The organism is Actinocorallia libanotica (genome assembly GCF_039525175.1).
GTDB lineage: Bacteria > Actinomycetota > Actinomycetes > Streptosporangiales > Streptosporangiaceae > Actinocorallia > Actinocorallia libanotica.
Map to the genome: position 1 here is coordinate 223251 of NZ_BAAAHH010000005.1, position 56559 is coordinate 279809.

The 56559-nt window shown below is 71.5% G+C and carries 50 protein-coding genes (2 of these 50 running past the window's edge); 26 read left to right on the forward strand and 24 right to left on the reverse strand.

The features are described 5' to 3' along the window. The 4 genes in view from pth to ABD140_RS09540 are tightly spaced (at most 43 nt apart) and all read left to right on the forward strand, a layout consistent with a single transcriptional unit that may run on beyond the window. Positions 1–353 carry the 3' portion of an aminoacyl-tRNA hydrolase gene (gene pth / locus ABD140_RS09525; RefSeq protein WP_344238965.1) on the forward strand. The gene continues 223 nt to the left of window position 1, outside the view, so only the last 353 of its 576 coding nucleotides appear in the window; the start codon falls outside the window, past its left edge; it ends in the stop codon at positions 351–353. 43 nt (positions 354–396) lie between these two features. Beyond that, on the forward strand, positions 397–1152 hold the full coding sequence (locus ABD140_RS09530; RefSeq protein WP_344238967.1) for a 3'(2'),5'-bisphosphate nucleotidase CysQ: 756 nt from the start codon (positions 397–399) through the stop codon (positions 1150–1152). Between the two features lie 8 nt (positions 1153–1160). Then, positions 1161–2075 (forward strand): sulfate adenylyltransferase subunit CysD, encoded by a 915-nt coding sequence (gene cysD / locus ABD140_RS09535; RefSeq protein ID WP_344238969.1) that lies wholly within the window; start codon positions 1161–1163, stop codon positions 2073–2075. Between the two features lie 14 nt (positions 2076–2089). Next, on the forward strand, positions 2090–3355 hold the full coding sequence (locus ABD140_RS09540) for a sulfate adenylyltransferase subunit 1 (RefSeq protein WP_344239152.1): 1266 nt from the start codon (positions 2090–2092) through the stop codon (positions 3353–3355). Positions 3356–3446: 91 nt separating this feature from the next. Here ABD140_RS09540 and ABD140_RS09545 read toward each other — a convergent pair whose 3' ends face one another. From ABD140_RS09545 to ABD140_RS09555, 3 genes are all read right to left on the reverse strand, one after another. Then, entirely contained in the window at positions 3447–4370 is a 924-nt protein-coding gene (locus tag ABD140_RS09545; RefSeq protein WP_344238971.1) for a sulfite exporter TauE/SafE family protein, read from the reverse strand. Positions 4371–4455: 85 nt separating this feature from the next. Then, on the reverse strand, positions 4456–5928 hold the full coding sequence (gene cysC, locus ABD140_RS09550) for an adenylyl-sulfate kinase (protein ID WP_344238973.1): 1473 nt from the start codon (positions 5926–5928) through the stop codon (positions 4456–4458). 68 nt (positions 5929–5996) lie between these two features. Further along, positions 5997–6701, reverse strand: coding sequence for a class I SAM-dependent methyltransferase (locus ABD140_RS09555; RefSeq protein WP_344238975.1), 705 nt, complete (start codon positions 6699–6701; stop codon positions 5997–5999). Between the two features lie 182 nt (positions 6702–6883). On the opposite strand from ABD140_RS09555, the gene mfd reads away from it, so the two are divergent. The 4 genes from mfd to ABD140_RS09575 all read left to right on the forward strand — a co-directional run bounded on the left by mfd (position 6884) and on the right by ABD140_RS09575 (position 14411). Next, a complete protein-coding gene (mfd, locus tag ABD140_RS09560) occupies positions 6884–10369 on the forward strand; it encodes a transcription-repair coupling factor (protein ID WP_344238977.1) in 3486 nt (1161 codons plus the stop codon). 46 nt (positions 10370–10415) lie between these two features. Next, positions 10416–11018 carry a SurA N-terminal domain-containing protein gene (locus tag ABD140_RS09565; protein ID WP_344238979.1) on the forward strand — a complete coding sequence of 201 codons (603 nt, stop codon included), beginning with the start codon at positions 10416–10418 and terminating at the stop codon, positions 11016–11018. After that, positions 11015–11920 (forward strand): nucleoside triphosphate pyrophosphohydrolase, encoded by a 906-nt coding sequence (locus ABD140_RS09570; protein ID WP_344238981.1) that lies wholly within the window; start codon positions 11015–11017, stop codon positions 11918–11920. Before ABD140_RS09565 ends, ABD140_RS09570 begins: the two co-directional genes overlap by 4 nt. A 94-nt stretch (positions 11921–12014) precedes the next feature. Continuing rightward, positions 12015–14411, forward strand: a complete 2397-nt coding sequence (locus tag ABD140_RS09575) for a penicillin-binding protein (protein ID WP_344238983.1) — start codon at positions 12015–12017, stop codon at positions 14409–14411. Between the two features lie 117 nt (positions 14412–14528). Here ABD140_RS09575 and ABD140_RS09580 read toward each other — a convergent pair whose 3' ends face one another. From ABD140_RS09580 to ABD140_RS09595, 4 genes are all read right to left on the reverse strand, one after another. Beyond that, on the reverse strand, positions 14529–14957 hold the full coding sequence (locus ABD140_RS09580; protein ID WP_344238985.1) for an RrF2 family transcriptional regulator: 429 nt from the start codon (positions 14955–14957) through the stop codon (positions 14529–14531). 80 nt (positions 14958–15037) lie between these two features. Further along, a complete protein-coding gene (locus tag ABD140_RS09585; protein WP_344238987.1) occupies positions 15038–15913 on the reverse strand; it encodes an ABC transporter permease in 876 nt (291 codons plus the stop codon). Next, complete coding sequence (locus ABD140_RS09590; RefSeq protein ID WP_344238989.1) at positions 15903–16703, reverse strand: ABC transporter ATP-binding protein; 801 nt, start codon at positions 16701–16703, stop codon at positions 15903–15905. The genes ABD140_RS09585 and ABD140_RS09590 overlap by 11 nt, the downstream gene beginning before the upstream one ends. Further along, positions 16700–17758 carry an ABC transporter substrate-binding protein gene (locus ABD140_RS09595; protein WP_344238991.1) on the reverse strand — a complete coding sequence of 353 codons (1059 nt, stop codon included), beginning with the start codon at positions 17756–17758 and terminating at the stop codon, positions 16700–16702. The genes ABD140_RS09590 and ABD140_RS09595 overlap by 4 nt, the downstream gene beginning before the upstream one ends. A 200-nt stretch (positions 17759–17958) precedes the next feature. On the opposite strand from ABD140_RS09595, the gene eno reads away from it, so the two are divergent. The 7 genes from eno (at position 17959) to ABD140_RS09630 (ending at position 24412) form a co-directional block, all read left to right on the forward strand. Next, positions 17959–19242, forward strand: coding sequence for a phosphopyruvate hydratase (gene eno / locus ABD140_RS09600; RefSeq protein WP_344238993.1), 1284 nt, complete (start codon positions 17959–17961; stop codon positions 19240–19242). Positions 19243–19330: 88 nt separating this feature from the next. Further along, positions 19331–19660, forward strand: a complete 330-nt coding sequence (locus tag ABD140_RS09605) for an FtsB family cell division protein (RefSeq protein ID WP_344238995.1) — start codon at positions 19331–19333, stop codon at positions 19658–19660. 209 nt (positions 19661–19869) lie between these two features. Then, entirely contained in the window at positions 19870–20376 is a 507-nt protein-coding gene (locus tag ABD140_RS09610) for a DUF501 domain-containing protein (RefSeq protein WP_344238997.1), read from the forward strand. A 34-nt stretch (positions 20377–20410) separates the two neighbouring features. Continuing rightward, the gene (locus ABD140_RS09615) at positions 20411–21328 is read left to right on the forward strand and encodes a Ppx/GppA phosphatase family protein (protein WP_344238999.1); all 918 of its coding nucleotides are present in this window, start codon (positions 20411–20413) and stop codon (positions 21326–21328) included. A gap of 191 nt (positions 21329–21519) precedes the next feature. Further along, positions 21520–22137, forward strand: coding sequence for a uracil-DNA glycosylase (locus ABD140_RS09620; protein ID WP_344239001.1), 618 nt, complete (start codon positions 21520–21522; stop codon positions 22135–22137). A 311-nt stretch (positions 22138–22448) separates the two neighbouring features. After that, entirely contained in the window at positions 22449–23543 is a 1095-nt protein-coding gene (locus ABD140_RS09625) for a class I SAM-dependent methyltransferase (RefSeq protein WP_344239003.1), read from the forward strand. Between the two features lie 83 nt (positions 23544–23626). Further along, positions 23627–24412 (forward strand): Bax inhibitor-1/YccA family protein, encoded by a 786-nt coding sequence (locus ABD140_RS09630; protein WP_344239005.1) that lies wholly within the window; start codon positions 23627–23629, stop codon positions 24410–24412. Positions 24413–24489: 77 nt separating this feature from the next. Here ABD140_RS09630 and ABD140_RS09635 read toward each other — a convergent pair whose 3' ends face one another. From ABD140_RS09635 to ABD140_RS09645, 3 genes are all read right to left on the reverse strand, one after another. Next, the gene (locus tag ABD140_RS09635) at positions 24490–25707 is read right to left on the reverse strand and encodes an acetyl-CoA C-acetyltransferase (protein WP_344239007.1); all 1218 of its coding nucleotides are present in this window, start codon (positions 25705–25707) and stop codon (positions 24490–24492) included. 122 nt (positions 25708–25829) lie between these two features. Further along, complete coding sequence (locus ABD140_RS09640; RefSeq protein WP_344239009.1) at positions 25830–27164, reverse strand: outer membrane protein assembly factor BamB family protein; 1335 nt, start codon at positions 27162–27164, stop codon at positions 25830–25832. A gap of 38 nt (positions 27165–27202) precedes the next feature. Further along, on the reverse strand, positions 27203–28213 hold the full coding sequence (locus tag ABD140_RS09645; RefSeq protein ID WP_344239011.1) for an SGNH/GDSL hydrolase family protein: 1011 nt from the start codon (positions 28211–28213) through the stop codon (positions 27203–27205). A gap of 136 nt (positions 28214–28349) precedes the next feature. Between ABD140_RS09645 and ABD140_RS09650 the strand changes: the two genes are divergently transcribed. Beyond that, the gene (locus tag ABD140_RS09650; RefSeq protein ID WP_344239013.1) at positions 28350–29717 is read left to right on the forward strand and encodes a cystathionine beta-synthase; all 1368 of its coding nucleotides are present in this window, start codon (positions 28350–28352) and stop codon (positions 29715–29717) included. Positions 29718–29780: 63 nt separating this feature from the next. Here ABD140_RS09650 and ABD140_RS09655 read toward each other — a convergent pair whose 3' ends face one another. The 5 genes from ABD140_RS09655 to ABD140_RS09675 all read right to left on the reverse strand — a co-directional run bounded on the left by ABD140_RS09655 (position 29781) and on the right by ABD140_RS09675 (position 35375). Next, positions 29781–31916 (reverse strand): MMPL family transporter, encoded by a 2136-nt coding sequence (locus ABD140_RS09655; RefSeq protein WP_344239015.1) that lies wholly within the window; start codon positions 31914–31916, stop codon positions 29781–29783. Positions 31917–32093: 177 nt separating this feature from the next. Continuing rightward, the gene (locus ABD140_RS09660; RefSeq protein ID WP_344239017.1) at positions 32094–32897 is read right to left on the reverse strand and encodes an ABC transporter permease; all 804 of its coding nucleotides are present in this window, start codon (positions 32895–32897) and stop codon (positions 32094–32096) included. Then, a complete protein-coding gene (locus ABD140_RS09665) occupies positions 32894–33868 on the reverse strand; it encodes an ATP-binding cassette domain-containing protein (RefSeq protein WP_344239019.1) in 975 nt (324 codons plus the stop codon). The genes ABD140_RS09660 and ABD140_RS09665 overlap by 4 nt, the downstream gene beginning before the upstream one ends. 27 nt (positions 33869–33895) lie before the next feature. Next, positions 33896–34753: a DUF4097 family beta strand repeat-containing protein gene (locus ABD140_RS09670; protein WP_344239021.1), complete on the reverse strand. Its 858-nt coding sequence runs from the start codon at positions 34751–34753 to the stop codon at positions 33896–33898. A 97-nt stretch (positions 34754–34850) separates the two neighbouring features. Then, positions 34851–35375 (reverse strand): toxin-antitoxin system HicB family antitoxin, encoded by a 525-nt coding sequence (locus ABD140_RS09675; protein WP_344239023.1) that lies wholly within the window; start codon positions 35373–35375, stop codon positions 34851–34853. Between the two features lie 168 nt (positions 35376–35543). Here ABD140_RS09675 and ABD140_RS09680 point away from each other — a divergent pair, with 168 nt between their 5' ends. Further along, positions 35544–36689: a cystathionine gamma-synthase gene (locus ABD140_RS09680; protein ID WP_344239025.1), complete on the forward strand. Its 1146-nt coding sequence runs from the start codon at positions 35544–35546 to the stop codon at positions 36687–36689. A gap of 98 nt (positions 36690–36787) precedes the next feature. Here the strand turns inward: ABD140_RS09680 and ABD140_RS09685 are convergent, their stop codons facing one another. Together ABD140_RS09685 and ABD140_RS09690 are read right to left on the reverse strand one after the other, a co-directional pair. After that, positions 36788–37720 carry an ROK family protein gene (locus ABD140_RS09685; RefSeq protein ID WP_344239027.1) on the reverse strand — a complete coding sequence of 311 codons (933 nt, stop codon included), beginning with the start codon at positions 37718–37720 and terminating at the stop codon, positions 36788–36790. Continuing rightward, on the reverse strand, positions 37710–38879 hold the full coding sequence (locus ABD140_RS09690) for an FIST signal transduction protein (RefSeq protein ID WP_344239029.1): 1170 nt from the start codon (positions 38877–38879) through the stop codon (positions 37710–37712). Before ABD140_RS09690 ends, ABD140_RS09685 begins: the two co-directional genes overlap by 11 nt. Positions 38880–38967: 88 nt before the next feature. Between ABD140_RS09690 and ABD140_RS09695 the strand changes: the two genes are divergently transcribed. Genes ABD140_RS09695 through ABD140_RS09705 form a run of 3 tightly spaced genes read left to right on the forward strand, consistent with a single transcriptional unit; the run spans position 38968 to position 42767 of the window. Then, complete coding sequence (locus ABD140_RS09695) at positions 38968–40356, forward strand: sigma 54-interacting transcriptional regulator (RefSeq protein WP_344239031.1); 1389 nt, start codon at positions 38968–38970, stop codon at positions 40354–40356. A gap of 17 nt (positions 40357–40373) precedes the next feature. Continuing rightward, the gene (locus ABD140_RS09700) at positions 40374–42308 is read left to right on the forward strand and encodes a hypothetical protein (RefSeq protein ID WP_344239033.1); all 1935 of its coding nucleotides are present in this window, start codon (positions 40374–40376) and stop codon (positions 42306–42308) included. Positions 42309–42329: 21 nt separating this feature from the next. Next, positions 42330–42767, forward strand: coding sequence for a hypothetical protein (locus tag ABD140_RS09705; RefSeq protein ID WP_344239035.1), 438 nt, complete (start codon positions 42330–42332; stop codon positions 42765–42767). A gap of 46 nt (positions 42768–42813) precedes the next feature. On the opposite strand, the gene ABD140_RS09710 is transcribed toward ABD140_RS09705, so the two are convergent. Next, positions 42814–43674 (reverse strand): alpha/beta hydrolase, encoded by an 861-nt coding sequence (locus ABD140_RS09710; RefSeq protein WP_344239037.1) that lies wholly within the window; start codon positions 43672–43674, stop codon positions 42814–42816. Between the two features lie 141 nt (positions 43675–43815). Here ABD140_RS09710 and ABD140_RS09715 point away from each other — a divergent pair, with 141 nt between their 5' ends. Together ABD140_RS09715 and ilvA are read left to right on the forward strand one after the other, a co-directional pair. After that, positions 43816–45189, forward strand: a complete 1374-nt coding sequence (locus ABD140_RS09715) for a glycoside hydrolase family 18 protein (RefSeq protein WP_344239039.1) — start codon at positions 43816–43818, stop codon at positions 45187–45189. A gap of 82 nt (positions 45190–45271) precedes the next feature. Further along, positions 45272–46483 (forward strand): threonine ammonia-lyase, encoded by a 1212-nt coding sequence (ilvA, locus tag ABD140_RS09720; protein WP_344239041.1) that lies wholly within the window; start codon positions 45272–45274, stop codon positions 46481–46483. 34 nt (positions 46484–46517) lie between these two features. Here ilvA and ABD140_RS09725 read toward each other — a convergent pair whose 3' ends face one another. The 6 genes from ABD140_RS09725 to ABD140_RS09750 all read right to left on the reverse strand — a co-directional run bounded on the left by ABD140_RS09725 (position 46518) and on the right by ABD140_RS09750 (position 53089). After that, positions 46518–47921 carry a M1 family metallopeptidase gene (locus tag ABD140_RS09725; protein WP_344239042.1) on the reverse strand — a complete coding sequence of 468 codons (1404 nt, stop codon included), beginning with the start codon at positions 47919–47921 and terminating at the stop codon, positions 46518–46520. Positions 47922–48033: 112 nt separating this feature from the next. After that, positions 48034–49353 (reverse strand): M1 family metallopeptidase, encoded by a 1320-nt coding sequence (locus ABD140_RS09730; RefSeq protein WP_344239044.1) that lies wholly within the window; start codon positions 49351–49353, stop codon positions 48034–48036. A gap of 159 nt (positions 49354–49512) precedes the next feature. Beyond that, entirely contained in the window at positions 49513–50967 is a 1455-nt protein-coding gene (locus ABD140_RS09735; protein ID WP_344239046.1) for a M1 family metallopeptidase, read from the reverse strand. A 50-nt stretch (positions 50968–51017) separates the two neighbouring features. Beyond that, a complete protein-coding gene (locus tag ABD140_RS09740; RefSeq protein WP_344239047.1) occupies positions 51018–51830 on the reverse strand; it encodes an RDD family protein in 813 nt (270 codons plus the stop codon). 187 nt (positions 51831–52017) lie between these two features. Next, positions 52018–52521: a transcription elongation factor GreA gene (gene greA / locus ABD140_RS09745; RefSeq protein ID WP_344239048.1), complete on the reverse strand. Its 504-nt coding sequence runs from the start codon at positions 52519–52521 to the stop codon at positions 52018–52020. A gap of 145 nt (positions 52522–52666) precedes the next feature. Beyond that, positions 52667–53089, reverse strand: coding sequence for a DUF4307 domain-containing protein (locus tag ABD140_RS09750; protein WP_344239050.1), 423 nt, complete (start codon positions 53087–53089; stop codon positions 52667–52669). A 79-nt stretch (positions 53090–53168) separates the two neighbouring features. Between ABD140_RS09750 and mca the strand changes: the two genes are divergently transcribed. From mca to ABD140_RS09770, 4 genes are all read left to right on the forward strand, one after another. Then, positions 53169–54044, forward strand: coding sequence for a mycothiol conjugate amidase Mca (mca, locus tag ABD140_RS09755; RefSeq protein ID WP_344239052.1), 876 nt, complete (start codon positions 53169–53171; stop codon positions 54042–54044). Further along, a complete protein-coding gene (locus tag ABD140_RS09760; RefSeq protein WP_344239054.1) occupies positions 54041–54259 on the forward strand; it encodes a hypothetical protein in 219 nt (72 codons plus the stop codon). The genes mca and ABD140_RS09760 overlap by 4 nt, the downstream gene beginning before the upstream one ends. Before the next feature lie 111 nt (positions 54260–54370). Then, complete coding sequence (locus ABD140_RS09765; RefSeq protein ID WP_344239056.1) at positions 54371–55213, forward strand: glycoside hydrolase family 16 protein; 843 nt, start codon at positions 54371–54373, stop codon at positions 55211–55213. Positions 55214–55222: 9 nt separating this feature from the next. Further along, positions 55223–56559: the 5' portion of a thioredoxin domain-containing protein gene (locus ABD140_RS09770; RefSeq protein ID WP_344239058.1), read on the forward strand. 607 nt of this gene lie beyond the right edge of the window; only the first 1337 of its 1944 coding nucleotides appear in the window; its start codon is at positions 55223–55225; the stop codon falls past the right edge of the window.

Below are 56559 nucleotides of genomic sequence, written 5' to 3' on the forward strand. Positions count from 1 at the left end.
CGGTGAAGGCGCTGCGCGACTTCTACAAGGTGCCCGTCGAGCGGATCGTTGTGGTGCACGACGAGCTGGACATCCCCTACGGGGCGGTCCGCCTGAAGAAGGGCGGCGGTGACAACGGTCACAACGGACTCAGATCCATCACGAAATCCCTGGGCGACAAGGAGTATGTGCGGCTGCGCTTCGGCGTGGGGCGCCCGCCGGGCAGGATGGACGCGGCGGCCTTCGTGCTGAAGGACTTCTCCGCCGCCGAGCGCAGGGAACTGCCGCTCTTCGTGGACCGTGCCGCGGACGCCGTCGAGTCGCTCTTGAAGAGCGGGATCTCTGCGACGCAGAACACATTCCACGCGCTGTAATACCCCATACTGTCTCAGACACAAACGATAGGGAACCAGGTAGATGCCCTCGGAAGACGATCACTCTCTGGCCGCCCGGCTCGCCACCGAGGCGGGAGAGGTGCTGCTGAGGCTGCGCGCCGAGCGCGGCTTCGCCGACGGACGCGCCCTGAAGGACGCGGGCGACCAGTCCTCGCACGAGTACCTCATGGCCGCGCTCGCGCGGTACCGCCCCGGTGACGCGGTGCTCAGCGAGGAGGGCAAGGACGACAAGGCGCGCCTGGACAGCGACCGTGTCTGGATCGTCGACCCGCTCGACGGCACCCGCGAGTTCAGCGAGGAGGGCCGTGGCGACTGGGCGGTCCACGTCGCGCTGTGGGAGAAGGACAGGCTGACGGCCGGCGCGGTGGCGCTGCCCGCCCAGGGCGTCACCCTCTCGACCGGCGCGCCCCCCGCGCCCGCCGAGCGCGCCTCGGACGTCATCCGGATCGTGGTGAGCCGCACCCGGCCCCCGCAGATCGTGCACGACCTGACCGCGAAGCTGGAGGCGGCGGGCCGGAAGGTGGAGCTCGTCCCCATGGGTTCGGCCGGCGCGAAGATCGCCGCGGTGCTCACCGGCGACGTCGACGTGTACGTGCACGCCGGCGGCCAGTACGAGTGGGACTCCGCGGCCCCCGCGGCGGTGGCGCTGGCGGCCGGCGCGCACGCCTCCCGGATCGACGGCTCGCCGCTGGTGTACAACGAAGAAGACCCCTACCTCCCGGATATCCTGGTCAGCCACCCCTCGCTGGCACAGGTGATCCTGAACGGGCTGAACTGAGGAACCCCATGCAACGCGCCGACTACTTGATGTCCCAGCTGGACGTGCTCGAAGCCGAGGCCATCCACATCATCCGGGAGGTGGCGGCCGAGTTCGAACGGCCGGTGCTGCTCTTCTCCGGCGGCAAGGACAGCATCGTGATGCTGCGCCTGGCAGAGAAGGCCTTCGCTCCCGCGCCCATCCCGTTCCCGGTGATGCACGTCGACACCGGCCACAACTTCGACGAGGTCATCGACTACCGCGACCGCAAGGTCGCCGAGCTCGGCCTGCGCCTGGTCGTCGCCTCCGTCCAGGACGCCATCGACAAGGGCCTGGTCGTGGAGCAGAAGGGCCGGCGCGCCTCGCGCAACAAGCTGCAGACGGTCCCGCTGCTCAACGCCATCGAGGAGCACGGCTTCACCGCCGCCTTCGGCGGCGCGCGCCGCGACGAGGAGAAGGCCCGCGCCAAGGAGCGCGTCGTCTCCTTCCGCGACGAGTTCGGCCAGTGGGACCCCAAGAACCAGCGGCCCGAGCTGTGGAACCTCTACAACACCAAGATCCACCCCGGTGAGCACGTCCGGGTGTTCCCGCTCTCCAACTGGACCGAGCTGGACATCTGGGACTACGTCCGCCGGGAGGGGATCGAGCTGCCCTCGATCTACTTCGCGCACACCCGCCAGGTGTTCGAGCGGGACGGCATGCTCCTGGCCGACCTGCCCCCGGCCAACCGCGGCGAGGACGAGCCCGTCTTCGAGGCGATGGTGCGCTACCGGACCGTCGGCGACACCTCCTGCACCGGCGCGGTGAAGTCCGCCGCGGTGACGCTGGACGACGTCATCGAGGAGATCGCGGCGACCCGGATCACCGAGCGCGGCCAGACCCGCGCCGACGACCGGGCCTCCGAGGCAGCCATGGAAGACCGCAAGAAGGAGGGCTACTTCTGATGGCCGCCCCGCGTATGGACATCCTGCGTTTCGCCACCGCCGGCTCGGTCGACGACGGCAAGTCGACGCTCATCGGGCGGCTGCTGTACGACTCGAAGTCCATCTTCGAGGACCAGCTGGAGTCGGTGGAGCGCACCTCCGTCGACCGCGGCGAGGAGTACACCAACCTCGCGCTGCTCACCGACGGCCTGCGCGCCGAGCGCGAGCAGGGCATCACCATCGACGTGGCCTACCGCTACTTCGCGACGCCGCGCCGCAAGTTCATCATCGCCGACACCCCCGGGCACATCCAGTACACCCGGAACATGGTGACCGGCGCCTCCACCGCCGACCTGGCGATCATCCTGGTCGACGCCCGCAAGGGCATCCAGGAGCAGTCGCGCCGGCACGCGTTCCTCACCACGCTGCTGCAGGTGCCGCACCTGGTCGTCGCGGTCAACAAGATGGACCTGGTCGACTACTCCGAGGACGTCTTCAAGGGCATCGTCGACGAGTTCACCTCGTTCGCCTCCAAGCTGTCGATCGGCGACCTGGCCTTCATCCCGGTGTCGGCGCTGCACGGCGACAACGTGGTGGAGCGGTCGATGAACATGCCGTGGTACGACGGCAGCAGCCTGCTGCACCACCTGGAGAACGTGCACATCGCCTCGGACCGCAACCTCATCGACGTGCGGTTCCCGGTGCAGTGCGTCATCCGCCCGCACAGGTCGACGGACCCGGCCCTGCACGACTACCGCGGGTACGCCGGCCAGGTCGCGGGCGGCGTGCTCAAGCCCGGCGACGAGGTCATCCACCTGCCGTCCGGCCTGACCAGCACCATCACCCACATCGAGAGCCCGAACGGCCCGGTGGAGGAGGCCTATCCTCCGATGTCGGTCACCATCCGCCTGGCGGACGAGATCGACATCTCCCGCGGCGACATGATCTGCCGGCCGAACAACCAGCCGCAGGTCGCCCAGGACCTCGACGCGATGATCTGCTGGATGGACGACGCCAAGACGCTGGCGCCGCGCACGAAGCTGACGCTCAAGCACACCACGCGCACCGTCAAGGCGATGGTGAAGGACCTCCAGTACCGCCTGGACGTCAACACCCTGCACCGTGACGAGACGGCCGAGAGCCTCCGCCTCAACGAGATCGGCCGGGTGACCCTGCGGGTGACCCAGCCGCTGTTCGTGGACGACTACGGGCGCAACCGGCTCACCGGCGGCTTCATCCTCATCGACGAGGCCACCAACGCCACGGTCGCGGCGGGCATGATCTCCAACCCGCTGCGCTGATCCGGCGCCGTGACGACAGAACGGGCCTCCCTGAAGGGAGGCCCGTTCTGCTGTGCCCTGTTACGGGACATCGCCGTCAGGGGATATCGCGTTAGACGCCGGAGTCGACGGTCTCGGTGTCCTTGTTGCGGCCCCGCAGCAGCGCCCAGCTGAGCACCGCGACGACGATGAGGGCGAGCAGCGTCCAGGCCAGGACGACGGTGGGGACGCCGAACATCTTCAGGGCCGAGGCCAGCAGCACCACGGCCAGCGCGCGCCGGATGAGCTGCCCGGGGGCGCGGGAGGAGATCCGGGCGCCGATGTACACGCCGGGAATGGAGCCGACCAGCAGGGCCGCGGTCACCGACAGCTGGAAGTCGCCGAACAGGATGTGGCCCAGGGCCGCGGCGGCCACCAGCGGGACGGCCTGCAGCAGGTCGGTGCCCACCAGCTGGTTGGCCTTGAGCATGGGGTACAGCGCCAGCAGCGCCACGATGATCAGGGAGCCGGAGCCGACCGAGGTGATGCCGACGATGACGCCGCCGACGACACCGGTGAGGATGGTCGGGATCGGCCTGATCTTCAGCTCGGGGGTCGGCTCGGAGGCGGGCGAGCCGGGCTCCGCGGTGACCCGCTCGGCCTCCGTGCGGTTCTCGGTCTTGTCGCGGATGGCCTGCCACATGCGGACGATCAGCCCGCCCGCGGCGATGAGCAGCGCCACGCCCATGGCCTTCTCGATGAAGTGCTGCGTCTCCTCGCCGTCGCCCAGCACGTACTTGAGGATCAGCACCCCCAGGAACGCCGAGGGCACCGATCCCACGCACAGCCAGCCGACGAGTTTGAGGTTCACCGTGCCCCGGCGCAGGTGCACGAAGCTGCCGACGGGTTTCATGATCGCCGAGGCGGCCAGGTCGCTGGAGACCGCCGCCAGGGGCGGCACGCCGAAGAAGGTGACGAGCATCGGCGTCATCAGCGCCCCGCCGCCCATACCGGTCAGACCGACGACGATGGCCACCAGAAAGGACCCGATCGCCATCGTCACATCAAAGTGCATCGGTATATCCCACGGAAATAATAGGAAATATTCCGTAACACTCTAACAGCCGTGGCGAAGCCATCGTTTACCTGACCCAACCGCCCGCTGTCAGGAGCTTGAGCACGGCGCCGACCGCCTCCTCGGTGGACAGGCCGGTGGTGTCCAGCACCAGATCGGCGTCCTCGGGCTCCTCGTACGGGTCGGAGATGCCGGTGAACTCCGGGATCAGCCCGGCCCGCGCCTTGGCGTACAGGCCCTTGCGGTCGCGGCGCTCGCACTCCTCCAGCGGCGTCGCCACGTGCACGAGGACGAAGTCGCCGACCGCCTCGACCATCCGGCGCACCTCGGCGCGGGTCGCGGCGTACGGCGCGATCGGCGCGCAGATCGCCAGCCCGCCGTGCCGGGTGGCCTCGGCGGCCACGTAGCCGATCCGGCGGATGTTGAGGTCGCGGTCGGACTTGGAGAACGTCAGGCCCGAGGAGAGCATCTGGCGCACCACGTCGCCGTCCAGCAGCGAGACCGTGCGCCCGCCGTTCTCCACCAGGGCGTCGGCCAGGCCGCGGGCCACGGTGGACTTGCCCGAGCCCGACAGGCCGGTGAAGAAGACCGTGACGCCCCGCTCGTGCCGCGGCGGGCGGGCACGGCGCAGCTCGACGGCGACCGCGGGCGGAGTGAACCACTCGGGGATCGGCGCGCCCTGGTCGAGCAGCTCGCCGAGCTCCTCGGCCGACAGCTCGGCCCGCACGTGGCCGTCCTCGATCCGCGCGACCGGCCGCCAGACCTCCACGTCCAGGTCGTAGGCCCACGGCTCGGGGGCCACGACGGCCAGCGGCACCTCCCCGTCCATCGGGAGGGAAGTGAGCAAGTGGGTGGCGCCGTAGGCGGCGGCCACGTGGGCGCGCAGCTCCTGCTCGCGCCCGCCGGGGCGCGGTGCGAGGTTCACCGGGACGATCCGGGAGCCCTCCGGCAGGTCCTTCTGCACGGCCAGCAGGGCGCGGACGAGCTCCTGCTCGTGCGCTCCCGACAGCAGGGCCAGCACCAGCGCCGGGGCGCCGAGCCGCTCGGCCTCCTGGCGCAGCTGCCCCAGCTGCTTGCGGTGCAGCGGCTCCCGGGTGGCCACGGCCAGCAGCCGCCCGTCCCGGCCCGGCGTGATCTCCAGCTCGGCGGGGGTGCGCCGCAGCCGGTGGAAGGCGCCGTAGGCGGGCCGGCGCAGCGGGGTCAGCGGCCCGGCCAGCCGGACGCGGCCCTCGGGCAGCCGGGGGTCGCGCCAGGCCTCGGCGACCTGCAGCACCGCCAGCGGCACCCCTTCGGGGTCCTGCAGGATCAGCCGCGCCTGGTCGGCGAGCTCGTCGGGGACGGACAGCAGCACCGGCGACGGCCACGGGGTGCCGTCGGCGAGTCTGCCGCCCGCCACCACGGCGGCGGTGTCCAGGGAGCCGAGGAAACCGCGCAGCGGGCGGAAGGCGCCCGCGAGCAGCAGTTCCAGGTCGGCGAGTTCCGTCGGTTCGGGGGTCCACGACTTCAGGCCGTGGAGTTCTTCGGGCAGTCCAGCGCTCACCGGGCCACGGTACCGCCCGCCGCGCGCCGCCGGGATGTCCCGGCGGCCACACCGGCCTGCGCCCGGTGTCAGAGGATGCGGGCGAAACGGTTCTCGGGTTTGCGGACGACCAGCACGAGCTCGCTGTGGTCGGCGGTGAGCCGGCCGCCGGTCGCGGTGGACAGCAGCCGCGCCAGGGCGGCGACGCCGCCGCCGCAGCCGGTCTCGGTGTGCGCCTCGGCGATCACCAGGCCGCGCTGCAGGCACCAGTTGCGCATGCCCTCCAGGGAGGTGATCGGCTCGAACACGCTCGGGTGCGTGCGCTGGACGTCCTCGCCGAGCATCCTGCGCAGCCGGCGCGGGAGCGTGCGGCGGATCAGCCCGTAGGCGCTGTCGCGGTCGGTGAAGCGCACCAGCAGCAGCCCGCCGGGCTTGAGGGCGGCGACCATCCGGTCGAGCACCAGCTCGGCGTGGGTGATGCGCTCGATCAGCGAGTCGGCGTGCACCACGTCGTAGGCGCGCGGCGGCAGCGGCGCGTTGCGCAGGTCGCCCAGGTGGAAGGTGTCCAGGTCGGGGCGGTCGGCGGTGCGCGCCCGCAGCGCCGGGGTGTCGAGGTCGATCCCCGTGATGTGCCGGTCGAGGTCGTCGGGGAGGGGCAGGCCGTTCCCCCGGCCGCAGCCGGCTTCGAGGATGTGGACCCGGCGCAGACCCTTGTCCTGTACGTGGAGCCTGACCCGCTCGGCGAAGAGGTCGTGCTCCACGACCGCGCGGTCCCTTACAGAAAGCTCGGTCATGGTTTCGCAGCGTAGTGAAAGTCGGGCCGTCCGTCCGGTATTTGCTCTTTCTTGAAGAGATTCTTGTCCCGAACTCAGGGTGCGACTACGCGTAGGCTGGGAGTCGACCCCGGGCGTCCGACGCTTCGGGGGCCTTCGGGCTGCGCGGACGCGCGCGGCCACCGTCCGTCACAAGGTCGCTGATGTCTCTCTCGCCTCTGCTCGATGTCGTGCTCGCCGATCCGGAGCTGCGCCGCGCCCTGGAAGGCGGCGAGCACACGCTCGTCGGTCCGCCCGCGCTGCGGCCCGTGCTGGCGGCGGTGCTGTCGCGCACCGCGATCGACGGGGCGGCCGTCCTGGCCGTCACGGCGACCGGACGCGAGGCCGAGGACCTCGCCTCGGCGCTGACCAGCCTGCTGGAGCCGCACACCGTGGCGCACTTCCCCGCCTGGGAGACGCTGCCGCACGAGCGCCTCTCCCCGCGCAGCGACACCGTGGGGCAGCGGCTGGCGGTCCTGCGCCGTCTGCAGCACCCCGAGCCGGGCGACCCGGCGGGCGGGCAGCTCAAGGTGGTCGTCACGCCGGTGCGCGCGGTGCTCCAGCCGATCGTGGCGGGCCTGGGCGACCTGGAGCCGGTGCGCCTGCGCCAGGGCGACGAGGCGGACCTGGACGAGGTCGTCGCGCGCCTGGTGGACGGCGGTTACGACCGGGTGGACCTGGTGGAGAAGCGCGGCGAGATCGCGGTGCGCGGCGGCATCCTGGACGTGTTCCCCGCCGGGGAGCAGCACCCGCTGCGCGTGGAGTTCTGGGGCGACCAGGTCGAGGAGATCCGCTACTTCAAGGCGGCCGACCAGCGCTCCCTGGAGATCGCCCAGGACGGGCTGTGGGCGCCGCCGTGCCGCGAGCTGCTGCTCACCCCGCAGGTGCGCGAGAAGGCGCGGGAGCTGGCGGCCGAGCACCCCGCGCTGGCCGAGGTGCTGGACCGGCTGGCCGAGGGCGAGGCCGTCGAGGGCATGGAGGCCTTCTCGCCGGTCCTGGCCGAGCACATGGAGCTGCTCGTCGACCTGCTGCCCAAGGGCAGCCGGATCCTGGTCTGCGACCCCGAGCGCATCCGCAGCCGCGCGGTGGACCTGGTCAGCACCAGCCAGGAGTTCCTGGAGGCCTCCTGGGTGAACGCCGCCGCGGGCGGAGAGGCGCCGATCGACCTCGGCGAGGCCGCCTACCGGACGCTGGAGGAGGTGCGCGAGCGCGCCGGGGAGCTGGACGTGCCGTGGTGGCTGACCAGCCCGCTGGCCTCCGGCGAGGACGAGGCCACCGTCATCCTGGACGTCCAGCCCGCCGAGGCCTACCGGGGCGACCGGGAGAAGGTCGTCGCCGACGTGCGCCGCTGGCACGGCGAGGGCTGGAAGGTCGTGCTCACCAGCGAGGGCCACGGCCCGGCCGAGCGCTTCACCGAGGTGCTGCGCGACGCCGGGATCCCCGCGGCGCGCAAGGAGACCGACGGCTCGGTGCTCGTGACCACCGGCATGCTGGAGCACGGCTTCCTGTGGTCGGGCGGCGGGAAGGTGCGGCTGGCGGTCCTGACCGAGACCGACCTCTCGGGCCAGAAGTCCTCCACCAAGGACATGCGGCGGATGCCGTCGCGGCGGCGCGGCGGCATCGACCCGCTGCAGCTGGCGGCGGGCGACTACGTGGTGCACGAGCAGCACGGCGTCGGCCGGTACGTGGAGATGGTCTCCCGGACGGTCCAGGGCGCGACCCGCGAGTACCTCATCATCGAGTACGCCAAGGGCGACCGCCTGTTCGTCCCCACCGACCAGCTGGAGGAGCTCACCCGCTACGTCGGCGGCGAGGCGCCGTCGCTGCACCGTCTGGGCGGCGCCGACTGGCAGAAGGCCAAGACCCGCGCCCGCAAGGCGGTCAAGCAGATCGCCGGGGAGCTGATCCGGCTGTACTCGGCGCGCATGGCCAGCCCCGGCCATTCCTTCGGGCCCGACACCGTCTGGCAGCGGGAGCTGGAGGACGCCTTCCCCTACGCCGAGACGCCCGACCAGCTCGCGGCGATCGAGGAGGTCAAGCAGGACATGGAGAAGCCGGTCCCGATGGACCGGTTGATCTGCGGCGACGTCGGCTACGGCAAGACCGAGATCGCGGTGCGCGCGGCGTTCAAGGCCGTCCAGGACGGCAAGCAGGTGGCGGTGCTGGTGCCGACCACGCTGCTGGTGCAGCAGCACCTGTCGACGTTCACCGAGCGGTTCGCGTCCTTCCCCGTGGTGGTGCGGCCCATCTCGCGGTTCCAGACCGACAAGGAGGTCGCGCAGACCCTCCAGGAGCTGGCCGAGGGCAAGGTCGACCTGGTGGTGGGCACGCACCGGCTGCTCAGCCCCTCCACCCGGTTCAAGAACCTGGGCCTGTGCATCATCGACGAGGAGCAGCGCTTCGGCGTGGAGCACAAGGAGGAGCTCAAGCGGCTGCGCACCCAGGTGGACGTGCTGGCGATGTCGGCGACGCCGATCCCGCGCACCCTGGAGATGGGCCTGACCGGCATCCGGGAGATGTCGACGATCCTCACCCCGCCGGAGGAGCGCCACCCCGTCCTGACGTTCGTGGGCCCCTACGACGAGAAGCAGATCGCCGCGGCGATCCGCCGCGAGCTGCTGCGCGAGGGCCAGGTCTTCTTCGTGCACAACCGGGTGAAGTCCATCAACAAGGTGGCGGCCACCCTCAAGGAGCTGGTGCCCGAGGCGCGGGTGGCCACCGCGCACGGCCAGATGAACGAGCAGCAGCTCGAAAAGGTGATGGTCGACTTCTGGGAGAAGAACTACGACGTCCTGGTCGCCACCACGATCGTGGAGTCGGGCCTGGACATCCCCAACGCCAACACCCTCATCGTGGACCGCGCCGACACCTACGGCCTCTCCCAGCTGCACCAGCTGCGCGGCCGCGTCGGCCGGGGCCGGGAGCGCGCCTACGCCTACTTCCTGTACCCGCCGGAGAACCCGCTGTCGGAGACCGCGCACGAGCGGCTGGCGACGATCGCCCAGCACACCGAGATCGGCGCGGGCATGTTCGTGGCGATGAAGGACCTGGAGATCCGCGGCGCCGGCAACATCCTGGGCGCCGAGCAGTCCGGCCACGTCGCGGGCGTCGGGTTCGACCTGTACGTCCGGATGGTCGGTGAGGCGGTGCGCGAGCTCAAGGAGGAGCCGTCGGCGTCGCTGCCCGAGACCAAGGTCGAGCTGCCGGTCGACGCGCACATCCCGCACGAGTACGTGCCGGGGGAGCGGCTGCGCCTGGAGGCCTACCGGCGCATCGCGGGCATCACCTCCGACGAGGAGATCCCCGAGGTGTCCGAGGAGCTCAAGGACCGGTTCGGGCCGCTGCCCGTCCCGGTGCTCAACCTCCTGGAGGTCGCCCGCTTCCGCGCCAAGGCGCGCCGCGCCGGCCTCACCGAGGTCGTCCTCCAGGGCAACTTCGTGCGCTTCTCCAAGTCCGGCGGCGAGGACCGCATCCTGCCGGAGTCGCGCCAGGTCCGCATGCAGCGCCTCTACCCCAAGAGCCTCATGAAGCCCGGCCAGATCCTGGTCCCCACCCCCAGGACCGCGCCCATCGGCGGCCGCCCTCTGCGCGACGGCGAGATGCTCCGCTGGGCGACGGGCCTGGTGGACGCGTTGTTCCTGGAGGGCTAGCGGCGAGGGGCTTCCCCCGGGGGAAAGGCTCAGTAAGGTGTGACGGGTGAGACGACAGATCATCGTCGCGGCGGTGCTCGCCCTGGGAGCGACGGCCTGCGGAGACCAGACGCGCATGGGCGCGGCCGCCACCTTCGAGGGGGCGCCGCGCATCAGCGAGACGGAGCTGAGCACGGCCGTCACCCAGTGGCGCGACTCCTACCGGGAGAACCCGCTGCCGGCGCAGCAGCTCACGCTGGCGGACCCGGAGTCGACGCCGCGCAGCGTGCTCAGCCGGCTGATCGCCATGCGGGTCAGCGAGCGGGCGGCGAAGGACCGCGGCATCACGGTCACCTCCGCGCAGGTGGACGACTTCGTCCGCCAGGTGACGCGGGACGGCGGTCCGGACCTCTTCGACGTCTTCACGATGTCGTACGGCATCCCGCCGAGCCACGGCCGCGAGTTCGCGCGGATGATCGTCATCAACAACCGGCTCGCCACCGGCGCGTCCAGCGAGGCCGCCGCCAACGAGCAGGTGCACCAGGCGCTGACGCGGACCGCGCAGGGCATGGGCATCGAGGTCAACCCGCGTTACGGCCAGAGCTACGACGACGGCCTCCTCCAGCCGCCGGTGACCCGCCTGTCGACCCGGGAGAGCGGGACGGCATGAGCCTGATCCTGCTGAGCACCACGCACCGCGTGGCGCCGGGGCTGCTGACGTGGCGGGCGTGGCGGGCGCTCCAGGACTCCCGGGTGCTCACCTCGGCCGCCGGCCACCCGCAGCTGCCGTTCCTGCGGGAGGCGGGCGTGGCGGTCGAGACGGTGGAGCCGGACGCCCGCGCGGTCGTGGAGGCCGCGCGGCGCGCGGACGTGGTGTGGCTGGCCGCGCCGGACGGCGACGCGGACTTCGCCGCCCGCGTCGGCGAACTCGTCGTCGAGGACCCGCTGGACGTCGAGATCGTGCACGGCTCCTACGACCTGCCCGGCGCCCGGCTGCTGGACGTCGTGACGGTGATGGAGCGCCTGCGCCGCGAGTGCCCGTGGGACCGCGAGCAGACCCACCAGTCGCTCATCCCGTACCTGGTGGAGGAGACCTACGAGACCGCCGACGCGGTGGAGTCGGGCGACTTCGCGGCGCTGCGCGAGGAGCTGGGCGACGTGCTCATGCAGGTCGCCTTCCACGCGGTGGTCGCCGCCGAGCGCGGCGAGGACGGCTTCACCGTCGACGACGTGGCGGCGGGCCTCGTCGACAAGCTCATCCGGCGCCACCCCCACGTGTTCGCCGAGGCGGACGTCTCCGGCGCCGCCGAGGTCGAGATGAACTGGGACGTCATCAAGAAGGAGGAGAAGGGCGACAGGCCCCTCCTGGCGGGCGTCCCGGTCTCCCAGCCCGCCCTCCTGGAGGCGGCCCAGCTCGTGCGGCGGGCCCGCAAGGGCGGCGTCCCGGAGGAGCTGTTCGCCGACTACGCCGACCGCGTGGCCCCGGCCGAGGCCGCCGACCGCGAGCTCCGCGCCTGGTCTTCACGATTCCGGGCAAAAGTGGAGGAATGGGAGCAGCAGGGCCGGGGATGACAGCTGAGGTGGGGTTCGATAAGGGACCTCACAGGACAGACGTCACGGGTTACTGGACTGTTTCGACCGTGAAACAACCCTTAGGGTGTGCCGCATGGAAGCGGAGCAGGGCATCGGCAGGGCCGTCGCGGCGCGGCGGCTGGCGGGGTACGGCATGCTGGCCGGGCTGCTGGCCGGACTGCTGGCGCTGCCGCTGGCCTGCACGGCCGGTGTCGGCGCGCGGGACTCCGCGGACTGGCTGCTCAGCGAGCCGTTGGACCTGGACGACCTCCAGGCCCCGCAGCGCTCCCAGATCCTGGCCGAGGACGGCTCCCTCATCGCCACGTTCTACCGGCAGAACCGGGTGGACGTGCCGCTGGAGAAGATCTCGCCGGTCGCCCGGCAGGCGGTGCTGGCCATCGAGGACTACCGCTTCTACGAGCACGGCGCGCTCGACAGCAAGGGCACGCTGCGCGCCCTCATGTCGAACCTCAACAGCTCCGACGACACCACGCAGGGCGGCTCGGGCATCACCCAGCAGTACGTGAAGAACCTCCTGTACATGAACGCCGAGAGCGAGGAGGAGAAGCTGGAGGCGGTGGCGACCACCCCCGCCCGCAAGCTCCGCGAGCTGCGGTACGCCGTCGCCGTCGAGCGAAGGCACTCCAAGGACGAGATCCTGGAGAAGTACCTGAACATCGCCTACTTCGGCGACGGCGCGTACGGCCTGGAGGCCGCGGCCCGCCGCTACTTCTCCGTATCCGCCGCGAAGCTGAACCTCAACCAGGCGGCGACGCTGGCCGGCATCCTCAAGAACGGCAACCAGTACAACGCGCGGCTGAACGGCGAGGGCGCGCGCAACCGGCGCGACATCGTCCTGGACCGGATGGCCGAACTCGGCTGGATCACCTGGAGGAAGGCCGAGGAGGAGAAGAAGAAGCCGCTCGTCCTGGACCTCACCGAGACCAAGAACGGCTGCACCGAGAGCAAGGCGGCGTTCTTCTGCGACTACGTGCAGCGGGAGATCCTCACCAATCCGATCTTCGGCAAGACCAAGGAGGAGCGCGAGCGGCTGCTGTGGATCGGCGGCCTGAAGATCCGCACCACCCTGGACTGGAAGACGCAGAACGCCGCGCACAAGGCGCTGCTGCGGCACGTCCCGGCGCGGAACAAGGAGAAGAAGGCGGCCGCGCAGGTCCTCGTCGAGCCGGGCACCGGCGAGATCAAGGGCATGGACGTGGGCCGCGAGCTGGGCCCCGACGAGAAGCCGGGCAAGACCTGGATCAACTTCGCCGCCGACGCCAGCCACGGCACCAGCGTGGGCATGGCGGCGGGCTCGACCTTCAAGGCGTTCACGCTGGCCGCCGCGTTCGACGAGGGCATGCCGATCGGCGAGCGCATCACCGCGCCCGTCGCGTACGCGCCCACCGGCTTCCGCGACTGCAAGGGCAAGAACGTCAGCGACACCACCCAGCTGCGCAACTCCTCCGACGGCGAGGGCGGGCGCAGCTTCAGCCTGCTGACGGGCACCTGGCACTCGGTCAACACCTTCTTCCTCAAGCTGGAGAAGGAGGTGGGCCTGTGCGACACGGTGAAGATGGCCAAGAAGCTGGGCATCCGCCGCGCCGACGGCAAGCCGCTGCAGGAGTACGCCTCCTTCACGCTGGGCTTCAACGACGTCTCCCCGCTGCGGGTCGCCGCCGCCTACGCCGCCTTCGGAGCGCGCGGCAAGTACTGCGAGCCGATCGCCATCAAGCAGATCAACCGCGCCGACGGCAAGAAGATCAAGGTGCCGTCCGCGAACTGCGAGCAGGTCATCGACAAGGGCGTCGCCGACGCGGTGAACCACGTGATGGCCGGGGTCCTGACCAAGGGCACGGCGCGCGGCCTGGCCCTGGGCCGCCCCGCGGCGGGCAAGACCGGCACGGTGGACAACTACTCGGCCGCCTGGTTCGCCGGGTACACCCCCGAGCTGGCCTCGGCCGTCTGGGTGGGCGACCCGCGCGGCGGCTACAGCCACCCGATGACGAACGTGTGCCTGCCCACGCACTGCGGCGGCCCGGTCTACGGGGCGAGCATCCCGGGGCCGATCTGGCGCGACACCATGGCCGAGGCGCTGCGGGGCGTCAAGGCCACCGGGTTCAGCCGGCCGCCGTCGCACTTCTTCCGCAAGGGCTCGGGCGAGGACCACGTGCGCATGCCGGACCTGCGCGGCCTCAAGCCCGAGGAAGCGATCCGCAGGCTGAAGGCGATGAACATGGACCACCGGATCTCCTCGGCGGAGATCCACTCCCGCTACCCCGAGGGGACGATCGCCGAGACGAGCCCCGGGCCCGGCACGAGCATCGACCCCGGCGACTCCGGCATCACCGTCGTCCTCACGGTCTCCAAGGGCGAGGAGCGCCAGGACGACCCGCCGTTCGGCGACGGCGACGACGACAACCCCTTCGGACCCGACCTGCCGTTCCCGCGGACGCCGTTCACCGAGCCCTTCTTCACCTTCACCGGCTGAGGCGCGCCCCGCGGGCCGGAGCGCGCGGGACGCGCCCCGCGTGGACGGGGCGCGCACTTCGCGGCCGGGGCGCGCGCCTCACGGCCTGGATGCGTGCCCCGCGGCCGGGGTGCGGCCTCAGGCCAGCAGGGCCCGGACGAGGTCGGGCAGGCGGCCGTCGCGCAGGTCGGCCAGGGTGACGGCGTTGATCACCTCGAGCTGCGCGGTGTCGGCGGCCTGCCACACCTGGCGCAGCGCGCCCACCAGCGCGGAGGGCTCGCCCGCGGGCGGCTCGGCGCGCTCCTCGGCGCGGGCGCCGCTGACCAGGCGCAGCACCTCGCCGACGGTGAGCTCCTCGGCCGCCCGCGCCAGCCGGTACCCCGGACGGGGGAGCCGCTGGTTGTAGACGAGGTCGGCGCGGCGCAGGTCGCCGAGGATCGACTGCAGGAAGGTCAGCGGAAGGCCGTGGGTGTCGGCCAGCGTGTGGGCGGTCAGGGCCGACGGCTCGGCGGCGGCCAGGGCCAGCAGGGCGCGCAGGGCGTACTCGACGCGGGCGGTGACGTGCACGTTCTCCCCGATTGTCGTGGCTGTTCACTTGTGGAGGGGCGCCGGAGCGACCGTGCGGAAGCCGCCGCACGGCCGTCCGGTCAGTCGCCGACCCGCTGCAGCCCCCAGCGGGAGCGGATCGCCCGGTCCACCACGCCGAAGAGCTGGTCGACCAGGATGCCGATGATGAGGATGATCACCATCACCGCGATCATCTCCGCGGTGTCGCTGACCTCCCGGGAGAAGTGCAGCAGGGTGCCGATCGACTGCTTGCCGATGATGACCAGCAGCTCGCCCGCCATCAGGCTGCGCCAGGCGAACGCCCAGCCCTGCTTGAGGCCGGCCACGAACGACGGCAGCGAGGCCGGGATGATCAGGTGCCGGTAGCGGGCGAACCCGGTCAGGCCCATGGTCTGGCCGACCCGCAGCAGGATCGGCGGGGTGTAGTCCACGCCCGCGATGAGGCCGTTGGCGATCGAGGGGGCGGCGCCCAGCACCACGACGAACAGGATCGCGCTCTCGCTCAGCTTGAACAGCAGGATGGCCAGCGGGAACCAGGCGATCGAGGGCATCGTCTGCAGGCCGGTGATGAGCGAGCCGAAGGCGCGGCGCAGCACCCAGGACTGGGAGACCAGCGCGCCGATGGTCCCGCCGATGAGCACCGCCAGCGCGAACCCGACGAGGGCGCGCTGCATGGTCAGGGCGACGGCGTCCCAGAAGGTGCCCGTGGCGACGACCTCGAAGAAGACCGGGACGACCTCGCGGGGTCCGGGCAGCACCCACGGCTCGCGCCAGCCGCTGAGGACGACCAGCTCCCAGGCGGCCAGCGAGATCAGGACCGCGGTCATGATCGGCCACAGCGCCGACCAGACGCGCACCAGCGGGTTCTTCTTCTTGCCCGCGGTCAGCTCCAGCGCGTCCAGGCCGGCGATCTGCCGCTGGATCCCGCCGCTCTTCTCCTGCTGCTCAAGAACCATGACGGCTCACCTCCTCCTTGAGCCGGTCGGTGATGGTCGCCGCCAGCGTGGCCACGTCGGGGGAGTCGATGCGGCGGGGCCGCGGGAACTCCACGGGGAACTCCTGGATCACCCGTCCGGGGCGGCTGGACAGCAGGACGACGCGGTCGCCGAGCCGCACGGCCTCGCGGACGTTGTGGGTGACGAAGAGGACGGACAGCTCGCGCTCCCGCCAGATGCGCTCCAGCTCGTCGTGGAGCAGGTCGCGGGTCATCGCGTCCAGGGCGCCGAACGGCTCGTCCATGAGCAGGAGGGTGGGGCGCTCGTCGCCCTGCGATTCGGTGAGGGCCAGGGCGCGGGCCAGCGCCACCCGCTGGCGCATGCCGCCGGACAGCTGGTGCGGGCGCTTCTTCTCGAACCCGGACAGGTGCACCGAGGCCAGCAGCTCCGACGCGCGCGCCTTGCGCTCGGCGCGGGGCACGCCCCGCTGGCGCAGCGCCAGTTCGAGGTTGCCCGAGACGGTCAGCCACGGGAAGAGGGCGGGCTCCTGGAACATCAGGGCGACCCGGGCGTCGCCCTTGTCGATGGTCCCCGCACTGGCCTTGTCCAGGTCGGCGACGAGGTTGAGCAGGGTGGACTTGCCGCATCCCGACGCGCCGAGGAGGCACACGAACTCGCCGGGGCGCACGTCCAGGGAGACGTCGTCGAGGGCGAGCAGCGCCGAGGCGCCGGAACCGAACGCTTTGGAGACGCCCGAAAGCCGGACCGCGCTGGCGGTCCGGCTCGCGGGGGCCTTGACGGCCTTGCTCATGAAGTCTTGACCTCCGGCTTTCCCGCCGCCTTGAGGATGGCGTTGAGGTGGGTCAGGTCGTAGATGCCGTTGAGGTCCACCGGCTCCAGCAGGCCGACGGCCTCGGCGTTCTTGGCGCCGGTGACCAGGGAGGAGGGGATCGGGTCGCTGAGGAACTCGATCTCCTTGAACGCCGAGTCGAGGACCTCCTCGGACAGCGGCTTGCCGCTCAGCTTCTCCAGCTGGGCGTTGGCCGAGGTCTTGGCCTCCTCGATGTTGCCGTTGATGTAGTCGTTCGAGGCGACGGTGCCCTCGACGAGCTTCTTCACGATGTCCGGGTGCTCCTTGGCGAACTCCTGCCGGACGATGAGGTGGGTGATGACGAACTTGCCGTCGGGCCACAGCTCCTTCTCGTTCAGCAGCTTCTTGCCGCCGGACTCCAGGATCAGCCGGGAGGCGAAGGGCTCGGGCACCCAGGCGCCGTCGATCGCGCCCTGCTTGAAGGTGTCGATCGTCTGGGAGTTCTCCTGGGGCACCACCGCGACGTCGCCGGAGCCGTCCTTGTTGGCGGTCAGGCCCTTGGACTTGAGGTAGGAGCGGATCGCGACGTCCTGGGTGTTGCCCAGCTGCGGGGTGGCGATCTTCTTGCCCTTGAGGTCGTCCAGGCTCTTGACCTTGTCGGGGTTGACCACCAGGGAGACGCCGCCGGACGCGGCGCCGCTCACGATCTTGATGGCCTGGCCCTTGGACTGGGCCCAGGCATTGATCGCGGGGTTGGGGCCGATGAAGGTGGCGTCGACGCCCTTGGCGAAGAGCGCCTCGATCGCGGCGGGGCCCGCGTTGAAGGACTTGGGCTCGATCTTGACGTCCGAGCCGAGCTTCTCGGCGAAGATGCCCTTCTCCAGCCCGACCAGCGCGGTGGCGTGCGTGATGTTCGGGAAGAACCCGAGGTTGACGGTGGTGGTGCCGCCGTTCTCGCCACCGCTGGAGGAGTCGTCGCCGCAGGCGGCGAGCACCGGTGCCCCGATCACCAGTGCCGTCAGCGCCGCCAGGGCTTTTCTCCTGCTGAGCTTCATCGTTCTCCGCTCCCGGTCGATATTTTCGACTGATTTGATGTGAAAAGTAGAGCAAGGATGGAATACCAAGTCAACCTGATCGGTAGGGAATGTGGCCACGATCGGGTAACGGCGCGGGACGGCGAGCCGTCCGAAGTGCCGGGACGGCCCTTCGGTAGGCTCGGGACGTAACCCCCGTGATGCTGAACAAGGAGCGCACAGTGTCTGCGATCGAGGCCGTACACGCCCGGGAGATCCTCGACTCTCGCGGTAACCCCACCGTCGAGGTCGAGGTCCTGCTCGAAGACGGCTCTCAGGCCCAGGCCGCGGTGCCCAGCGGCGCCTCCACCGGCCAGTTCGAGGCGGTCGAGCTGCGCGACGGCGACCAGCGTTACGGCGGCAAGGGCGTGCAGAAGGCGGTCGAGGCCGTCAACGGCACCCTGGCCAAGGAGCTGGTGGGCTACGACGCCGACGACCAGCGCATCATCGACCAGGTCATGATCGACCTGGACGGCACCCCGAACAAGGCCAACCTGGGCGCCAACGCCATCCTCGGCGTCAGCCTCGCGGTGGCCAAGGCCGCGGCCGAGGCCGCCGACCTGCCGCTGTTCCGCTACGTCGGCGGCCCCAACGCGCACGTGCTGCCCGTGCCGATGATGAACATCCTCAACGGCGGCGCGCACGCCGACACCAACGTCGACATCCAGGAGTTCATGATCGCGCCGCTGGGCGCGCCGACGTTCTCCGAGGCGCTGCGCCAGGGCGTGGAGGTCTACCACTCCCTGAAGTCCGTGCTCAAGGGCAAGGGCCTCAACACCGGCCTGGGCGACGAGGGCGGCTTCGCCCCCGAGCTGCCCTCCAACCGCGAGGCGCTCGACCTCATCCTCGTCGCCATCGAGAAGGCCGGCCTGACCCCGGGCCGCGACATCGCCCTGGCGCTGGACGTCGCCGCCACCGAGTTCCACTCCGAGGGCTCCTACACCTTCGAGAGCGCCGCCAAGAGCGCCGAGGAGATGGCCGCCTACTACGCCACCCTCGTCGCCGACTACCCGCTGGTCTCCATCGAGGACCCGCTGGACGAGAACGACTGGGACGGCTGGAAGGCCCTCACCGACGCCATCGGCGGCAAGGTGCAGCTGGTCGGCGACGACCTCTTCGTCACCAACCCCGAGCGCCTGGCCCGCGGCGTCAAGTCCGCCACCGCCAACGCGCTGCTGGTGAAGGTCAACCAGATCGGCACCCTCACCGAGACCCTCGACGCCGTCTCCCTGGCCCACAGCAACGGCTTCAAGTGCATGATGAGCCACCGCTCCGGCGAGACCGAGGACACCACCATCGCCGACCTGGCCGTCGCCACCAACTGCGGCCAGATCAAGACCGGCGCCCCCGCCCGCAGCGACCGCGTCGCCAAGTACAACCAGCTCCTGCGCATCGAGGAGCTGCTGGACGACGCCGCCCGCTACGCCGGCGCCGCGGCCTTCCCCCGGTTCACCTGGGAGGGCTGACATCTCCGGTCAGCGCGGACCTGCCCCCCGCGAGAACGCGGGGGGCAGGTTCCACCTGACATCGCGCGCGGCGATCCTCGCGGTCGTCATGTGCGCCATCGCGCTGAGCCTGGCCTACCCGGTGCGCGAGTACGTGGCGCAGCGCAGCGAGATCTCCCGGCTGCAGAAGCAGGAGGCCGCCGTCCGCAAGGACGTGCGGGAGCTCACCGACAAGAAGGCGAGCCTGGGCGACCCCGACTACGTCAAGCGCGAGGCGCGGCGCCGCCTGCACTTCTGCGACCCCGGCGAGCAGTGCTACGTCGTCCTGGACGGCCAGGGAGGCACCTCCGAGCAGCAGGAGGAGACCGGCCCCACCCGCACCCCGCCGTGGTACGAGACCCTCTGGCGCTCGGTGGAGGCCGCCGACCGGCAGGGCTAGGGATCAGACGACCGCAGCGAAGCGAGGATCGGCTGATCCCTGCACGGGGGTCCGGGGGTCGCCCCCCGGGTGGTGTTGGGTCGACCGCGGCGAAGCGAGGATCGGCTGATCCCTGCGCGGGATCCGGGGGTCGCCCCCCCGGGGTGGCGGAGCGCAATAGACTCGGTGGCGTCTTCGCCGTTGACCGATCACAGGGAGTGCCCGCGCCGATGGACCAGCGTGACGTCGAGGCCGTCCAGGCCCAGCTCGGACGGCCGATCCGGGGGACCGCCGAGGTCGCCCACCGTTGTCCGTGCGGGCTGCCCGACGTGATCGAGACCGCCCCGTACCTGCCGGACGGCTCGCCCTTCCCCACGCTGTACTACCTCACCTGCCCGCGCGCCGCCTCGGCCATCGGGCGGCTGGAGGAGCGCGGCCGGATGCGCGAGATGCAGGCGGAGCTGGCCGAGGACCCCGAGCTGGCCGAGCGCTACCGCGCCGCGCACCGCGACTATCAGGAACGGCGCGATCTGGCCGCGGAGAAGGCGGGCATGCCCCCGCTCCCCGAGGGCATGCAGACCGCCGGCGGCATGCCCGACCGCGTCAAGTGCCTGCACGCGCTGGTCGCCCACGAGCTGGCCGCTCCGGGCAGCAACCCCTTCGGCCGCGAGGCACTGGATGAACTGCCTGAATGGTGGCGTTCGGGATGCTGCGCCGATGCGAAGATGGTCGACTAAGCACGGCTGGGTTCAGCTGCCTCTGGGAGGGCACATGACGCGGGTGGCCGCGATCGACTGCGGGACCAACTCGGTACGGCTGCTCATCGCCGACGTCGGTGAGGAGATGCGGGAGGTCGAGCGCGAGATGCGCATCGTCCGCCTCGGGCAGGGCGTGGACGAGACGGGCGAGCTGGCGCCCGAGGCGCTGGAGCGCACCTTCAAGGAGATGCGCGACTACGCCGGGCTCATCGAGCGGCACGGAGCCGAGCGGGTGCGTGTCGTGGCGACCAGCGCCACCCGCGACGCCCGCAACCGCGCCGACTTCATCACCGGGGTCGACGAGATCTTCGGGGTGAAGCCCGAGGTCGTCACCGGCGAGGAGGAGGCGCAGCTGTCCTTCACCGGGGCGACCAAGGACCTGGCCGCGCTGCGTCCGCTCCGCCCGTACCTGGTCGTCGACATCGGCGGCGGCTCCACCGAGTTCGTGGTGGGCAGCTCCGGCGTCGAGGCGGCCCGCTCGATGAACATCGGCTGCGTGCGGATGACCGAGCGGCACTTCAAGGGCGCCAACCCGCCCTCACCGGAACTGATCTCCAACGCGGTCGCCGACATCGACGCCGTGCTGCGCGAGGTCCGCCAGAGCGTCCCCGTCGGCGAGGCCCGCACCCTGGTCGGCCTGGCCGGCTCGGTCACCACGGTCGCGGCGATGAGCATGGGCCTGGAGGCCTACGACTCCGAGCGCATCCACCTGTCGCGCATCACCGCCGCCCAGGTGCACGAGACCACCCGCAGGCTGCTGCACATGACGCACGAGGAACGGGCCGCCCTGGGGTTCATGCACCCCGGCCGGGTGGACGTGATCGGCGCCGGCGCGCTGATCCTCGACCGCATCATGCGCGAGTACGGGTTCGGCGCGGTGGTCGTCAGCGAGCGCGACATCCTCGACGGCATCGCCTGGAGCCTGGTCTGAGCGGCGCCGGACCGGGGGGCGGACCCCCGGCCCCGTTCGTCCCTCCCGGGACCGGCTGGCCCGACGATCCCGCGACGCCCGGGACGCCGGTCGCGCACGACGCGGCCGAGGCGGCGGAGCTGGCGGCGGGGGCGCCCGACCTGGCGGAGCTGTGCGCCCGGCAGTCGGTCTGCCGCGCCTGCGACCGGCTGGTGGAGTGGCGGGAGCGGGTGGCGGTGGAGCGGCGCCGCGCGTTCCGCGACGAGGAGTACTGGGGGCGCCCGATCGCCGGGTGGGGGGCGCCGGACCCGGCGATCCTCATCGTCGGGCTCGCCCCGGCCGCGCACGGCGGCAACCGCACCGGGCGCATCTTCACCGGGGACAGGTCGGGGGACTGGCTGTTCGCGTCCCTGTACCGGGTGGGGCTGGCCGTCCAGCCGGAGAGCGTGCGCGCCGGGGACGGCCAGCGGCTGCTGCACACCCGGATGGTCGCCACCGTCCGCTGCGCGCCTCCCGACAACAAGCCGCTGCCGTCCGAACGCGACGCCTGCCGCCCGTGGCTGGCCAGGGAGTTCGCCTTCACCCGGCCGAAGGTCGTCGTCGTGCTCGGCGGCTTCGCCTGGCAGGCGCTGTGGCCCGTGCTGGCCGAGGCGGGGCTGGCGGTGCCGCGCCCGCGCCCGAAGTTCACCCACGGAGCCGAGGCCCGGGTGGGCGGGATGCTGGTGCTCGGCTGCTACCACCCGTCCCAGCAGAACACCTTCACCGGCCGGGTGAGCGAAACGATGCTCGACGAGGTCTTCACGCGGGCGAAGGAAGCCGCGAAGCTCTGAGAGGGCGCGGCCCGGGGAGAGGGACAGGGCCGGGCTCAGCGGCCCCGCCGCTGAACGCCCCCGTCAGGCCCTGACCCGTCCCCGTCCTCCGGCCCCCGCCGGAGGAGTGACCCCGCTGGTCCCTCGTGTCACGAGGGTGGTTACGGAAGATGGGATGGCGCAAACAAGCAGAAGGTTCGGAATTCGGGAAGAAAAATCTCGGCCCCGACCGGCCGCGGCTTCCGTGGCATGTGCCACACACCGCGCGGGACGGGCGGGATAAGAGCGGACGTGCCTAAGATCGACAAGGCGTCGGGACGAGGGAGAACGGCATGGTGGACGGAGCCGCGAGCCGGCTGGAGCCGCTGCTGGTCCGGCTGCTGGGCGATCCGCTGCCGGTGCGGGTGCGCGCCTGGGACGGCAGCGAGATCGGCTCGCCCGGGGCCCCCGTCTTCGTCGTCCGCGACCGTCGGGCGCTGCGGCGGCTGCTGTGGAAGCCCGGCGAGATCGGCCTGGTCCGCGCCTACGTCACCGGCGAGCTGGACATCGAGGGCGACGTGTGCGCCGCGCTCGGCGCGCTGCAGCGGGTGCTGCGCCATGACGACGAGGCGATCCGGCTGAGCGGCGACGACAAGCGGGAGATCGTCCGGACGGCGGTGATGCTGGGCGCCGTCGGGCCCGAGCCCAAGGCGCCGCCCGAGGAGGGCGGACGCGGCCTGCTGGCGGAGACGCCCGAGGAGCTCTACGCCCGGATGGCCGGCGGTGCGCGGGCGCTGGGCACGGGGCACTGGGCGGGCACGGCGGAGCCGGCGGAGGCGCAGCGCGCCGGCGAGGAGCGGCTCGCCGCCCGGCTCGCGCTGAAACCGGGCGCCTCGGTGCTGGAGCTCAACGCCGGCTGGGCCTCCTTCGCCACCCGGCTCGCCCGGGAGCAGGGAGCGCTGGTGACCGCCGTCACCTCCTTCGACGTCGTTCCGCCCGAAGGCGTGCGCGCCGTCCCGGACGTGCCCGCCGAAGGGGAGTACGACGTGGTCGTCGCGCTGGCCGGGGTGCTGCCCCTGCACGGCGTCGTCGACAGGGTCGCCGGCCTGCTCCGGCCGGGCGGGCGGCTGCTGGTCCGCCAGCCCGTGCACCGCCAGGACGCCGTCCAGCGCCCGTTCACCAGCGACTACGTCCTGGGTTCGCAGGAGGAGCTGCCCACGCTCGGCTCGTTCATCGAGGCGCTGGACGCGGTGGGCCTGGAGGTGTGCCGGGCCGAGGCCCTGCGCGAGGACTACGCCCGCACCCTGCGCGCCTGGGCCGCGGCCCTGCAGGACGGCCCCCGGGAGGACGGCCTCACCCGCACCTGGCTGCTGCATCTGGCCACCGCCGCCCTCGCCGCGGAGGCGGGCAGGATCGGCCTGTACGAGCTCGACGCCGTACTGAGATGAGGAACACGACTTGCGTACCGGAACGATTTACCGGTAAGGAGCGTCTTATCGATGTGACGGTTCTCAGTTGCCGGAGGAAATAGATGGAGAGCAGGAACCCCGCGTTCCGCAAGATGGGTGAGCAGGCGGGGCGCGAGTACACGCCCTCCCCGCAGCAGCTCCAGGACATGTACAACCAGCCGGCGTACGCGCCCCCGGCGCAGCCGGGCGTCCGTACGATGACGATCGACGACGTCGTCGTCAAGGGCTTCCTCAGCCTCGGCACCCTGACCCTCACCGGCGCCGTGGCCTGGGTGGTCGACCTGGGCATGGGCGTCGCGCTGGTCTCGGCCCTGATCGGCCTGGGCATCGGCCTCTACCTGAGCTTCTCGGGCAAGGCCAGTGCCGCGCTGACCCTGACCTACGCGGCCTTCTACGGCGTGGCGGTCGGCACGATCAGCCACATGTACAACGACTTCTACAACGGCATCGTCTTCCAGGCGGTGATCGGCACGGCGCTGGCGTTCGGCGCCATGCTGGCGGTCTACTCGCTGCGGATCATCCGGGTGACGCCGAAGTTCACGAAGTACGTGGTGGCAGCGGGCCTCGCCCTGATCGGCCTCATGCTGGTCAACCTCGTCGCCGGCCTGTTCACCGACGGCGGCATCGGCATCCGCGAGAACGGCGCCCTCGGCATCGTCTTCAGCGTCGTGGCGATCCTCGTCGGCTGCTTCTTCCTGATGCTCGACTTCGACATGGTCGAGAAGGGCGTCCAGGCGGGCCTGCCCGAGAAGTACTCCTGGGCCTGCGCCTTCGCCCTCACCAGCACCCTGGTCTGGATCTACCTGGAGGTCCTGCGCCTCCTGGCGATCTTGAACAGCAGCGACTGAGCGCGGTAGCACCTGACGCGAAGGCCCCCGGGATCCCGTCCCGGGGGCCTTCGCGTTCTCTCAGGTCGCGCGGGTTCCTAGCTCAGGCGCTCCAGCACCATCGCCATGCCCTGGCCGCCGCCGACGCACATGGTCTCCAGACCGAACTGCTTGTCGTGGAACTTCAGGCTGTTGATGAGGGTGCTGGTGATGCGGGCGCCGGTCATGCCGAAGGGGTGGCCGATGGCGATGGCGCCGCCGTTGACGTTGAGCCGGTCGATGTCGATGCCGAGGTCGTCGGCCGAGGGCAGGACCTGGGCGGCGAAGGCCTCGTTGATCTCGACCAGGTCGATGTCGCCGATGGTCAGGCCGGCCAGGGCGAGCGCCTTCTTGCTGGCCTCGACCGGGCCCAGGCCCATGATCTCGGGGGACAGGCCCGAGACGCCGGTGGAGACGATGCGGGCCAGGGGGGTGATGCCCAGCTCGGCGGCCTTGGTGTCGCTCATGATGATCACGGCGGCGGCGCCGTCGTTGAGCGGGCAGCAGTTGCCGGCGGTGACCGTGCCGTCGGGGCGGAAGACCGGCTTGAGCTGGGAGACGGCCTCGTAGGTGGTGCCGGCGCGGGGGCCGTCGTCCTTGTTCACCACGGTGCCGTCGGGCAGCGTGACCGGGGTGATGTCCGAGGCCCAGAAGCCGTTGGCGATGCCCTTCTCGGTGAGGTTCTGGGAGCGGACGCCGAACTCGTCCTGGCGCTGGCGGGAGACGCCCTTGAGCCGTGCGACGTTCTCGGCGGTCTGGCCCATCGCGATGTAGATGTCGGGCAGGATGCCCTCGGTGCGCGGGTCGGTCCAGTCCTTGCCGCCCTCGGCCAGGGTGGCGGTGCGGGCCTCGGCCGGCTCGAACTTCTCGTTCTTGGTGTTGGGCATGCCGTCGGAGGAGCCGAAGGCGAAGCCGGAGACGTGCTCCACGCCGGCGGAGACGATGACGTCGGCCTCGCCGGAGCGGATGGCGTGCAGCGCCATCCGGGTGGTCTGGAGCGAGGAGGAGCAGTACCGGGTGACGGTCGCGCCGGGGACGGTGTCCAGGCCGAGCAGCACCGACACGACGCGGGCCATGTTGTAGCCCTGGCGGCCGCCGGGCAGGCCGCAGCCCAGCAGCAGGTCGTCGATGGTGTTGGGGTCGAGCTGGGGGACCTTGTCCAGGGCGGCCTGGACCATGCTCGCCGCCAGTTCGTCGGCGCGCAGGTCCTTGAGGGAGCCCTTGAAGGCGCGGCCGATGGGGGAGCGGGCGGTGGCGACGATCACTGCCTCGGGCATGGGATTCCTCTTCCTTCGGGGCCGGGTCGGCGGACCACTAAGTTACCAATGAGTACTCTAATCATGTTCTAGGACATGATTCTAGAAATCCCTCTGGTACGGGCCCCCCGGCGGGGTGCGCCTCAGCCGTACATGCCCGGGGTGCTGCCGGTGGTGTCGTGCGTGGCGTGGAGGGCGCCCTGCTCGTCGCGCCAGACGCGGTGGCCGTTGGCGGAGCCGGTGTACCAGGCGGGAGGCGGGCCGGGGTCGGCGGCCTTGGCGCCGGTGGCCAGGTCGTAGGCGCACAGGGGGGCGACGGGGAAGAAGCCGGGCGCGCCGCCCGCCAGGCGCAGCGGCTGCGGGTCGGTGGAGCAGAAGGACCAGGTCCGCAGGGTGTCGGTCGGGACCGCCGCCGCCCGGTACAGGTCGAACGCGCTGCCCCTGCCGCCGGGCAGCCAGAAGCCGAGCACGGACAGGTCGGTGGAGAAGGACAGCCACCACTGCGAGCCGCGGGGCACCGCCGCCGCCGGGATCGCGGCCAGCTTGCGGCCGGTGCGCGTGTCGATGCGGGCGAAGCCCTCGAAGGAGCCGGAGGCGCCGACCTCGCGGGTGACCAGGCCGACCGCGGGGTTGGGGCTCGGGTACACCCGCAGCTGGCGCGGGTGCGACCACACCGGCGAGCCGTCGGCCAGCCGCAGCGCGAAGAAGCCGTACGCCGACAGCGACCTGCCCCGCCGGGCCGGCGCGATGTGGCCGAGCAGCAGGTCGCCCGCCGCGCCGAACGACCAGCCGCCCGAGAGGTCGACGCCCCTGCCCACGGCGTCCTCGACCGGGAACTCCCACAACCGGCGCCCGGAGTCCGCGGAGTGCGCGGCCAGGACCGGCCGCCGGGCCATCCGGAAGACGACGACGCGGTCGCGGTCGGCGTGCTGGACCTCGGCCAGCCCGCGCAGCCGCCACAGGGTGCGGCCGGTGGCCCCCTCCAGCACCACGAACCGCGGGTTGCGCTGGGCCGTCGACTCCGCCAGGCACACGTTCACGCCGCAGGCCACCGGGCCGAACGTGGAGTGCACGCCCCGCGACCACCGGTGCTCGCCGGTGCGGGCGTCGCGGGCGACGACCATGGCCTTCCACGGGCCGCCGGACCGCGGCTCCAGCGACACCACCACCGGACCGGCGACGGCGGGGGGCTGCACCCCCATGCCGGGCAGCCGGCCGACCATCGTCGCCTGCCTCGTCCACAGCCGCCGGCCGGTGGCCAGGTCGTCGACGACCGTCTCCAGCGCGCCGTCGGGCCGCAGGCCGGTGACGGCCACGACGCCGGCCCCCGGGACGGCGCGGCTGACCGCGTTCACCCCGGTGTCGGACCAGCCCGCCGAGGCGTGGGCGGTGTCGCGGTCCGCGGCGCTGGAGCACGCCGCGGCCAGGAGTAGCGAGGCGGACGCGAAGAGTAGTCGCTTGAGGGCGGCCGAGGGCATGGTCGGGACTCCAGGCAGGGGAAGAGGCGCCGAGCGGCTCAGACCGTGCCGGGTGCCACCTCCGGCAGGGCCGTGCCGTCAGACGCGGGACGGGCGGGAGCCGCGCCACCCGTGCGGCGCAGCAGCGTGGCCCAGCGGGACTTGCCGTCGCCGTTCCGCGCCGCCACCTCGGTGCCGGGCTTCTCCGCGGCCGAGGCGGCCGCGAGGTAGATGGGCAGGACTCCCTCGCCGAACCGGGCCTCGGGCTCGAGTCCCAGCGCGGCTGAGACCGAAGGTAGCAGGGCGGCCGCTGCCGCACCGTAACCTCGCGCAGACGGATGGTAACGATCCGCCGAGAAGAACTCGCCGGGCTCGATGGCGAAATCGCGGCCCAGCAGGTCGCCCAGGGACACCGTGCGGCCCCCCGCCCGCACCGCCACCACGGTCTGCGCGGCGGCGAGCTGGCGGCTGGTGCGCTGGGCTATCCAGCGCAGCGGCTGCATGAGGGGCTCGACCGAGCCCAGGTCGGGGCAGGTGCCCACGACGACCTCGCACCCGCTCCCGCGCAGCCGGAGCACCGCGTCCTCCAGGTGCCGGACGGACTCGGCGGCCGGGATGCGGGCCGTCACGTCGTTGGCGCCGATCATGATCGCCGCCACCCGCGGCGCCGCCTCCAGCGCCCGCTCGACCTGCTCGGCCAGCGCCTCGGAGCGGGACCCGGAGACCGCCACGTTGGTCAGCCGGACCGGCCGTCCGGCGCTGGCGGCCAGCCCCGAGGCGATCAGGGAGGCGGCGGTCTCCTCGGGCTCGTCCACGCCGATCCCGGCGGCGGTGGAGTCGCCCAGCATGGTGAAGGAGAGCGGCTCACCGGGCAGCCACGCCCCGTACAGGCCGTCGGTGACCGGCGGCGGCAGGCTGGCCGAGCCCTGGATGATCCGCCGGGCGAGCCGGGCCTCGGCCACCAGGAGGGCGAACGTCAGCGCGCCCAGGACGGTCAGGCCGCCCCCGCCGAAAGCCGCGGTCGTCACGATCCGGCGCGTGGTCAGGGCTCTCAGCATGGACTCGCTCACCCCCGGCAGGCTGGGCTAGTGTCGAACGGAATCTATCCGAGCGGCGGGGGTGCTCGCGGACGGGACACCGGTCGGAGCGGATAGAGGCCACATCGAGTATTCCCGTTCTCTCCAGCGCGCAAGACAAGGACGTCCCGTGCAGGTTCACGACTCGCTCATCCCCCTGATGGGGAACACTCCACTCGTGCGGTTGCGCAGGGTGACCGCCGGGGTGCCCGGCCAGGTGATCGCCAAGGTGGAGTACTTCAACCCCGGCGGTTCGGTGAAGGACCGCATCGCGGTCCGGATGGTCGACGCGGCCGAGGCGTCGGGGGCGCTGCGGCCCGGCGGGACCATCGTCGAGCCGACCTCCGGCAACACCGGCGTCGGCCTGGCCATCGTCGCGCAGGAGCGGGGGTACCGGTGCGTCTTCACCGTCCCGGACAAGGTGGCGGCCGACAAGGTCAACGTGCTGCGCGCCTACGGCGCCGAGGTGATCGTCTGCCCCACCGCGGTCGCCCCCGACCACCCGGACTCCTACTACTCGGTCTCCGACCGGCTGGCCCGCGAGATCTCCGGCGCCTGGAAGCCCGACCAGTACTCCAACCCGGAGAACCCCCGCTCCCACTACCTGGCCACCGGCCCGGAGATCTGGGAGCAGACCGAGGGGCGGATCACGCACTTCGTCGCCGGGGTGGGCACGGGCGGCACCATCACCGGCACCGGGCGCTACCTCAAGGAGGTCTCCGGCGGCCGGGTGAAGATCATCGGCGCGGACCCGGAGGGCTCGGTCTACTCCGGCGGCACCGGCCGCCCGTACCTGGTGGAGGGGGTGGGCGAGGACATCTGGCCCGCCACCTACGACCCGGAGGTCTGCGACGAGATCATCGCGGTCTCCGACAAGGACTCCTTCACCATGACCCGGCGGCTGGCCCGCGAGGAGGGCCTGCTGGTCGGCGGCTCCTGCGGCATGGCGGTGGTCGCGGCGCTGCGGGTCGCCGAGCGCGCCGGGCCGGACGCGGTCGTGGTGGTGCTGCTGCCCGACGGCGGCCGCGGCTACCTGTCGAAGATCTTCAACGACGAGTGGATGCAGAACTACGGCTTCCTGGCGGCGGCCGGCGACGAGGCCAAGGTCGGCGACATCCTGTCGGGCAAGGAGGGGCGGCTGCCGGAGTTCGTGCACGCCCACCCGGAGGAGACGGTCGGCTCGGTGATCGAGCTGATGCGCGAGTTCGACGTCTCCCAGGTGCCGGTGCTCAAGGAGGAGCCGCCCGTCATGGCGGCCGAGGTGGTCGGCGCGATCGGCGAGCGCGAGCTGCTGGGCCTGCTGGTGGCGGGAAAGGCGCACGTGGACGACCCGCTCTCGCAGCACATGTCGGCGCCGCTGCCCACGCTCGGCTCCGGCGACCCGGTCTCCCGCGCGGTGGAGGTGCTGGAGAAGCACGGCGCGGCGGTCGTCCTGGTGGACGGCAAGCCCGCCGGGATGCTCAGCCGCCAGGACCTCCTGGGCTTCCTGGCCTCCTGAGGGGCCCGCACGGCGGAAGGGGCGGCCTCCGTGCGGAGGCCGCCCCTTCTTCGAGCGGTGCGGTCAGTGCTCGACGAGTTCCGGCCGGGGCTCGGTCTTCGCCTTGCTCCGGTCGCCGTGCCCGGGCCACCAGGCGGCGTGCCCGAGCATCGCGGTGACGGCCGGGACCAGGAACATCGACATGACGAACGCGGCGAGCATGATGCCGATGGCCACGCCGAAGCCCATCTGCTGCATCATCGCGACCGGCGCGAGCATCATGACGGCGAAGGTGCCCGCCAGGATGACGCCCGCCGCCATGACCGTCGGGCCGCCGTGCTCGACGGCCAGGGCCGCGGCCCTGCGCGGATCATGGCCCTCGCGCGCCTCCTCGCGCAGCCGCGCGGTCATCAGGATGTTGTAGTCGGTGCCGATCGCCAGCACGAACAGGTACATGATGATCGGCAGCTGGAAGGTGACGCCCGGCTTGTCCAGCAGGCCCTGGAAGACGTACACCGTGGCGCCGATGGTCGCCGCGAAGCCCAGGAGCACCGCGGGCACCAGGTAGAGCGGCGCGACGAGGCTGCGCAGCTGCAGCGCCAGGATCAGCGCGATGAGCAGCGCCGCCACCGGCAGGATGACCGACAGGTCGCGGTTGTTCACCTCGTTGATGTCGGCGAAGAGCGCGGTCGTGCCGCCGACGTAGGCGCGGGTGCCCTCGGGCGCCGCCTTGTGGACGGCAGGCCGCAGGTCGTCCTTGACCAGGGAGATCGCGTCGTTGCCGAGCGGGTTTTCCTTGAGCACCAGGTCGACCCGGGCGATCGTCTTGGTCTTCTCGCCCGGGATGGGCGGCTGGACGGCGCCGACGCCGGGCGCCCCCTTGGCCGCCTCGGCGAAGGCCGAGAGCTGCTCGGGGGTGAGGTCGGCGCCGCTCTCGCTCTTGAGGTAGACCTGGACGGGCGTGGTCAGGCCGACCGGGAAGCCCCTCTCCATGTCCTTGAGCGCCTTGGCGGACTCGGTGTCCTGCGGGAATCCGGCCTGGAAGTCGTAGTCGGCCTTGAACATCAGCACGCCCGAGGCCAGCGCGGCCAGCAGGCCGCCCGACACCAGCGCCACCACCAGCGGCTTGGCGCCGACGAACGCGCCGACCTTGCGGGCGGTGCTCGCCTTCGGCTCCTGCTGCCAGGACTTGGAGGGCCAGAAGACCTTGGCGCCGAGCAGGACGATGATCGCCGGGATCAGGGTCAGCGAGGTGATCGCCATGACCACCACCGCGATCGCCAGGGACGGGCCCCAGGCGCTGAACACCCCGAAGGCGGCCAGCAGCAGCACCAGGAACGCCGCGGCGACGGCGGCCGCGGCCGAGGAGATGACCTCGCCGACCCGCTCCACCGCCAGGATCATCGCGGTCCGCTTGTCGTCCCCGGCGCGCAGCCGCTCCCGGAACCGGAACATCAGGAACAGGTAGTAGTCGGCGCCGATGCCGAACAACACGATGAGGATGATCGTCTGCAGCTGGTCGTCGCCGGAGAAGCCCATGAGCTTGGAGGCGATGCCGATCAGGCCCATCGCCACCTCCATGACCACCGTGATCACGACGATCGGGATGATGGCGGCCAGCGGGGCGCGGAAGATGACCAGGATCAGGCCGATGATCAGTACGAAGGTCGCGGCGCCGACGATGGCGAAGGCCCGGTTGAAGGACTCCTCGTTGTCGACCCAGCTGGCGATGTCACCGCCGATCTTGGCCTGCAGGCCGCTGCCCTGCAGCTGGCCGGGCAGCGCCTCGCGCAGGTCCCGGACGGCGTCGAGCTGCTTCTGCTGGTCCTCCAGGCTCTCCCCGGTCATCGGGACGTTGATGACCTGGACCTGCTTGTTGGGCGAGACCGCCTGCGGCCCGGTGACGATCTGGGCGACCATCTCGGGCTTGGGCAGGGCCTGGGCCACCTGGGTGGTCTTGGCCACGTCCTGGTCGGTGAGCGGCTTCCCGTCGGTGCGGGTGACCACGATCATCGCCGAGACGGTCTCGGTCTGCGGGAAGGCCTGCGCCGAGATCTCGGCGGCCTGCAGCGACTCGTACTTGGAGGGCAGGAAGTTGCTCTGGTCGGACTCGGTCTCGAGCTTGGGCGACAGCACGATGACGAGCACCGCCACCACCAGCCACGCCGCGATGGTCCACCAGGGGTGTTTGACGACGGCGTTGCCGAGCCGTCCGAACATGACGGAGCCTCTCTGGTTCAGGGAGTTTATGAAGTCTTTACGCAATCTAGAGGCGGGGCGGCTCTCCTGTGATCCACCCCTGTGCGGAAAGTCGATCCGGTACCTGCGGGGGAGGGGCACCTCCCTCAGGATGAGGGCCTCCTCCCGGACGCGGCCTCGGCCGCGTTGCGCCGGTGGTCAGGCGCTGACGGCCTTCTTGTAGAGGCGGGTGGCCAGGGGGACGAACACGAGGAGCATGACGGCGATCCAGAGGAGGGAGGCCGGGACGGCGTTCCGGATGGGCCAGGCGTCGGAGGTCTGAAACGCGGTGCCCGTGTTGCCGAAGAGCTCCCGTGCGGCCTGGGTGAAGGTGGAGACGGGGTTCCACTCGGCGACGACCCGCAGCGGCGCGGGCAGCTTGGAGCTGTCGAGGAAGGCGTTGGAGACGAACACCAGCGGGAGGGCGACCATGTTCGCGACGCCGTTGAAGCTCTCCGGCGTGCGCAGGGCCAGCGCGACGGTGGCGGTGAGCCAGGAGAACACGTAGGCGAACAGCAGCAGCAGGCCGAAGCCGAGGACCGCCTCGCCCGGGGAGGTGTGCACCCGCCAGCCGACGATCAGCCCCATCACCGCCATGACGACCAGGCTGGCGAGGTTCAGCAGCAGGTCGCTGACGGTCTGGCCGATCAGCACCCCGGACCGGGCCATGGGCAGGGAGCGGAACCGGTCGTAGATGCCCTTCTGCAGGTCCAGGGTCAGCGTGTAGCCGGTCATCTGCGCGCTGATGATCACGGCCTGGACGAAGATGCCGGGGAGCAGGTACTCCTTGTACGGCACTCCGGGGACGTCGATGGCGCTGCCGAAGACGTAGGCGAACAGCAGCACGAGCACGACCGGGAGCATGACGGCGCCGACGAGGAGGTCGGGTGAGCGCCTGATCTTCAGGGTGTTGCGTTTGGCGATGGTCCAGCCGTCGGTGACGGGCAGGATGAGCGCGTTCATCGGGTGGCCTCCTGGAGCCGCGGGTCGGCGCCGGACGCCTGGCGGCCGGTCAGCGAGAGGTAGACGTCGTCGAGGGTGGGCCGCCGCAGCCCGGCGTCCCGCACCCGGATTCCGGCGTCGGCGAGCCGGCCGAGGATCAGGTGGAGCGACCCGGGGCCGTCGATGACCGAGACGATGAGCTGGAGCGATTCCGGCACCGTCCGGATGGTGCCGACGGGCGAGCGTTCGAGGACCCGCCGGGCGGCCTCCAGGTCGGCCGCGTCGGCCGCGGTCAGCTCGATGCGGTTGCCGCCGATCCGGTCCTTGAGCTCGTCGGCGGTGCCGTCGGCGATGGCACGGCCCTGGTCGACCACCAGGATCCGGTCGGCGAGGTGATCGGCCTCCTCCATGTACTGGGTGGTCAGCAGCAGCGTGCCGCCCCCCGCGACGAGCTCGGAGATCGTCTCCCACAGAGCGGCGCGGGCGCGGGGGTCCAGGCCCGTGGTCGGCTCGTCCAGGAACAGCACCGGCGGGTCGGCGACCAGTGCTCCGGCGAGGTCGATGCGGCGGCGCATGCCTCCGGAGTAGCCCTTCACGGGGCGGTCGGCGGCCTCGGTGAGGTCGAAGCGCTCCAGCAGCTCGCGGGCACGGGCCTTGGCGCGCCCGGCGCCCAGGTGGTAGAGGCGTCCGACCATCTCCAGGTTCTCGGCGCCGGTGAGGTGCTCGTCGACGGCGGCGTACTGGCCGGACAGGCCGATGCGCGAGCGCAGCCGCCCGGCGTCGCGGACGATGTCGCATCCGGCGACGGTGGCGGAGCCGCCGTCGGGGCGCAGCAGCGTGGTCAGGATCCGCACGGTCGTGGTCTTCCCGGCGCCGTTCGGGCCGAGCAGGGCCAGCACCGTTCCCTGCGGGACGGAGAAGCTCAAACCGTCCAGGGCCGTCCTCTCGCCGTATCTCTTGACCAGCCCTTCGGCTGTGATCGCATCGCTCATGGGGGGCTCCTCAGGGATGTCGGGGGGTCAGGACCGGTGGACGTCGATGTCGCCCCAGCTGGTCTGCGCGTGCACCTCGACGACGTCGTCGGTGGCCGCGGGGCCGTCGGCGGCGGGCAGGGCGCTGCGCACCAGGCCGTTCTTGGAATGCAGGTCCAGCCGGGCGGCCGTGCCCTCGGGGATGCCGATGCCGACCTTGCCGTGGCCGCCCTCCAGGCGGAGGGTGCCGCTCACCGCCGCCTCGATCCGGATCCGGCCGTGCGCGGACCTGGCGGTCAGGCCGGCCAGCACACGGCCGACGGTGATCTCGCCGACGCCGGTCTTCAGCTGCAGGTCGCCGGTCGCCTCGCCCAGGATGATGGCGCCGGTGGAGTTCTTCACCGTGCCGGGGCCGTCGACGACCCCGATCCGGATCGCCCCGGTCGAGCCGGTCACCTCGACGGGGCCGGTCACCCGGTCCACCCGGATCTCGCCGGTGGAGGCCCTGGCCTCCAGCGGCCCGGTCTCCTCCAGGCGCAGGTCGCCGTTCATGCTGTGCAGGAAGGTCTGGCCGAGCGAGCCGGTGGCGACGAAGTCCACGACGCCTCCCGCGGCGCCTCTGCCCTCGACGCGGGAGCCGGCCGGCAGGCCGACGGTCACCTCGATGGAGCCGCGCCAGGACCGCAGGTACCCCAGGCCCCTGGGCTTGGGGCCCCGCACCAGCAGCCGTCCACCGGAGAACTCGACGGACGTCTGCTCGGCGGCCTGCACGCTCGCCTCGTTGGACGGGTCGCTGGGGCGCACCTCCACCACGGTGTCGGCGCGGTCGCCGGCGTGGATCTGGACCTGGCCGACATAGACCTCGATGTCAGCAATGATCGGTTCGGGAGTGTCGAAAGCGGGCATGGCGGAGCCCTCCTCACGGGTCCGGTGGAACGTCCCGGCCTCGGGGCCGGGCGATGGGTGACGACGGGTGACGACGGGTGGCGGGAGGCGCGGCCGGCTAGCGCACCCAGCCGGTGTAGCCGCGCCCGCTCCGGGGCTGCTGGGGCCGGTCGGCGGGACGGCTTCCGGTGCCGGGCTCGAACGCGGCGGAAACGGCGCGGACCAGCCAGGCGTTGACCGAGATCCCCTGCCGGCCGGCCGCCTCCTCCACCCGGAGCTTGAGGTGTTCGGGCAGGCGCAGCGTCATCCGCGCGGTGCCGCCCTCCTCGGCGATCGGCAGCGCGGAGGGCGCGGACGCGGTCTCGGGGCCGCCGATCGCGTTCTCCGCAGCCGGTTCCGGCCACGGAGACGTCACCACGAACGCCGGTTCGCCGCCGCGCAGCCGCACGTCGACCGAGCCCGGCGCGAGCTCGCCGGTGATCTCGTCCGCCGCGGCCGACAGCACCTCCAGCAGGGTGAGCTTGGTCGCGGCTTCGAGAACGCCGGTGAGGCGCTCGGCCAGCGCGCGGGCGTCCGGGCCGGCCGCCTCGGCGGCGACGGCGAGCTCGTGGCGAAGGTTCTCCACGTACGGCATCAGGTCCATGCCTTCAATGTGGCGTCATTGCGACGTCATGTCAAGCGAATAGTGACGTCACTTTGCCCAGGGGTGGCGTCACATGACTGCGCGGAACACCGTCCTCGGCGGGAAGAACATCGCCCGGCACCCGCGGTCCTCGCCTTCCGCAGGGTGACGGGCACCTAACCTGGGAGGATGAACGACCGGAGCTTCGAGACACTGGCGATCCACGCGGGGCAGGAACCCGATCCGGTGACGGGGGCGGTGGTGCCGCCGATCTACCAGGTCTCCACCTACCAGCAGGACGCGATCGGAAGCCTGCGCGGGGGATACGAGTACAGCCGCAGCGCCAACCCCTCCCGTACGGCGCTGGAGGAGTGCCTGGCGGCGCTGGAGGGCGGCAGGAGGGGGCTGGCCTTCGCGTCGGGGCTCGCGGCGGAGGACGCGGTGCTGCGGGCGCTGTGCGCCCCCGGCTCGCACGTGGTGATCCCCAACGACGCCTACGGGGGGACGTACCGGCTGTTCGCCAAGGTCTACGAGCGCTGGGGCGTGTCCTTCTCGCCGGTGCCGCTGGCGGACCCGGCGGCCGTCCGGGCGGCGATCCGGCCCGAGACGTCACTGGTGTGGCTGGAGACGCCCACCAACCCGCTGCTGGGCATCGCCGACATCGAGGCCATGGCGGGGATCGCCCGCGAGGCGGGGGCGCTGCTGGTGGTCGACAACACGTTCGCCAGCCCGTACCTGCAGCAGCCGCTGGCGCTGGGCGCCGACGTGGTGCTGCACTCCACCACCAAGTACGTCGGGGGCCACTCCGACGTGGTGGGCGGCGCCGTGGTCACCGCCTCGGACGAGGTCGGCGAGCGGCTGGCCTACCACCAGAACGCGATGGGCGCGGTCGCCGGGCCGTTCGACTCCTGGCTGACCCTGCGCGGCATCAAGACCCTGGCCGTGCGCATGGACCGGCACTGCGCCAACGCCGCGCGGGTCGTGGACCTGCTCACCGGCCACCCGAAGGTCGCCGGCGTGCTCTACCCGGGCCTGCCCGACCACCCGGGCCACGAGACCGCCGCCAAGCAGATGCGCGGCTTCGGCGGCATGGTCTCCTTCCGCATGGGCTCCGAGGAGGCCGCCGTGCGCGTCTGCGAGGCCACGGAGCTGTTCATCCTCGGCGAGTCCCTCGGCGGCGTGGAGTCCCTCATCGAGCACCCGGCCCGGATGACCCACGCCTCGGCCGCCGGGTCCCCTCTCGAGGTCCCGGCGGACCTGGTGCGGCTGTCGGTCGGCATCGAGGAGGCCGGCGACCTGCTCGCCGACCTGGAGCAGGCGCTGGAGAAGGCGTAGGCGACAGCCGGCCGATCGGCTGTCGCCCTCGCGGGGGTCCGGGGGTCCGGGGGTCGCCTCCCGGACGGCCGGTCGGCCTTATCGGGGGGCCGGGTCCATCAGTCCGCGTTCCAGTAGCTGCCGCCCTCGAAGATCAGGGCGGCGGCGCCGACCAGGCCGGCGGTCTGGCCGAGGGCGGCGGGGACGACCCGCACGTTGCGGGCGAACCGCATGCGGGCGTGGGCGCGGAAGGTCTCCTCCAGGGGGGCGAACAGCAGGGGTCCGGCCTGGGCGAGGCCGCCGCCGATGGCGACGACGTCCAGGTCGCACAGGTGGGTGGCCGAGGCGATGGCGATGCCCAAGGCGCGGCCGGCGCGGCGCATGGCGGCGACCGCGATGGGGTGGCCGCGCCCGGCGTCGGCGGCCAGGTCCTTGGCGGTGGCGGCGGGCTGCTCCGCCCGCCAGCCCTCGGCCTCCGCCCAGGCGGCCAGGGCCGGGCCGCGGGCGATCGCCTCCAGGCAGCCGCGCCCGCCGCAGGTGCAGGGCAGGCCGCCGGGGTCGACGACGATGTGGCCGATGTGCCCGGCGTTGCCGCTGGCCCCGTCGATGAGCCGGCCGCCCAGGATCAGGCCGCCGCCCACGCCGGTCGAGACCACCATGCCCAGCACGTTGTCCGAGCCCTTGCCCGCGCCGCGCCAGTGCTCGCCGACGGCGACGGCGACGGCGTCGTTGTGCACCCGGACGGCGAGCCCCGGGTGGCGCTCCCGCAGCCGGTCGCGCAGGGGGAAGTCGCGCCAGCCGGGGATGTTGAGGGGGGAGACCTCGGCCGAGGGCCACTTCATGGGCCCGCCGCAGCCCACACCGACGCCGATCAGCTCGCCGTCGGTGTGGAGCTTGTCGAGCAGGGCCTCCAGCGTTCGCCACAGTCCTTCGGCGTCCACGCGGGGGGTCTCGGTTCGTTCGTAGGACTCGACCCGTCCGTTCGGGTCGACGATGCCCACGGCCATCTTGGTGCCACCGATGTCTACGGCTAGAACGCGCTCATCGCTCATGCGGCGCTGTCCTTCCTGTGTCGGAGCCTGCGAAGGCGAGAATGGAGGCGGTGAAACCGTGAATATGGTTGCGGCCGGCCACCGGACCGATCTCCCCGTCGGCGAAGAATCCGCCGACGGAGCCGAACCGGTCCAGGGCCCGCACGTCGTGGTCCGAGGCGCCGAACATCGCGCGTCCCCGGCCGTTGCAGGAGAAGAGAAGGGCTCCTTCGACGGGGCCGATGTCGAAGCCCCGGATGAGGCGGGTGAGGTTGCTGTCGGCGGCCCCGGCGTCCCGCACCTGGAATCTGACGGTCTGGCCGGTGGTGACCACGTCGCCGACGGCCAGCGCCCCGGTGTCGGCGTCGACGCCCACGACCCCGCGCACCAGGAAGTCGCCCTGCTCGTGCTCCTCGGCGTACTCGTCCATGGCGATCCCGATGAGCAGGCCCTGGGTGGCCAGCTCGCGCTCGGGTTCGGTCAGGCCCGCGATGATCTCCTCCAGCTTGTCCAGGGCGGGCGCCCCGGCCAGCTCGAACAGCACGTTCTGCTCGGCGCTGGTCACCGTCATCGGCGGGCCGATGGGCCGGGCGCCCTGGCTGAGCAGTGTCACCGCGTTGACCGGGCCGCCGATGACGACGCCGACGGCGCCGGTCTCGACGATCTGGTCGTCCACGAAGAGCCGTGTCTCGCCCTGGCCGCCGCCCGCGAGGCCGCCGACGAGCGGGAGGCCGGGCAGGACCTCCTCGGAGCGCTCGACGAAGGCGTCCACGGGGAAGGAGTAGGGGTCGGCGAGCAGGATCCCCGCCACGTCCTCCGGCGAGTTCTCCGGCATGCCGACCACCACCAGGCGCTCCTCGGCCTGGAGGGTCTCCAGCCGGAAGGGCTCCAGGCGCGCCCCCGGCAGGATCGCCGCCCAGGCGCTGACCGCCGAGGCCTCCTCGATGCCCTTGCCCGCCGCGATCACCCCGTCGGCGCTGCACCCCAGCACCGTGCGGGCGTCGCTGAAGGCCATCGCGTGCCGTGCGGCGCGCTCGACCTCCTGGGGGTCCGTCCCGTTGACGAACACGCACAGGAGATCCGCTCTTCCGTCGAGGGCCCGCGTCGCCTGCCGTACGGCCTCTTCGGCCGCGCGGACGAGATCGGGCCCCATTGCCAGTCCGTCCCCGAAACGAGTCATGATTTGATTCAACCGGTCTTGACCCAGATCCGAAACCACTCCCATGTAAACAGTGCGGTTGGGACAGAGGGGACGTAATCTCTTTCAGGTGCCTTCCCAACCGCGTGAGACCACGCTCGCCGAACTGCTCGCCTCGGGCCATGTTCACCGGCCCGTGAAGACCGAGCTGCGAGAAAATCTCCTGTCACGTTTGAAAACAGGGGAAAAGAGATTTCCGGGAATCGTCGGTTTCGATGAGACCGTGCTCCCCCATGTGGAACGGGCCCTGCTCGCGGGCCACGATCTGGTCCTGCTGGGCGAGCGGGGCCAGGGAAAGACCCGGCTGATCCGCACGCTGATCGGCCTGCTCGACGAGTGGACGCCGGTGATCGCGGGCTGCGAGATCAACGATCATCCTTTTGAGCCTGTCTGCATCCGGTGTAAGAGGCTGGCCGAAGAGGCGGGCGGGGACCTGCCGGTCGTCTGGAGGCACCGCGAGGAGCGGTACGGCGAGAAGCTCGCCACGCCCGACACCTCCGTCGGCGACCTCATCGGCGACGTCGACCCGATCAAGGTCGCCGAGGGCCGCACCCTGGGCGACCCCGAGACGGTGCACTACGGCCTGGTGCCCCGCACCAACCGGGGGATCTTCGCCGTCAACGAGCTGCCCGACCTCGCCGAGCGCATCCAGGTGGCGCTGCTGAACGTGCTGGAGGAGCGGGACGTGCAGATCCGCGGCTACTCGCTGCGGCTGCCGCTGGACCTGCTGCTCATCGCCTCGGCCAACCCCGAGGACTACACCAACCGGGGCCGCATCATCACCCCGCTCAAGGACCGCTTCGGCGCGGAGATCCGCACCCACTACCCGCTGGAGCTCGCCACCGAGCTCGACCTCGTCGTCCAGGAGGCCGACCTCGTCGCCGAGGTGCCGCGGCACCTGCTGGAGGTGATCGCCCGGTTCACCCGGCTGGTCCGCGAGTCCAAGGCCGTCGACGCCCGTTCCGGCGTGTCGGCGCGGTTCTCCGTGGCGGGCGCCGAGACGGTGGCGGCGGGCGCGCTGCGCCGCGCCGCGCTCGCCGGCGAGGAGCGGGCCGTGGCCCGGGCCTGCGACCTGCCCGCGGTGGTGCCGAGCCTGATGGGCAAGGTCGAGTTCGAGGTCAGCGAGGAGGGCCGCGAGCAGGAGGTGCTGGAGCACCTGCTGCGCCGCGCCGTCGCCGAGACCTTCCGCCGCCACCTGGGCGGCGCCGACCTGTCGGGGCTGCTGGAGCGGTTCGACGCGGGCGAGAGCGTGGACACCGGCGAGCTGGTGCCCTCGGCGGAGCTGCTGAGGCGCCTCGGCCCGGTGCGCGGGCTGGCCAAGCTGATGGAGCTGCTGGACCTGGACGGCGACTCGCCCGGCCAGGCCGCGGCGGCGCTGGAGTTCGCGCTGGAGGGCCTGTACCTCACCCGGCGCCTGTCCAAGGACGTCTCGGGCGAGGGCTCGACCTACCGCACCTGAGCGGGCGAGGGGGAACCATGAGGTACCGCTACGGACCGTACCGGGAGGGGCCCGACCCGCTGGCGCCCCCGTACGACGTCCGCGAGGCGCTCGACGCCGTCGGCGAGGAGGTGCTGAACGGCGGCCGCGTCTCCGACGCGCTGCGCGACCTGCTGCGGCGGGGCCCGGGCGGCGAGAACGGCCGCCGGGGCCTGGACGACCTGCTGCGGGAGGTCCGCGAACGCCGCCGCGAGCTGAGCGGGCGCGGCCGCATGGACGGGATCCTCCAGGAGGCCAGGGCGCTGCTGGACACCGCGGTGGGCCAGGAGCGCGCCGAGCTGTTCCCCGACCCGTCCGACGAGGCGCGGCTGCGCGAGGCCGAGCTGGACCAGCTGCCGTCCGACACCGCGCGCGCCGTCCGGGCGCTGCGGGACTACCGGTGGCGTTCGGAGGCGGCCCGGCGGACGTTCGAGCGGCTGAAGGACCTGCTGCGCGACGACGTGCTGGACGCCCAGTTCGAGGGGCTCAAGCAGGCGCTCCAGGGCGGGGATCCGGCCGGGACGGAGCGGGTCAAGCACATGATGGCCGCGCTCAACGCGATGTTGGAGGCCGACGCCAGGGGCGAGCACCGCCAGGAGGACTTCGACGCCTTCATGGCCGAGTACGGCGACCTCTTCCCCGACGAGCCGCGGACCCTGGAAGAGCTGGTGGACTCCCTGGCCCGCCGCTCGGCCGCGCTGAACCGGCTGATGAACTCCCTCGACCCCGAGCAGCGCGCCGAGCTGGCCGGGCTGATGGCCGAGGCGCTGCAGGACGCGGGTCTGGAGCTGGAGATGTCGCGGCTCGGCGACGCGCTGCGCCGGCGCCGCCCCGACCTGGACTGGTCGGGCACGCAGCGCATGGACGGCGAGGACTCCCTCGGCCTGGCCGACGCCACCGGCGCGCTGGCCGACCTCGCGGACCTGGCGGAGCTGGAGGCGGCGCTGCGCCAGGACTACCCCGGCGCGGACCTGGCCGACGTGGACGAGGAGGCCGTGCGGCGCGCGCTGGGGCGGAGCGCCGTGGACGACCTGGCGGAGCTGCGCCGGATCGAGGCGGAGCTGGAGCGCCAGGGCTATCTCAACCGGGAGGGCGGCCGGCTGGAGCTGACGCCCAAGGCCGTCCGGAGACTCGGGCAGTCGGCGCTGCGCAAGGTCTTCGCGCGGCTCAAGGCCGGCCGCAACGGCCAGCACGACCAGCGCGACGCGGGGCAGGCGGGCGAGTTCACCGGCACGTCGCGGCAGTGGCGGTTCGGCGACGAGCAGCCGCTGGACGTGGTGCGGACGGTCTCCAACGCGCTCCTTCGCGACCCGTCCGACGTCCGGCTGCTGCCGGAGGACTTCGAGGTCAAGGAGACCGAGCGGCGCAGCGCGGCGGCGGTCTGCCTGCTGGTCGACCTGTCGTACTCGATGGTCACGCGCGGCTCCTGGGCCGATGCCAAGCAGACGGCGCTGGCGCTGCACTCCCTGGTCAGCACCCAGTACCCGCAGGACGCGATCCAGATCATCGGGTTCTCCCGGCACGCCCGGGTGCTGCGACCCGAGCAGATGGCCGTGCTGGACTCCGACTGGGTCCAGGGCACCAACCTGCACCACGCGCTGCTGCTGGCGGGGCGGCACCTGGACGCCCACCCGGGCTTCGACCCGATCGTGCTGGTGGTGACCGACGGCGAGCCGACCGCGCACCTGCGGTCCGACGGGCTGCCGGTGTTCGACTACCCGCCCTCGCCCGAGACCGTGGCGCTGACCTTCGCCGAGGTCGACAAGATGACGCGGCGCGGCGCCACCCTCAACGTGTTCATGCTGGCCGAGGACCGCAGGCTGGTGGCGTTCGTGGAGGAGCTGGCCCGGCGCAACGGCGGACGGGTCTTCTCCCCGGACTCCGGGCGACTCGGAGAGTACGTGGTCAGTGACTATCTGCGAGCGAGAGGGTGATCGGCAGGTTAAGGTCGGGGTATGTCGACCGCTGATCGCATCCTGCTCGTCCTGCACGTGGGATTCGCCATCTTCACGCTGGGCCCGCTGACCGCGGCCACCATGTCCACGCCCCGCTACATCCGGGCGCGCAACGTGCAGGTCCTGCGCTACCTGCGGTTGACGACCCGGATCTACGGGCTGGCCACGCTGGGCATCTTCGTGTTCGGGCTGTTCCTGGCCGAGGGCAGGTTCGACCAGGTGTGGCTGTCGGCGTCGATGACGCTGTTCATCGTCGCCTTCCTGCTGCTGCTCCTCATCGAGCGCGACCAGGGCAAGGTCATCTCCAAGCTCGGCAAGGCCGAGCCGGGCGCCGAGGGACCCGACATCAGGGCGGAGCAGAGCCGCATCGCCGCGGTGTCGGGCATCACGGCGCTGCTGTGGGTGGTGATCCTGGTGCTGATGATCTGGAACGGCTGACGCGGGCGCCGCTCACGCCGCCCGGGCGCTCACTTCGCCCTGGTGCTCACTTCGCCCACTTGGCGATCCACTTGAGCACCTGGTTGTAGTTCTTCTTGTTCTTGAGGATCTCGGCGCCGTGCCGGTCGCCGGGCAGCTCCCGCAGGGTCACCGGGACGCCCTCCGCGCGCATCTCGGCGCGCAGCGCCTGGCTCTGCTCGGCGGGCACGAACTCCTTGGCCGAGTGGACGATCAGGGTGGGCGCGTCGCCCGGGGTGACGTGCTCGTCGGGGGTGGCGTCGGTGACCAGGGGCCAGCAGTCGGGGTCCTGGAAGACCGGGGTGCAGCCCAGCAGCTGGACCACGGCCTGGCGCAGCCTGCGGGTGTAGTAGTCGGCGTTCTCCTGCCCGCCGGCCTCGTAGCCCTCCATGGGGGAGTTCACCGGGGACAGCGCCACCACGGCCCGCACCCGGGTGCCGCCGGTGCCGTGGACGGCCAGCATGGAGGCGAGCTGGCCGCCGGCCGAGGTGCCCATCGCGATGATGCGCTTGGGGTTGACGCCCATCTTCGCCGACCGCTTGCGGATGTACTTCACCGCGCCCTCGACGTCATCGCGCTGCGCGGGCCAGACCGCCTGCTGGCTCAGCCGGTAGTTGGTGGAGAACACCACGTACCCGCGGGCGGCGAGGTCCTTGGCGAAGGACTTCCAGTGCGACTTGTCGCCGCCCCACCAGTAGCCGCCGTGGATGAGCAGGAGGGCGGGCCGCTTCTTCTTGTTCTTGGCGGGCGTCGCGTAGATGTCCATGCGCTGGGATTTGAGGGTGCCGAAGGCCACCGTCTTCGTCTTGACCACGGGGGCCGCCTGGACGGGGCCTGCCCAGCCCACGGACGCCGCAACGATCGCGGAGGTGACAAGGAGCGCGCGCATGAGCCAGCAGCCTAGTGGGTGAGAACCTCTCATAGGGGAAAGACCGGTACAGGCGTTAAAAGTCCCTTGCGCCCCCTCCGTCTCGCGAAATCCGGTGCGCGCAGGGTAACGTCCCCTCTGACCAGCAGCGCGACTGAGCCGATGAGCACGGGAGACCCCGCAGTGAGCCGAACCGCCTACTGGACCGCGGCCGCCGTCCTGTCAGGAGTCCTGGTCGCGGCTCTCCCCTTCGCCGCCGGTGTGATCAAGGAGGAGACGGGCGCCGCCGACCCCGCGCCGCGCGAGACCGCCGCGCAGCGGGAGTACGACCGCATCGGCTACTTCCCGCGCTGGGCGGCCTACCAGCGCGAGTTCCACGTGAAGAACCTGGTGACCAGCGGCGCGGTCGGCAACCTCACCACGATCCAGTACGCCTTCGCCGAGCCGGACCCCAAGGGGCGCTGCTCGGTGACGTCCAAGGGCGGCTCCGGTCCCAGCGCCCACGACGACTACGTCCGCGCCTACAAGGCCGAGGACAGCGTCGACGGCGTCGCCGACGAGGCGGACGATGCGCTGCGCGGGCACTTCGGGCAGCTGCGGCGGCTCAAGGAGCGGTACCCGGATCTGAAGATCAACCTGGCGATGGGCGGCTGGACCGGCTCGAAGTACTTCTCCAACGGGGCGCTCACCGCCGCCTCGCGCAAGGCGATGGTCGAGTCCTGCCTCGACCTGTTCATCCGGGGAAACCTGCCCGAGACCGGCGGGGCGGGCGGCGAGGGCGCGGCCGCCGGCCTGTTCGACGGCATCGACATCGACTGGGAGTGGCCCGGCTCGCCCGGCTACAACGACAACGTCCACCGGCCCGAGGACAAGCGCAACCTCACCCTGCTGCTCGCCGAGTTCCGCCGCCAGCTCGACGCCCAGGGGGAGAAGGACGGCAGGCGCTACGGCCTGTCGATGTTCCTGCCCGCCGCGCCGAGCGACATCAAGAACCTCGAGGTCGCCAAGATCCACGAGTACCTCGACTACGGCAGCCTCCAGGGGTATGACCTGCACGGCCAGTGGGAGGAGCGCACCGGCCACCAGAGCAACCTCTACGACGCCGCGGACGACCCGGGCACGCCCGGAAAGTTCAGCGTGGACGCCTCGCTGAGCGACTACCTGGACGCCGGATGGCCCGCCGCCAAGATGAACCTCGGCATCCCCATGTACGGCCGTGGCTGGAAGGGCGTTCCCGGCAGGAACAAGGGCCTGTGGCAGGCCGGGACGGGCCCGGCGAAGGGCGCCCACGAGGAGGGGCTGGAGGACTACAAGGTCCTCGCCCGCCGCGAGGGCACCGTCCACCGGGACGAGGAGGCCGGCGCCGTCTGGAAGTACGACGGCGACACCTGGTGGTCCTACGACGACCCGGAGCTCGTGCGGACCAAGGCCGCCTACATCAAGAAGAGGAAGCTCCGCGGCGGCATGTTCTGGTCCCTGGACGGCGACGACGACAAGGCGTCCCTGAGCGCCGCCCTGTTCAAGGCCCTGTCATGACGGCCGCCCCGCGCCCCGCCGTCACGGCGGCCCGCCGCCCTGCCGTCACGGCGGCCCGCCGCCGGACTGCCAGGATGGGCACATGAGCCAGACCGTCACCCTCGACGCGATCCGCCGGGCGCGGGAGGCGCTGGACGACGTGCTCGTCCGCACCCCGCTGCTGCGCTCCCGGCACCTTTCGGAGCTGGTGGGCGGGCCCGTCTACCTCAAGTGCGAGAACGTGCAGCGCACCGGCTCCTACAAGATCCGCGGCGCCTACACCCGCATCTCGCGGCTGAGCGAGGAGGAGCGGGCCAGGGGAGTGGTGGCGGCCAGCGCCGGCAACCACGCCCAGGGGGTGGCGCTCGCGGCCTCGCTGCTGGGCTGCAAGGCGACGATCTTCATGCCGGCGGGCGCGCCGCTGCCCAAGGTGGAGGCCACCCGCGCCTACGGGGCGCAGATCATCTACCCGGGCGACACGGTGGACGCCTGCCTGCCCGCCGCGCAGGAGTACGCCCGCGAGCACGGCGCGGTGTTCATCCACCCCTTCGACCACCCCGACATCGTCGCCGGGCAGGGCACGCTCGGGCTGGAGATCCTCCAGGAGTGCCCGGACGTGCGGACGGTCGTCACGGCCGTGGGCGGCGGCGGCCTGGCGTCCGGGCTGGGCGTCGCGCTCAAGGAGAGCGGGTTCGCCGGGAGCCTGCTGGGCGTCCAGGCCAAGCGTGCCGCCGCCTTCCCGCCCTCCCTGGCGGTGGGCCGCCCGACGAGCGTCACGCCGAGCCCCACGATGGCCGACGGCATCGCGGTGGGGCGGCCGGGCGAGCTGACCTTCCAGCTGGTCTCGCAGCACGTCGACTCGGTGGTGACGGTCTCGGAGGAGTCGATCTCCCGGGCGATGCTGCTCACCCTGGAGCGGGCCAAGCAGGTGGTGGAGCCGGCCGGGGCCGCCTCCGTCGCCGCCCTGCTGGAGCACACCTACGCCATGCGCCCGCCGGTCGTGGCGGTGCTGTCCGGCGGCAACATCGACCCGCTGCTGCTGGCCAAGGTGCTGCGGCACGGCCTGGCCACCGCCGGGCGCTACATGGTGGTGCGGGTGCGCCTCACCGACCGGCCGGGCGCGCTGGTGCGACTGCTGTCGGAGCTGGCCGAGCTCGGCGTCAACGTGCTGGACGTCATGCACGAGCGGGTCGCGGCACGGCTCCACCTGGAGGACGCCGAGGTGGTGCTGCACCTGGAGACCCGCGGCCCCGAGCACAGCGGAGAGGTCATGGGGCGGCTGCGCAGGCAGGGCTACACGGTCAAGTTCAACTGAGCCGCGCCAGGCCCCGCCGCGCCGCGGGCGCCCGTCAGAGCTTGGGCTTGCCCGCCTTGTACACCCACTTGTCGAACAGCTCGTCCAGCTGCTTGCCGCTGAACTTCTCGGCGAAGGCGTGGAACTTCGCGGTGCTCACCGTCCCGCCCTTGCCGGCGGCGAGCCAGCCGCGCACGAGCCGGAAGAAGACGTCGTCGCCGAGCTCCTTGCGCAGCGCGTGCACGGTCATCGCGCCCCGCTGGTAGACGAGGTTGTCGAAGATGTGGTCGCGGCCGGGGTCGCCCAGCACGCCCTTCCACACGTCGGCCTCGGGGCCCGCCGCGTAGGCGCTGCGGAAGGCCTGCTCGGCGGTGCGCCCGCCGCTGCGCTCGCTCCACATCCACTCGGCGTAGGTGGCGAAGCCCTCGTTGAGCCAGATGTCCTTCCAGCGGGCGGGCGTGACGCTGTCGCCGAACCACTGGTGGGCCAGCTCGTGCACGACGAGGTCGTCCGGCGGGTTCTTGCCGGGGGCGTTCCAGTCGTGCACCGGGCGGGCCTGGGTCTCCAGGGAGTAGCCGACGTCCAGCTCGTCGACGATGCCGCCGGTCGAGGTGAACGGGTAGGGGCCGAAGAGCTTGGACTGCCACTTCAGCACGGCCCGCGTCTTCTTGTCGTAGGCCTTGAGCTGCTTGCGGGAGGTGGCCAGCGCGGAGTCGAACGCCACGACGCTCTGCAGCCCGCCGGACCTGGTGCGCAGCGTCTCGTAGTCGCCGATGGCGACCATCGACAGCTCGCTGGACATGGGCTGGCGCATCCGCCAGCGGTGCACGGCCTTGTCGCCCTTGACCTTGCGGCTGACGAAGTCGCCGTTGGCCAGCGCCGTCAGCTTGCGCGGCACGGTGATGGCGAAGGAGTACGTCGCCTTGTCCTTGGGGGTGTCGTTGACCGGGAACCAGGTGGCGGCGCCGAACGGCTGGTTGAGCGCGACCGCGCCGTCGGTGGTGGCGATCCAGCCGGACGAGCCGAGCGGCTCGTCGGAGATGCGCCGCGGCTCGCCGCCGTAGTTCACCACGACGGTGAACTTCCCGCCCGCCCGCAGGCCCTTGGCCGGGACGACGGTCAGCTCCTGGAAGCCCGACCGCCGCCACTTGGCGGCCTTGCCGTTCACCTTGACGCTCTGGACGGTCAGGCCGTGCAGGTCGAGGTTGAAGCGCGAGAGGTTCTGCACCGCCGTCGCGGTGATGGTCGCCGTGCCGGTCAGGTGCCTGGTCGCCGGGTCATAGGCGAGCCGCAGCCCGTAGTGGCGGACGTCGTAGCCGCCGTTGCCCATCTTGGGGAAGTAGGAGTCTCCGGCGCCCGGCGCGCCGGGGCGGTAGTCGACCGCGGCGTCGGCGGCCACCGGGAGCAGGACCAGCGAGGCCGTCACGGCGGCGGCGGCCAGCAGGCGGGGGACGGTCATCGCGGTGTCTCCTGTCACGGGGGTGGTTCCATCTTGACCCGTGTGACACCGTATCGGCGGTAACGACACGTCCCCCGCCGACCTGCCGGAGATCATCGATCGTTGACGAAGATCACCAGCTGTTCTTGGCGGGCTTGCCCTTCTGGTAGAGCCAGACCTTGAAGAGCCGGTCGAGCTGCTTGCCGGAGGTCTTCTCGGCCAGGGCGATGAACTTCTCGGTGTCGCCGTACCCGTCCTTGTTCTCCACGGCCCAGGTGCGCAGGGTGCGGAAGAAGGCGCGGTCGCCGACCTTGCGGCGCAGCGCCTCCAGGGTCATCGCGCCGCGGATGTAGACGGAGAAGCCGAACATCTCCTTGCGGCCCGGCCTGCCCGGCACGGGGCTGAGGGCCGGCGAGTTCCCGGACTGCCGGTAGTACCGGTTGAAGATCTTGCGGGTGCTCTCGTGCCGGTTGTGGCGCTCCTTCCACAGCCACTCCACGTAGGTGGCGAAGCCCTCGTTGAGCCAGATGTCCTCCCAGCGGCGCAGGCTCACGCTGTTGCCGAACCACTGGTGGGCGATCTCGTGCACGATGAACGCCTCGTCCGGCACGAACCCGCCGTAGACCGGGCGGCTCTGGGTCTCCAGCGCGTAGCCGAGCTGCGGGTCGTCCACGATGGCGCCGGTGGTGCTGAACGGGTAGGGCCCGAAGAGCTTCTGCTGCCAGCGCATCGTCTTGACCGTGGTGTCGTGCACCCGCTTGAGAGACTTGCGGTACTTGGGGTCCACCGCGGTGATGACTTCGACCTTGCCCGCCTTGCTGCGCCGCTCGACGAACTTGCCGATGGCGATGGTCGCCAGGTAGGTGGCCATGGGCGAGCGCTCGTGCCAGTGGTAGGTGGTCAGCCCGTTCTCGGTGACGGGCCTGCCCGGCTCGCCGTTGGCGTAGGCGCGCAGCTTGGCCGGCACGGTGATGGCGAAGTCGAAGGTCGCCTTGTCGCTGGGGTGGTCGTTGGACGGCAGCCAGGCCGAGGCGCCGTCGGGCTGCGCGGTGACCAGCGCGCCGTCCTTGCTCCTGCTCCAGCCGTAGGAGCCGAGCCCGGGGTTGGTGAGCGTGGGCGGGGTGCCCGTGTAGCTCACGGCGGTCTCGAAGGCGGCGCCCTCGGCGATCGGAGCCGCCGGGGTGACGACCAGTTCCCGGCCCTTGCGCTCGTACTCGGCGGCCTGCCCGTCCACGGTGACCTTGGTGATCTTCGGCCCCCGGTAGTCGAGGTTGAAGGAGGACAGCTCCCGCTCCGCCTTCGCCTTGACCTCCACGGTGGCCTCCACCTGGTGGCCCTCGGGTGTGAACTTCAGGTCGACCTTGTAGTTGCCGACGTCGTAGCCTCCGTTGCCGCTCGTGGGGAAGTAGCCGTCGCCGAGCCCGGATTCACCGGGTTCTGCCGCTCTGCCCATCGCTCCGGCGCCCGCTCCCGGGGTGAGACCCATCAGAAGCGCCGCCGCGGTCCCTGCCGCCACTGTTCGAAACCCATGCACGGGGACCACCTTGCGGCGGGAGGTGGGCGGTGTCGCCCCCGCACACGGCATTTGACGGAGTGCTGACCGCCGATCTACTCAGCGCGGGGGACGCGCCTGCTCGTAGAGCCAGGACTGGAAGAAGGCGGACAGCTCCTGGCCCGACATGCTCTCGGCGAGGGCGACGAACTGGTCGGTGGTGGCGTTGCCGTACTCGTGGTCCTCGGCCCACCGGCGCAGCAGGGAGAAGAAGCCGTCGTCCCCGATCTTCGTGCGCAGCGCGTGCAGGGTCATCGCGCCCCGGTCGTAGACGGCGAAGCCGTTGAACAGCTCCTGGCGTCCGGGATCGCCGGTGCGGACCTGCCACGCCGTGGGAGGCGTGCGCTGGTAGAGGTCGTCGAAGCGGGTCTGGACGTCGCGGCCGCCCACGCGCTCCTCCCAGATCCACTCGGCGTAGCTGGCGAAGCCCTCGTTGAGCCAGATGTCGCGCCACTGGGTCACGCTCACGCTGTCGCCGAACCACTGGTGGGCCAGCTCGTGCGCGATGATCCCCTGGGTGGGCTCGAAGTCGCCGTAGATGGAGCGGGACTGGGTCTCCAGCGCGAAGCTCACGTCGGCGTTGTCGACGACGCCGCCTGTGGACCCGAAGGGGTAGGGCCCGAACAGCTTCACCCACTCGTCGGTGATCTGCGCCTTGACCCGGTAGAAGTCCTCGACCGAGGGGGCGCGGACCGAGGCGTCGACGGCCACCAGGATGGGGATGCCGCCGGGCGTCACGCCCTCCTTCACCTTGAAGTCGCCGACGGCGAGCATGGCCAGGTAGGGGGCCATCGGCTGCTCGACCTTCCACCGCGTGGTGGCCATGCCGTTCTTGACGGTCTTCGGGCCGCTCTCGCCGTTGCTGATGGCGGTGAGGTGCTGCGGGACGGTCAGGGCGAGGTCGAAGGTCGCCTTGTCGCTCGGATGGTTGTTGCCGGGGAACCAGGTGTGTGCCCCGCTGGGCTGGCAGGCCACGGCGACGCCGTCGGGCGTCCGGATCCAGCCGTACCGGCCGAGGATCGGGTCGTCGACCGGCTGCGGGGTGCCGGAGTAGGCGACGGTGACGGTGAAGTCGCCGCCGCCCGCGATGGTGGCGGACGGCCGGACGGTGAGCTCCTCGCCCTGGTGCAGGAAGTCGGCCTTGCGGCCGTCGACCTCCACCCGGGAGACGTCGAGGCCGGCGAGGTCGAGGTTGAACTCGGACATCTCCCGCTGGGCGTGCGCCTTGATCACCGCGACGGCGTCCAGGGCCCGCCGCTCGTCCGCGGGGGTGATCTTCAGCTGGAGGGAGTAGTGCCGCACGTCGTAGCCGCCGTTGCCGTCGCCGGGCACGTACGGGTCGCCGACCGAGCCCTGGTCGGGGACGAGGGGCGCGGCGGAGGAGGGCGAGGGCGCGCCGGCCGTGGGGACGGGGCCGGCGGGGGCGGGGACGGGCTCCCCGCCCCGGCAGCCGATGCTCAGCGCGGCGACCAGGGAGAGGGAGAGGGCCGCCGCGGCGGGACGTCGGATATGCACACTGCCCAGATTGCCTGTTAAGCGGGGAACTGGGCAACCGGCCGGGGCGCTCAGTACGACTGTCCAGAGGTGCCCGACCGATAAGGGTTGACGCCGGTGGCGTCGACGACGACCGTCTTGGCGGCCTTGTCGTGCAGGGTCTGGTTCTTGGGATTGGTGAAGATCCAGATCGCGTCGACGAGGAAGCCCACGCAGCAGATGTAGGCCAGCACCACGAAGACCGCCGAGCGGATCGCCGCGGCGCTCGCGTCGACGGGCCCGCCGTCCTGCTCGCGCACCACCCGGGTGCCCACCGCCTTCTTGCCGAGGGTCTGGCCGTTCCAGCGGTAGGTCAGCAGCCAGAAGTAGAGGAAGGCCAGGATCGCCACCACCAGGCTCGCCACGACCTGGCCGGCGGAGTAGAGCTGGTCGAAGTCGAACCGCATGCCGCCGTCCGGGCGCTCGACCACGAAGTTGCGGCTGTCGGAGCCGAAGGGCAGCGTGATGCAGCAGGAGACGATCCCGTAGATGATCCAGTCGATGATGATGCCCAGGAGGCGTTTGCCCTTGCTCGCGATCATGGGAGGGGCGGTGCCGTGACCGCCGTACCCCCCGTATCCGCCGGGACCGCCGCCGTGGCCCCCGTACCCGCTGCCGCCTCCGTAGTCGCTGCCGCTGCCGTAGCCGCCGTAAGGGGGCTGCTGCCCGCCGTAGGGCGGCTGTCCCCCGCCGTAGGGAGGCTGTCCGCCGTAGGGCGGCTGCTGCCCGCCTCCATAGGGGGACTGCCCGCCGTAAGGGGGCGGGTTCTGGCCGTAGGGGTCGGAGGAGCCGTGGCCCTGGTGGGGGCCGGGTTCCTGCGAGGGATTCTGCGGCGGTTGCGTCATAGTCGCAAGATCACCGGGAATCGCGCGCTCAAACCAACTGATTGTCCGATTTGATGGTCTATTGGAGGTGTCTTGGTGGGTCTGGCGGGTAGGGAGAGGGCGGAAAGTCGGTCAAGAAATGGTCAAGAAGACGAACAGCGCCCACGGGGGCCGTGGGCGCTGCGGAACCGAGCAGGGAGGAGAGGGGTCAGGCGCCCGCGTAGGGCACCGCTTCGATGATCTCGACGGTCATCGCGCGCCCGTTGGGCAGCGTGTAGGAGGCCTTGTCGCCGATCTTCTTGCCGTTGATCGCCGCGCCCAGCGGCGACTTGGGGGAGTAGACGTCGATGGGGGAGCCCTGCTCCTCGCGGGAGGCCAGCAGGAAGGTGACCTCCTCGTCGTCGCCCTCGAAGGAGATGGTCACCGTCATGCCCGGGGTGACCTTGCCGTCCGCGCTGACCGGCGCCTCGCCCACCCGGGCGTTGTCGACGATCTGCCGGAGCTGGAGGATGCGGCCCTCCATCTTGCCCTGCTCCTCCTTGGCCGCGTGGTAGCCGCCGTTCTCCTTCAGGTCGCCCTCCTCGCGGGCGGCCTCGATCTTCGCGGCGATCTCCTTGCGGCCAGGACCCGAAAGGTACTCCAGCTCGCCCTTGAGGCGGTCGTACGCCTCCTGGGTGAGCCAGGTGACGTTGTCAGTGCGGGTCTCGGTCACGGGTACTCCTAGCTTCCACGAGATGTGGCCGGATGTCTCGCCGTGGCCCCCGGGGGTCGGGCGCCGTGCGCGAAACCTCAAGCCTATCCGGTCGATCAGAGTAAAGGTTCCCACCGACGGCGATCTGGAACCTGCCATCCGACGGTCAGGAACGCGCGCAGTCCCGCAGTTCGGCGGTGTGCGCCTTCGCGCTGGTGGCGAGGTAGATCATCTGGCTGGAGGTGCTCTTGCCGGGCTCGGCGACGACCCGCTGCTCGCCCACCACGAGCCCGTCCGAGGCCTGGGCGCGGGCGGTGCACACCACCCGGGCGTCCTCGGGCTTGAGGATCTGGAAGGTCATCTGCAGCGAGGTGTCGCTCTCGGCCTTGTAGGAGATCGTCCGGCCGGAGATGCCGTTGATGCCGCTGCGGCTGTCCCCGGCGTTGCCCATGACGACGGCCCACCCGACCATGCACAGGGCGACGAAGGCGCCGATGACGCCGTAGCCGATCCAGGTGCCGACGGACCGCTTCGGCGCGGGTTCCGGCGCGGATTCCCCGTGTCGTTCGGTCTCGGTGTGGACGGACATGGAATCCTCGCGGTTCTGTCGGCGTTGACTGCAACAATCTCGGAATCGAATCTCACTTTAAGCATAGGGAGCGCCCCCGGTGGCAGAGACCCTGCGGCTGATGGCCGTGCACGCCCATCCCGACGACGAGTCGAGCAAGGGAGCGGCCACGATGGCCCGCTATGTCGCCGAAGGCGTCGAGGTCCTGGTGGTCACCTGCACGGGGGGCGAGCGCGGCGACATCCTCAACCCGGCGATGGACCGGCCGGAGGTCAAGGCGAACCTGACCGCGGTGCGGCAGGCCGAGATGGACGCCGCCCGCGAGATCTTGGGCGTGCGCCAGGAGTGGCTGGGCTTCGTCGACTCGGGGCTGCCCGAGGGCGACCCGCTGCCCCCGCTGCCCGAGGGCTGCTTCGCGCTGGTCCCGCTGGAGGAGGCCACCGCCCCGCTGGTGCGCCAGATGCGCGCCTTCCGGCCGCACGTGGTCCTCACCTACGACGAGAACGGCGGCTACCCGCACCCCGACCACATCAAGACGCACGAGATCTCCGCCGCGGCGTTCGACGCCGCCGGCGATCCCGACCGCTACCCGGAGCTGGGCGAGCCCTGGCAGCCGCTGAAGATGTACTACTTCCTCACCTTCCACAAGGAGCGCCTGCTGGCCCTGCACGGGGCGCTGGTGGAGGCGGGCAAGGAGTCCCCCTACCTGGACTGGATCGCCAACTGGGAGGACCGGCCGATGCCGTGGCCGTCCACCACCCAGGTGCCGTGCGGTGACTTCTTCGAGGTCAGGGACGCCGCGCTGATCGCGCACGCCACCCAGATCGACCCGAACGGCTGGTGGTTCGCCTGCCCGCCCGACCTCCAGCGCAGGGCATGGCCGACCGAGGACTACCATTTGGCCAGGTCCCTGGTCGACACCGAGTTGCCGGAAGATGACCTTTTCGCCGGCATCAGGGAGAAAGTGGGCGCATGATGTTGATCCTGGCGCAGGAGCTGAACGACGAGACGGTCTCCCCGGGCGCGCTGGGCACCCTGGTCGTGGTCTGCATGGGCATCGCCCTGGTGTTCCTGATCAAGTCGATGAACAAGCGCATCTCCAACGTGAACGCGCCGCGCCAGGCCGACCTGGACCAGGAGGCGTGGGAGGTCGCCCAGGCGGCCCGCGCCGAGGGCGACGCCTCCCAGTAGCGGGCGGAGTGCGCCGGCCGGAGCGCGCCGGGTCGGCTTCCGGTCAGGAAAAGCCCATGTTCGGGTGAACGGCGGCGGGCGCGGGTCGCCCCCGGGGCATTCCTTGCTTGCATGAGCCGCATGAAGCGGCTCGGGTACGGCTTGGCGGCGGCACTCCTGCTCATCCCCGTGGGCTCCCACCTGGCCACCGGAGGCACCCTCTCCACGTCCTCCGCGCGACCTCCCGGAGAGCGCCCCGCACCGCGCGCCGCTGCGGTGCGGGTCCACCCCACCACGGTGCCGCGGCCCCCGGTGGGCTGGGGGCCGCCGGCCCTGGACGAGGACTTCGCGGGCGACCGGATCGACCTCTCCCGCTGGGCGGTCTACCACGACCCCGGCGGCACCCACCCCCGCACCCGCCGCGCCGTCTCGGTGAAGGACGGCGTCCTGCGCCTGACCGGCGCCCGCTACGGCGGAAGGCTGCTGTCCGGCGGCGTCGCCGCCCACTACCCCCAGACCTTCGGCCGCTTCGAGGCCAGGATGAAGGCCGACCCCGGCGCCGGCTACTCGGCCGTCATGCTGCTGTGGCCCACCCGCCAGGGCGAGCCCGAGTGGGCCGAGATCAACTTCGCCGAGATCCCCGACCCCGCCCGCCGCACCGCCGGCCTCTTCGTCCACCAGGGCGAGGACGACGACACCTCGTCCAAGGCGATCGACGGCGACTTCACCCGCTGGCACGTCTTCGCCCTGGAGTGGTTCCCCGACCGGATGACCTTCTTCATCGACGGGAAGATCGTCTGGGAGCACACCGGCAGGAACATCCCCCAGAAGGCCGACATGCACCTGGCCCTGCAGAACGACCTCGTCTGCTACTCCAAGGAGCAGTGCCAGGGCCCGGACACCCCGGACCGCGTGACGATGCACGTGGACTGGGTACGCATCTACCCCCTGCCCTCGCAAACCTCCGCCTCTTAGGGTGAACACATGAACCGTCTGAAGGATGCCACCAGCCCCTACCTGCTCCAGCACGCGGAGAACCCGGTCGACTGGTTTCCCTGGGGCGAGGAGGCGTTCGCGGAGGCGCGCCGTCGCGACGTGCCGATCCTGCTGAGCGTCGGTTACGCGGCGTGCCACTGGTGCCATGTGATGGCGCACGAGAGCTTCGAGGACGCCGCGACGGCGAAGCTCATGAACGAGCGGTTCGTCAACGTGAAGGTCGACCGCGAGGAGCGGCCCGACGTGGACGCCGTCTACATGGAGGCCACGCAGGCGCTCACGGGGCAGGGCGGATGGCCGATGACGGTCTTCATGACGCCCGAGGGGCATCCGGTCTACTGCGGCACCTACTTTCCCCGCGAGCGGTTCCAGGGGCTGCTGAACGCGGTCTCGGGCGCGTGGGAGAACCAGCGGGAGAAGCTGGTCGAGCAGGGGCAGCAGATCGTGGCGGCCCTGGGGGACCAGGCGGGGTTCCAGCAGGGGTCGCCGCTGACCGAGGCGGTGCTCGTCCAGGCGGTCCAGGTGCTGGGGCGCTCGTTCGACGAGCGGCACGGCGGGTTCGGCGGGGCGCCGAAGTTCCCGCCGTCCATGGTGATGGAGTTCCTGCTGCGGCAGGGCGACGCGGAGCGGATGGCCGCGCGGACCCTGGAGGCCATGGCCCGGGGCGGGATCTACGACCAGCTCGGCGGCGGCTTCGCCCGCTACAGCGTGGACGAGGGCTGGGTCGTCCCGCACTTCGAGAAGATGCTCTACGACAACGCGCAGCTCGCCCGGGTGTACGCGCACTGGTGGCGCAAGGACGGGACTCCGCTGGCGCGGCGGATCGCGTTGGAGACCTGCGACTGGATGCTGCGGGAGCTGGGGACGGACGAGGGCGGCCTGGCGTCGGCGCTCGACGCCGACAGCGAGGGCGTGGAGGGCAGGTTCTACGTCTGGACGCCCGCGCAGCTCGCCGAGGTGCTGGGTGAAGAGGACGCCGCCCGTGCCGCGCGGGCCTTCAAGGTCACTGCGGAGGGGACGTTCGAGCACGGCTCGTCCACCCTCCAGCTGGAGGGCGACCTGCCGGAGGACCTGCGGGACCGGCTGCTGGAGGCGCGCGCCTCGCGGGTGCGGCCCGCCCGGGACGACAAGGTGGTCGCGGCCTGGAACGGCCTGGCGATGGCGGCGCTGGCCGAGTGCGGCGCCCTGTTCGACCGGCCCGACCTCGTCGAGGCGGCCGAGCGGATCGCCGCGCTCCTGGAAGAGGTGCACATGGCCGACGGCAGGCTGCTGCGCACGTCCAGAGACGGTGCCGCGGGCACCAACGCGGGTGTTCTGGAGGACTA

Bases quoted from the DNA above. Each gene is read 5' to 3' on its own strand.
- ABD140_RS09680 (WP_344239025.1), top strand. From the start codon at position 35,544: ATGAACGACCGGAGCTTCGAGACACTGGCGATCCACGCGGGGCAGGAA.
- ABD140_RS09590 (WP_344238989.1), bottom strand. From the start codon at position 16,703: ATGAGCAAGGCCGTCAAGGCCCCCGCGAGCCGGACCGCCAGCGCGGTC.
- ABD140_RS09765 (WP_344239056.1), top strand. From the start codon at position 54,371: ATGAGCCGCATGAAGCGGCTCGGGTACGGCTTGGCGGCGGCACTCCTG.
- ilvA (WP_344239041.1), top strand. From the start codon at position 45,272: ATGAGCCAGACCGTCACCCTCGACGCGATCCGCCGGGCGCGGGAGGCG.
- ABD140_RS09625 (WP_344239003.1), top strand. From the start codon at position 22,449: ATGGTGGACGGAGCCGCGAGCCGGCTGGAGCCGCTGCTGGTCCGGCTG.
- ABD140_RS09710 (WP_344239037.1), bottom strand. From the start codon at position 43,674: ATGCGCGCGCTCCTTGTCACCTCCGCGATCGTTGCGGCGTCCGTGGGC.
- ABD140_RS09665 (WP_344239019.1), bottom strand. From the start codon at position 33,868: ATGAGCGATGCGATCACAGCCGAAGGGCTGGTCAAGAGATACGGCGAG.
- mfd (WP_344238977.1), top strand. From the start codon at position 6,884: ATGTCTCTCTCGCCTCTGCTCGATGTCGTGCTCGCCGATCCGGAGCTG.
- cysD (WP_344238969.1), top strand. From the start codon at position 1,161: ATGCAACGCGCCGACTACTTGATGTCCCAGCTGGACGTGCTCGAAGCC.
- ABD140_RS09605 (WP_344238995.1), top strand. From the start codon at position 19,331: ATGTGCGCCATCGCGCTGAGCCTGGCCTACCCGGTGCGCGAGTACGTG.
- ABD140_RS09740 (WP_344239047.1), bottom strand. From the start codon at position 51,830: ATGACGCAACCGCCGCAGAATCCCTCGCAGGAACCCGGCCCCCACCAG.
- ABD140_RS09750 (WP_344239050.1), bottom strand. From the start codon at position 53,089: ATGTCCGTCCACACCGAGACCGAACGACACGGGGAATCCGCGCCGGAA.
- ABD140_RS09655 (WP_344239015.1), bottom strand. From the start codon at position 31,916: ATGTTCGGACGGCTCGGCAACGCCGTCGTCAAACACCCCTGGTGGACC.
- ABD140_RS09595 (WP_344238991.1), bottom strand. From the start codon at position 17,758: ATGAAGCTCAGCAGGAGAAAAGCCCTGGCGGCGCTGACGGCACTGGTG.
- ABD140_RS09690 (WP_344239029.1), bottom strand. From the start codon at position 38,879: ATGACTCGTTTCGGGGACGGACTGGCAATGGGGCCCGATCTCGTCCGC.
- ABD140_RS09705 (WP_344239035.1), top strand. From the start codon at position 42,330: ATGTCGACCGCTGATCGCATCCTGCTCGTCCTGCACGTGGGATTCGCC.
- ABD140_RS09615 (WP_344238999.1), top strand. From the start codon at position 20,411: ATGACGCGGGTGGCCGCGATCGACTGCGGGACCAACTCGGTACGGCTG.
- ABD140_RS09570 (WP_344238981.1), top strand. From the start codon at position 11,015: ATGAGCCTGATCCTGCTGAGCACCACGCACCGCGTGGCGCCGGGGCTG.
- ABD140_RS09700 (WP_344239033.1), top strand. From the start codon at position 40,374: ATGAGGTACCGCTACGGACCGTACCGGGAGGGGCCCGACCCGCTGGCG.
- ABD140_RS09670 (WP_344239021.1), bottom strand. From the start codon at position 34,753: ATGCCCGCTTTCGACACTCCCGAACCGATCATTGCTGACATCGAGGTC.
- ABD140_RS09715 (WP_344239039.1), top strand. From the start codon at position 43,816: ATGAGCACGGGAGACCCCGCAGTGAGCCGAACCGCCTACTGGACCGCG.
- ABD140_RS09640 (WP_344239009.1), bottom strand. From the start codon at position 27,164: ATGCCCTCGGCCGCCCTCAAGCGACTACTCTTCGCGTCCGCCTCGCTA.
- ABD140_RS09540 (WP_344239152.1), top strand. From the start codon at position 2,090: ATGGACATCCTGCGTTTCGCCACCGCCGGCTCGGTCGACGACGGCAAG.
- ABD140_RS09585 (WP_344238987.1), bottom strand. From the start codon at position 15,913: ATGGTTCTTGAGCAGCAGGAGAAGAGCGGCGGGATCCAGCGGCAGATC.
- ABD140_RS09630 (WP_344239005.1), top strand. From the start codon at position 23,627: ATGGAGAGCAGGAACCCCGCGTTCCGCAAGATGGGTGAGCAGGCGGGG.
- ABD140_RS09635 (WP_344239007.1), bottom strand. From the start codon at position 25,707: ATGCCCGAGGCAGTGATCGTCGCCACCGCCCGCTCCCCCATCGGCCGC.
- ABD140_RS09530 (WP_344238967.1), top strand. From the start codon at position 397: ATGCCCTCGGAAGACGATCACTCTCTGGCCGCCCGGCTCGCCACCGAG.
- ABD140_RS09685 (WP_344239027.1), bottom strand. From the start codon at position 37,720: ATGAGCGATGAGCGCGTTCTAGCCGTAGACATCGGTGGCACCAAGATG.
- ABD140_RS09760 (WP_344239054.1), top strand. From the start codon at position 54,041: ATGATGTTGATCCTGGCGCAGGAGCTGAACGACGAGACGGTCTCCCCG.
- ABD140_RS09545 (WP_344238971.1), bottom strand. From the start codon at position 4,370: ATGGCGATCGGGTCCTTTCTGGTGGCCATCGTCGTCGGTCTGACCGGT.
- ABD140_RS09660 (WP_344239017.1), bottom strand. From the start codon at position 32,897: ATGAACGCGCTCATCCTGCCCGTCACCGACGGCTGGACCATCGCCAAA.
- ABD140_RS09725 (WP_344239042.1), bottom strand. From the start codon at position 47,921: ATGACCGTCCCCCGCCTGCTGGCCGCCGCCGCCGTGACGGCCTCGCTG.
- ABD140_RS09730 (WP_344239044.1), bottom strand. From the start codon at position 49,353: ATGGGCAGAGCGGCAGAACCCGGTGAATCCGGGCTCGGCGACGGCTAC.
- ABD140_RS09555 (WP_344238975.1), bottom strand. From the start codon at position 6,701: ATGACCGAGCTTTCTGTAAGGGACCGCGCGGTCGTGGAGCACGACCTC.
- ABD140_RS09575 (WP_344238983.1), top strand. From the start codon at position 12,015: ATGGAAGCGGAGCAGGGCATCGGCAGGGCCGTCGCGGCGCGGCGGCTG.
- ABD140_RS09675 (WP_344239023.1), bottom strand. From the start codon at position 35,375: ATGGACCTGATGCCGTACGTGGAGAACCTTCGCCACGAGCTCGCCGTC.
- ABD140_RS09610 (WP_344238997.1), top strand. From the start codon at position 19,870: ATGGACCAGCGTGACGTCGAGGCCGTCCAGGCCCAGCTCGGACGGCCG.